Raw genomic sequence first — 46,955 nt, 5'->3', positions numbered from 1 at the left:
GGGAGCTCTTTGGGCGGGGGGTTGGAGAGAGCCTCCAAAAGCTTAACTATCTTCCGGAAGCGCGGAGTGACTACATCGCAGCGATCTATGCTGAGGAGCTGGGTTTTGTGGGAATTCTTTTTTTGATACTCCTTTATCTCTTTATTGCGTATAGTGGATTCCATATTGCCTCAAAAGCAAAGAGTAAAGAGGGGTTTTATAGCGCTGCAGTCCTCACCTTTTTGATCTCTTTTCAGGCTTTTTTAAATTTAGGAGTGGTTTCAGGACTGCTCCCCAGTAAGGGAACCAACCTGCCTTTTTTTAGTCAGGGAGGTTCCTCCCTTTTAGCAAATGGAATCGCAATCGCGCTCATTATGAGTGTGCACCGAACAAAGGAAATAGTATGGAAAAAAGGATTCACTTAATGATCGCTGCAGGGGGAAGCGGGGGACACCTCTTCCCCGCCCAGGCCCTTGCGCTGGACCTTCTTCAAAAAAATCCCGAAATGCAAATCGCTTTTGTCGGGGCAGGACTAAAAACCAACCACTACTTTAAAAAAGATCTCTTCCCCTTTCTTGAAATCAAAAGTGGAACCCCCTTTAAAAAACATCCCTGGCATATCTTTAAGGCTCTTTTCTCAATTGGGCAGGGAGCTTTCCGCTGTTTGAAGGTTTTTTCGAAAAGAAAGCCCGACTTGATCATTGGCTTTGGGAGTTACCATACCTTTCCCGCCCTTTTTGCTGCTAAGCTGCGGAAAGTTCCGATCATCCTTTTTGAAAGCAATGTCCTTCCGGGAAAGGTGAACCGCTTTTGCTCAAAGTGGTCAGCCCTTTCGGCGATTCAGTTTTCCCATGCCGCCCGCTATCTAAAGGGAAGTAGCACATGTGTGCAGATGCCCCTTTTGAAGAAAAAAGGGGAGGGGCCAACGAAGAAAGAAGCGCGTGACTATTTTGGCCTTGACCAAGAAAAGTTCACCTTTTTGGTCTTTGGAGGCTCCCAAGGAGCGCAGGGGATTAACCGCTTTTTCTGCGGGGCGGCCGAACATTTGGTGAAGAAGGGGATCGACTTTCAGGTGATCCATATCGTCGGTGAGGATAAGCGGGCCGAAAAGCTCCGCGATTTTTATGAAAAGGTAGGGGCTAACGCTGTTGTTAAAGCCTTTGAAGAGAAGATGGAGTATGGGTGGGTTGCTGCTGATGTGAGCGTTTCGCGCGCCGGAGCAGCGACACTGGCCGAAATGATTGAGTTTGGAGTGCCGAGCATCCTCATCCCTTATCCCCATGGAACTGAAAACCACCAGATGAAAAATGCCCTTTTTGTCTCGGAAGAAATTGGAGGGGCGGTTGCCCTCGAAGAAAAGGGACTCCGGGGAAGCATTTTAGCGGCGGCAATCTGCGATCTTTTAGAAAACGATAAGCTGAAAGGGATGACCCAAGCGCTCCACACCTTTAAGGAAGGGGAGAGCAAGCAAGATCTCTGCAGCCTTGTCTTGGGGATGTTATGAAACATGCACACTTTTTAGGGGTTGGGGGAATAGGGATGAGCGCCCTGGCCCATATTTTACTCGAAAAAGGGGTGGTGGTTTCGGGCTCCGACCTAAAAAACATCTCCCACCTAGAAAAGTTAGGGATTGCCCATACCGATACCCTTCCTAAAGAAGGCTCTCTTATTTACAGCACGGCAATTAAAGAGGACCACCCCCAATTGGTAGAAGCTAAGGGGCTGGGCCTTCCTCTCCTTCACCGTTCGGAACTTTTGGCGGAGCTCTTGGCCGAAAAAAAGGGGCTCCTTGTTGCGGGAACCCATGGAAAAACGGGGACTTCAGCCCTTCTTTCTTGGGTCCTTTATCATGCCGGGCTCGACCCTTCTTACGCCGTTGGAGGAATCCTTAAAAATTTGGGAAAAAATGGGGGGTATGGGCAGGGAAACTACTTTGTTGCCGAAGCCGATGAAAGTGATGGAAGCTTTTTGCATTATGGAGGGGAAGGGGCCATCATTACGAACATCGAAAAAGAGCACCTCGACTACTGGAAAACCGAAGAGAATTTGATCGCAGGTTTTAAGAAGATGGCCACAAAGATTCAAAACAAAGAGTTCCTTTTTTGGTGCGCCGACGATCCCCTCCTTGCTGCGCTCGATCTGCCGGGGGTTTCTTATGGGAAAAAGGGGACATTAAAACTCCTTTCCTGCGAGCAAAAAGGAACCAAGACCATTTTTTCAGCAAGCTTTGAAGGAAAAACCTATACAATGACCCTTCCGCTGATAGGAGAGATGCTTGCCCTCAATGCCCTGGCCATCTTAGGGATCGCTTTAAAGCTCGGGATTTCAGAAGAAAAAATCGGTGCGGCCTTTGCCTTCTATCAAGGGGTGAAGCGGCGGCAAGAAAAGATCGGAGAGGTGAACCAAATCGCTATTTATGATGACTATGCCCACCACCCCACCGAAGTGTTGAATCTCTTAAAAAGCTTTAAAAAGGGGCTGGGCGGACGGCGGCTCGTTGCCCTTTTTCAACCCCACCGTTATAGCCGGACAAAGGAGCTCCTTGCTGAGTTTAAAGGAGCCTTTGAGGAGGCCGATGTGACCCTCATCACCACCCTTTATCCCGCGGGAGAAGTGCCTCTTCCAGGGATCAGTGGGAAGCGTCTTGCCCAAGAGGTTGATGGTGCTCTCTTTTTAGAGCAAGAAAAGCTCCTTACGGAACTTCCCAAAATGCTCACTGATGGGGATGTTTTGGTGACGATGGGAGCGGGGGATGTGACTGCCATTGGACCCGAACTCTTGGAAAAGTTGCGATGAAGTCTTTTTTGCTAGTGATGTTTTTTTTAGGGCTCACCTTTGGGTTTTATAAAACGCTTTCCTACGTTAAGGAAAAACCTTGCCAGGAACCCATTACGACCATTGTGCAGACAGGTCCCCTAAAAGAAGGGCTCAAAACCGATCATCTCGCTGAGATTCTCCACCTTTCAATCGATAAGCCCCGCTCGATCACCCCTGAAGCAGCGGAAAAACTTCTTTTAAAACACCCCCTCATCAAAAAAGTAGCGGTCTCCCTTCTTAACCCCCAGACCCTTTACATCGACTACACCCTCAGAAGTCCTCTTTTTACCTTGATCGACTATGAGAATCGGGCGGTTGATGAAGAGGGGAAAGTCTTCCCTATCCGTCCCTACCTGACCCCAAAAAATCTCCCAGAGCTTTCTTTGGGAGAGTCCGACCTTTACCCTTTAGCGCTTGAGCTTCTCGATCTTTTGGGGACGGAAGTCGAGAGGATCGATCTTTCTAGGGCCAAGGATCCTTCCCTCGGCAAGCGAGAGGTCGTAGTGGTTTTGTCAAAGGGGCACACCCTCCGGCTCACTCCAAGGAACTACCATGAAGAACTAGAGCGGTATGATGCATTAGAACTTGAAGAAGGGGTGGTCATCGATCTTCGCGTTCCTAAGCTTGCTTACATAACTTCAGATTAAAAAACTGTGCGCAAACATTGCACAAAAGTTACGCAAATGGTACAATCTTACATTGACTCATGTAACACCGAGGAGATATGGAAGAGTTTGTTAGCTATGTGATTAAAAATTTAGTCGATATTCCAGACGAAGTAAAAATTAATATTTTTGATGGTTCGAAAAGCTCTGTTGTTGAGATCCGTGTCCATGACGATGATGTTGCCAAGCTTGTTGGTAAGCAAGGACGGACGATTAAAGCGCTCCGTCAGATTGCGATGACTGTTGCAGCCCGTCTTGGTCGAAAGGTTCGCCTCGAGATTGTTCAGTAGACAAAATTCTTTAATTACTATATCTTTAGGGAAATAACCGGGTTATTTCTATGAGTGCTGGATTACAGATACAAATTGAAGATGATCAAGGGGCCTTGATGGTCCGCCTTGAAGGGAGGCTCGATGCTGCATCGGCTCCCGTCCTTGAGCGGAAGCTTATCGAGCAGATCGAAAAGGGGAAGGCAAAGCTCGTCTTAGACTTTGCTAAAGTTGACTACTTGAGTAGTGCTGGGATGCGTCTCCTCCTTTCAACCACAAAAAAGCTCAAAGGAAATGGGGGAGGACTTCACCTCTGTTCCGTTGGCGAAGAGGTAATGGAGATCATCAAGATGGCTGGTTTTGAGCGGATCATTCATATTTTCCCGACCGAACAAGAAGCTCTTCAAGGATTTTAGTAACCTCAGTTTTGGGTTTAGTTTGCTTAGCTCCAGAGGGAGTTTTGCTTAAATTTTCTTCTTTTTGATCGAAGGTAAGGGTCTAAATGGCCCTTTCCGAGATCAAAAAGGAGAAAAGAAAGCTAAAACCCCCTGAGGTTGAGTGAAATAAACCCAAAACTGAGGTTAATAGGTGAGAGGCGATCTTCTCGATGCTCAGGGGCAAGAGCCTGCCCCTTCCCGAAAAAAAATCGATGCTCTTGCAGGAACCAAGCGGGTGATTGTCCTGTCAGGTCCAACTGCCGCGGGAAAGACCCGCCTTTCCCTTGAACTTGCCCGGATCCTAGGTGGGGAAATCGTCTCTGCCGACTCGGTTCAAGTCTACCGGGGGATGGATATTGGCACAGCCAAAGCCACTCCCGAAGAGCGGATGGAGGTCCCCCACCACCTGATCGATACCCACGACCTTTCCGAGTCCTTCAACGTTGTCCAATTTTATGAACAAGCCACTGGGGCCTGCCGTGAAATCCTCTCCCGCGGCCATGTCCCCATTGTTGTTGGCGGAACCGGCTTCTACCTTCATGCCCTCCTTTATGGGCCGCCTCAAGGGCCTCCCGCCTCTCAAGAGGTACGGCAAAAGCTCGAAGAAGATATCGAAAAGTTTGGAACTGAAGCGATCTACGACAAGCTCTGCTCCCTAGATCCCGATTACGGAGCGACGATTAACCACCGCGATCGGCATAAAATCATCCGGGCTCTTGAGATCATCACCCTTACTGGGAAAAAGGTAAGTGAATTCCCCAAAGGGCATGTTCCCAGCCGTCCTAAAGAGTTTGACTTTCGGTGTTGGTTTATTTACTTTCCCAAGGAGATCCTTTTCTCCCGGATCGAGATGCGGTGTGATGAGATGATGACCCAAGGGTTTATCGAAGAGGTCGAAGCGCTTGAAAACGAGGGTCTACGTGAAAACCTCTCTGCTGCCCAAGCCATTGGTTACCGCCAATGTCTTGAGTTCCTCGATTCTCCCCGTAGCGATGAGGATTGGGAACACTTTGTCTGGGAGTTTAAAAAAGCCTCTCGCCGCTATGCCAAGCGGCAGTTCACCTGGTTTCGGCGAGAGCCTCTCTTCCGCTGGGTCGATCTCGATGTTTATGGCTACCAAAAAGCCCTCGAGATGATCCTCCAAGACTACGAAAGTCGGTATTGACACTTTTCATTAATTTCGCTTTATAGTAAAATAACTAGGATGGATATCCCCTCAACCTATATCGGAAGCAATGGAAACAGAAAACAAAGAAAAAAAGCCTAAAGTAGAGTCAGAGATCTTTAAGACCTTTCGAGAGTCTTTTGAGGGTCAAAAAGAAATTGAAGAGAAGATCCGTGTGGCTCTCGACTTCATGGAAGAGATTTTAGGGAAGCCCAATGGGGTCTCCTTAAAAGAGTTTTGGGATGCGAAAAAACTCTGCGGCCCTCTGTTCAAAGAAGAGATGAATCCAATCAAGCGGAACCATCTGTGGAACGAATATGCCGAGATGGGGGATGAAGCGCGTCGTCTGAAGGAAATCAAGGATGAACAGGCTGCTTTTTCCGTTGAGCAGGTGGAGCTTGCCATTGAAGCGCTCGAAGCTGATGTGGACCATTATGATCGTTTGGTCGCCAATAGTGATCCGATCCACTTTCCTAAAGGGGCTGAAGAGCTTCAGATCAAGTTAGGGGAGTATGAAAAGATCCAAAAGGAACTTTCCCTTTTAAAAACACTTATTTCTCGCTTGGACGCCTTACGCAAAGAGGTCCTGGCAATCGACATGCGGATCAGTCACAAGAATAAAATCTTAAAACGTCTTTCGAAGCTGGGAGACCATGTCTTCCCCAAGAGAAAAGAGCTCATTAAGAAAGTGAGTGATCAATTTGCTGGTGACGTTGAATCCTTTGCAAAAGACCGCTTTTCTGGGGGAAAGACCCCTTACTACGTCATCCGGAATGAAATTAAACTGTTTCAAGCCGTTGCAAAGGTCCTCACCTTAAATTCGCAGGCCTTTACCAAGGCGCGGAAGGTCTTAAGCGAATGTTGGGACAAGATCAAGGAAAAAGAGACCGAGCGGCGGGCTCAGATGGGAGAGCGCTCTGAAGAGTGGAAGAAAAACTATGAAGAGATTGCTCCCAAAGTGGCCGAGTTTGAGGCCTTTTGTGAAAAACCAGAAAACCAAGACCGGACCAAGGTCTTGGATGCTTCGAATGCGCTTCAAGAGGCGATGCGTGGCGTTTCTTTAAGCCGCGAAAATGTCAAAGAGCTTAAGGAGTGGATCCAAAAGGCGCGAAATGCCGTTCTCGATAAGTTAAAAGAACAAGTCGAGGAGAAAAAAGCGGCAAGCCGGAAAAAAGTGGAAGATATAAAGGACAAACTCACCCACCTGATCGAAAAAGAGGAAACGACCTCTCTTGAAGACTTAGAAAAAGGGGAGACGGAGCTCAAAGAGGCATATAGAGCCCTTTCCTTAAACGGGATGGAAATCCATGTCTTTGAGCGGAACTTTGCCGACCTTAAGAGCTTTATCCTCGATAAGAGGGAGGGAACTGTTGGGACCGATCACCTCCAGGAGCTTTACGAAGAAAGAGCGGCCCATATTGAGGTCATTAAAAGCCAGGTCAAAGAGTACCGGAAAGAGATGGGAGGGTCAGGTCTTGATTTTGAAAAGGGGATGACCTACCGTGAGCTTTATGACAGCGCAAAGATCCATCTTGATAAAGAAGTTGAAGCGCTTGAAAATCTTGAAGAAAAATTAGTTTAACATTGAAGCAAATCAGCGCCTTTGACCTAGACCATACATTGGTCTCCTCTAACTCTAGCCTCCTCTTCTACCGCTACCTCATTGCCAAAGGGTTTTACCGCCCCCTCTCGATTTTGCGCACCCTCATCTACTCAATCCGCCACCACTACTTTAATCTTTCCCTCACCGACCTGCACATCCTTGCTTTTGATGAGTTCCTTAAAGGGGCTCCCCTCCCTCTTGTTCAGGAAGAGGTGTTGCAGTTCCTTAAAAAAGATTTCTTTCGTTTCCTCTACTATCCCACTTTTTCCCGTCTTCGCAGGGCGCAACATGCTGGTCACCACACCATCATTCTCTCGAACGGTCCCTCCTTCATCGTTGGCCCCATCGCCGAATATCTTGAGGTGAGTGAATGGCGCTCTTCCCATTACTCTGTTGATGAAGAGGGAAATTTTGACAAGGTGGAGTCGGTCCTTTTGGGGATAGATAAAGCGAGCTACATCAAAACGCTCATTGAGAAGTTTAAGACAAAAGCCAAACAGGTGACTGCCTACTCAGATAGTGACCTCGACCTTCCTTTCCTAGAAGCTGCGGGAACCCCCGTTGCCGTTCGTCCCAACAGCAAACTCCGCAAAATCTCCGAACAAAACGCTTGGGAGATTATTTAGAGGGGTATCGTCAATAGCTCCCTATTGCCATTGCTCTTTCTAGGGAAAATTTCTACGTTACCCTCCTTCAAGAGCCCACTGCGGGGCTCTCTGCATAGGGCGCCTTGAACTTTTCTCCTATAAAGTCGACCCTGAAAAACTCCTTGCACAAGCAAAACCGCGCTTTTTCCCCATGAGCACATCTTTTTTCCTTACTCAACCCACTGCGGGGTTGAGGTGCGTCAAAAATCTGCACCCTGGGGAAAAACCTTCGGTTTTTCTTTTGCAAGTGCAGATTTTGTTTATCGAATTTGCAAGGAAATGGGGTGTGTAGCCCAATTTTCTTGCAACTTATAAAGAGGTTTTTCTGTCTTAACCTTCTCACAATAAATATAATCCTTAGTTCTTCAGGGTCGACTATAAAGAGCCCTTTCAATGGCGATCTTTTAACGGCACCCCTCTTATTTTTTCGTGGCAAGAGAGTATTGAGAAATAGTAAAAAAATTGTTTCTTAGTGTATAAATGCGAGTATGGCAAAGAAAATTGGTTTTTTTGGGGGGACCTTTGACCCCATCCACTTTGGACATCTCAATTTGGCGATTCGCATTAAAGAGATGCATGGCCTTGATCAGGTCCTTTTCTGTCCTGCCCATGTGTCGCCCACAAAAGGGGATGCGCCTCCTGTTGCAGCGGCGAACCACCGGTTGAATATGTTGCAGCTGGCGCTCGAAGATGTTCCCGGATGTGACCCTTGTAATGGGGAGATTTCTCGCCCTCCTCCTTCATATACAATCGATACGGTCCGGGAGATCGGGGGAGAACTTTTCCTCATTGTCGCTGAGGATACCGCTTATGGCTTTGGAGAGTGGAAAGAGATCGATGCGCTCCTAGAGCTGGCCCCCCCTCTTGTAGGGGTGCGCCACGGCTTCGACCCCAAAAGATTGGAGCAGCTTCCTGAAAAAATAAAATTGAAAGTTGAAGCGGGAAGGTGTGAAATCCCCGCAATGGATGTGAGCAGCACCGAGGTGCGGGAGAGACTCAAAAAAAGACTTTATGTTGGCCACCTAATTCCTGGAAAAGTCCTGGACTACATTCACCAAAATACTATATACTCTCCGTAAGAGGCCATTGGAAAACTCGCTTTGGTGGGATAAATGCTCAATTTTTTTTGAAATTCGGTCTTGGATTGAGTTAACATACCCCATTAGGTGTAGATAACTCAATCCAAGACCGAATTTCAAAAAAAAGGGGGCGTTTAGCCTGCCGAATGGATTTTACAATGGCCTCGCATAGATTATGACTGATTATTTAAAGCAAATCGCACAGACAATTTTTGACAAGAAAGGCTCGAACATCATCGCGATTGATGTGAAGGGGATTTCTTCGATTACCGACTACATCTTGATTGCAGATGGGAATGTGGACCGCCATGTGGTCTCTTTGGCAAAAGAGATCCAAGATGTCATGCGGGAAGTAGGCGAAAAGCCAGCCCATGTTGAGGGAATGGAGCATGGAGAGTGGGTCGTTTTAGACTATTTCCAGGTGGTGATCCACCTCTTCCTCCCGGAGATGCGGCAAAAATATCAATTAGAACGACTATGGCCCGATGGGAAGGTCATAGATTTAGATTTTGAGGTAAAAAAGTGACGAAAAAACGGCGTGTTGTTGTAACAGGAATGAGCGTTGTCTCCTGTTTTGGGACCGATGTCGATAAGTTTTATCAAAGCCTTCTTGAAGGAAAAAGTGGGATCACTCCGATTACCCAATTTCCTTGCGAGGAGTACTCAACCCGTTTTGCGGGAGGGGTTCAAGACTTTGAAGTGGGCGACTATATGGACAAAAAACAGGCCCGCCGTGTCGATCCTTTCATCCGCTACACGATGGTCGCAGGAAAAAAAGCCCTAGAAGATGCTGGGCTGACCGGAGAGGCCCTTGAAAAACTCGAAAAATCCCGCTGCGGTGTTTTGATCGGTTCTGGAATGGGAGGGATGTCGGTCTTTTTTGATGGAAACAAGACCCTCCTCGAAAAGAGCTTTAAAAGAATTACCCCTTTCTTCGTCCCTTTTATCATCACCAATATGGGTGGGGGACTTTTAGCAATCGATCTCGGCTTCACAGGGCCGAACTACTCGATTTCAACAGCGTGTGCCACCGCTAACTACTCGATTGTCTCTGCCGCGCAACATATTGAGCGGGGGGATACTGACCTCATGATTTGCGGAGGAGCTGAAGCGCCGATTAACCCGATTGGTGTAGCAGGATTTGTTGTGATGAAAGCTCTTTCTGAGCGGAACGAAGAGATGGATACCGCTTCTCGCCCTTGGGATAAAACCCGTGACGGTTTTGTCATTGGAGAGGGAGCCGGCGTCCTTGTTCTCGAAGAGTATGAGCATGCAAAAAAACGGGGAGCAACCATCCTTGCCGAGTACCTGGGTGGCGCCGTTTCAACCGATGCTTATCACATCACTAGCCCTCGCGAAGATGGCGCTGGAGTCGCATCATGTATCGAAACAGCCCTCAAAGATGGGAACGTTTCCAAAGAGAGAGTGAACTATATCAATGCCCATGCGACATCGACCTCAGTGGGCGATCTGTGTGAGATCCGAGGGATCCGGACCGTCTTTGGTGACCAGGTGAAGAAGATGAAGATGAATGCGACCAAGTCGATGACTGGCCACTGTCTTGGTGCTGCTGGAGGGGTCGAAGCCGTTGCCACCATCAAAGCGATCAATACGGGAAAACTTCACCCGAATCCGAACCTTAAAGATCCCGAAGATGAAGTGAAAGACTTTGACATCGTCGGCGACAAAGCTGAAGACTTTGAAGTGGACGCAGCGATCTCCAATTCCTTTGGATTTGGAGGGCACAACTCGGTCGTTGTCTTCGGTAAATATGCAGGTTAATGGATTTGGGATTATCCCGCTGACTTACCGTAAACAGGTGTGGGAAGCATTCCTGATCCAACATCTCGAAGGAGGTCATTGGGGCTTTCCCAAGGGACACCCTGAAAAGGGGGAATCGCCCAAACAAACCGCTGAAAGGGAGCTTCTCGAAGAGACCGGCATGACGGTCGGTCGCTACCTCGACGCCCCATATCTCGTCGAAAAGTACCAATATATCCATGACGGCCTTCTCATCGATAAAACGGTCCGCTTCTACCTCGCTGAGACGGCCAGTCCAAAATATACTCTCCAAGCGGAGGAAATCTGTGGGGGAAAGTGGCTCCTCCTCAAAGATCTCCTCTCTTATGCGACTTTTGAGGAGGAAAAGAACTTGTACCTATCTCTGATTAAGTCTCTTGAGAGTTAAGTTGGAAGATTAATACCTAGGTACTCACCACCTTTTGTTGCAGAAAAATCTGTTCCTTGCAGGAGTGTCGACTGAGCTGAAACAACGTAAGAAACTCCATCTACGTTGTTCATTAAGTCAGCAAGTGGCTGATCCTGTCCAGAGAGTTGGTTAAGGGCATTTGTTGTATGACCGGTGACTTTACCTACCATGATAAGACTCCTTGTTTTTAGGTATATCTTAACGTCTTAACGAACAGTAGCATTTTGTGTCAAATTTCCTATTTAGTCGACCCTAAAAAACTCCTTGCAAAAGCAAAACCGCGCTTTTCCCCCATGAGCACATCTTTTTTTCTTAGTTCTTCAGGGTCGACTATTTAAAAAGAAGCGAGAAACTCCTTGTTTTTAAGACCTTTCTAACCAACAGTTTATGTTTTTCCATAACATACTTTTTGCACTATAACATCGCAAATGTTATAGTGCAAAAAGTATGTTATTGAAGGAAGTTATCAAGAATTTAGAGCTCTATCTTAGTCAAGCTCTTGGTGTGCAAACAAAAGCTTCTCCATGGAAAGGAAAAGGAGATTTACCACTTTTTCTTTTGAACTCCTATGATTTCTATGAGATTTTGCTATTTGACCGACCTTGTTTGCTTATTATACCCAAACAAGAGACAACAGTATCTCCCGCAACTCTAAAGAAACATAGGGATCAAGTGCAAACAAAATGGGTAGGTTGCTGTATATACGTCCAAGAAGCCATCTCTCCATACAATCGACAACGTCTTATTCGTCACCGTATCTCTTTCATTGCACCGGGTAATCAAATGTATCTTCCAGGCTTAGGGATTGATTTGCGTGAATATTTTCAGCAACCTAAACCTAAAAAGGACCTTTTCAGCCCTGCCACACAGGCAGTTGTGATCTATGGACTGTGTCATAACCCGTGTGAAGGTTACACAACGACTGAACTTATCAAAGAGTTGGGGTATTCTCGTATGACACTTAATCGAGCCTTTAGTGAATTAGAAAAGGCTGGTGTGGGCTTAATCGATCGAAAAGGAAAAGAACGGCGCTGGTCCTTCAGAGAGGAGAAGCGTGAACTCTGGACTCAGACGGAGCCTTTACTAAGGTCTCCTGTCAAGCAACGAGTTTGGGTAAAGGGAAAAAAACCAAAAATAAAGGCTGGCTTAACCGCTTTGGCAGAGTGCTCTATGTTGAACCCACCGACTGTCCCTATATATGCTATGAGTATGGCCGATTGGCTCCATTGGAAGGAGTCAGGCGTTAAGGTTTTGCCTATATCTGAAGAAGCAACGGCAGAGCTAGAGATATGGCACTATAATCCAACCTCAATCACACATAATAGTGTGATTGACCCCTTTTCTCTCTACTTAAGTTTAAGAGAGATCAAAGATGAGCGCATTGAAGCAGCCTTAGAGAGTGTCATCAAATTATCTCTGAAGAAATAAAGGAGAATATCAAGTGGTAAGAGGATTAAATGACTTTAAACAGCACTTCGCTGATTATGCTGATAAATATGTACTCATTGGGGGAACCGCATGCAATCTAATTATGGAAGAAGCTGGTCTTGATTTTCGAGCCACAAAAGATCTCGATATTGTCCTCTATGTCGAAGCGCTTGATGGTGATTTCGTGTCTGCTTTTTGGAAGTTCGTTGAGATGGGAGGGTACCAACACCGTCAACGAAGCAGCGGGAAAGAGATTTTCTACCGTTTCTCTGCCCCCAATAATAGAGAGTTCCCTGCGATGTTGGAGTTATTTTCCCGAGTCCCTGACACCTTGCAGATTGTAGAAGGGAGTCATTTGACTCCTATCCCTACCGATGAATCTGTAATGAGCCTATCAGCCATTCTACTTGATGAGAACTATTATCAGTTCATTCACGCGGGGAAGCAGAATAGCAGTGCTTTACCTGTTGTTCGTGCTGGTCACTTGATCCCCCTAAAAGCGCGGGCTTGGATCGATCTAATGGATCGAAAAAATGTAGACGCAAACGTCAATGAAAGAGACGTTCGCAAACATAAGAATGATATTGTTCGTTTATACCAGCTACTTACACCATCTGACAAAGTTATTTTGCCTCAGTCTATCAAGGAGGATATGAAGCAATTCTTGGATCGCGTGCAAGGGGAGTCTCTAATAGATCTTAAGTCGCTAGGGATAAAAAATACAAGCTTCGATGAGCTGCTTGCTACACTACGACAGATATATAATGTTTAAAACCGATAGTCAAACTTGAGCTTGCCGGCGTTGATGTAGGTCTGGTCGAAGAATCGTCCATTGTAGCTCATGTCGAGGGAGAAGTTGCAACCCTTGGTGATCTGAAGACCAAAGTTAAAGAGAAGCTGGTTGGTCGTCTCGTTAAAGCCAACGACGGTGAAGTTGGACTTGCAGAGGGTTTGCTTGTGGAAGCGGGAAGTATAGCTTGCTGAGGTGAGAGGAATATTGGCGCCATAACCGATCTCGTTATAGGGGGAGATGCAAAGATCGCCAGGGGTAAACTCAAGGACGTTTTTGATGAGGACTTCAGGCTGGAGGAAGGCGGAATATTGACTGTCGATAGCGAGGTTGATCACTCCTGCGCCCCTTTCGGTATAGCTATTTTGAAAGATATTGAGGTAGCTGAGGCGGACGGTTGGCATGGTATAGAGACGGTAATCTTTGCGGGTATCGCCCCACTTGAGCCGGTAACCTCCATCAATCCGCCCGAGGATGTCGTAGGAATGATGGCTATTTTTAGCGTCACGGCTAATCCCTGTAAAGCGGATCCGCCTTTCGATGTTGTAGAAGTTGACGGCTCCTTGGATAAGGGCATTTCCAAACCAGCTTTCACTGACATAGCCCACAGAAGGGCAAAGGTAGATGCTATTCCAATGGCCACTTCCACCGTTATTTTTCCAGCCAAGGTCGGTATAGGTATAGCCGGCTCCAACGGTTGCATTTAGGAAATGGGTTAGGATGTGGCTGGCTCCAAGAGCGACTCCAAAAGTCCGGCTGTTAAAGCCGAGCTGCTGCCCAATGGAGGTCTGCCCTTGCCACTGCCCAACAGGGGCGATCCATAGGCGGGTATTCCCATCACATTCCTGGTCACACCAATAGGTCCGTTCGTTGCTAGTCACAAAAAGGTCTGACATCAGATGGCTGTTTTGGAGGTTGATGAGGGGAAGGGCTCCAAATTGAGCGGGGCTCAGCTGGTCGAGCTCTTCGACAAACTCCTTTGCGGGAAGGCGGACGATTTGCTTAAGAAGGGAAAGGAGATCGGGGTCGGAGACCGCCCCCTCACAGAATAGATATTTGGCAACCTCTTTGGCGTTTCCTTTAAGGTCATCGATTGGGACGGGTAAAATGCTCCCTGCAAAGCTGAAATCGAGAAGAACACTACTGGGAAGGTAAAGGATGGCAAAAGTGGTTCCAGCGGGCCCCAGCTCTTGTCCAAAGGTTCCAGTAACTCCTCCCGTTGCAGTAAGGAAGGTGTAAAATATGTCACCACTATAGACCCCAGGAAGGGGAGAGATAGTGACGGTTCCCGCAAGGGAGGCGATTCCTCCCACATCAACAAGGTCGGCATTTCCCGCATCATCGATCTCGATGATCACATTCCCCGAAGCTCCTTGGGTAAAGTTTCCCCCCACGGTGGTTGTTCCAATCGAGTTTCCGGGAGAGGTTGTTCCTGAGTTGGTCAGACTTGCCACTGCTCCGTTTCCTGAAAGGGTTCCTTCGGTTGAGGTGATGACAGGGCCGGCAATCGACCCGTTGAGGTTGACCTCTCCCCCATTGATCGTTGATGTTCCAGTAAATGGGGAGCTTCCCATGACGGAAAGGGTTCCGGTCCCTTCTTTAAAGAGGGAGCCTGTTCCAGAAATAGAGCCACTGAAGGTGCCGTTAAAGTCTTGGTCAAAGGTGACCGTTGCTCCTGAGTTGGTAATCGTCCCTTGGAGGCTTGTTGAGGTTCCTTGTAGGGTTCCTGCAGTAACGGTTGTCCCTCCTGTGTAGGTGTTGTTGGGGCCAGACAAGGTAAGGGTCCCTGTTCCACTCTTGAGGAGGAGCCCACTTCCCTCCATGCTTCCCCCATAAGTGTTCGCGGTCATTTGGTTGAAGTTGACCGTTGCGTTGTTGGTCACATCTCCTTGGATCGTCTCTCCTGTTCCTTCTAAAGTTCCAGAGGAGACGAGCGTTCCCCCTGTGTAGTCGTTAGTTGTTCCTGTGAGAAGGAGGATACTCGACCCTGTTTTGATGAGGCGTCCATCGTCGGTAATTTTTCCTGATAGGGTGAGGGGAAAGTCGGTCTCAAAGGTTCCATCGCCTGAAAGTGTCATCGTTTTAGCAGAAGCAAAGGCTGCTGTATTGGTCAAGGTTCCACTATCAAAGGTCACCCCCCCAGTTCCTAGGTTTACTTCAGAGGCGATGATCAGGTTGCCATTCCCACTGATCTTTGTTCCTCCCAAGTAGGTGTTGGCTCCAGAGAAGGTAATGGGACCATCTGTGCTGCTAACAATGACGTGACCACTGCCTGACATTACCCCGGAGTAGGTCCCGGTTCCTTGGTTGAAGTTAACGATGGCGCTGTTTGAAATAGCTCCTTGGATTCCCGTAGGGCTTCCCGCTAGTATCCCTGCAGAGACGGTGGTTCCTCCGGTGTAGCCATTGGCACCGGTAAGGGTGAGGGTTCCTCCTCCTGTTTTGGTGAGGGTTCCGCCTCCCGTCATCGCTCCCGAGTAGGTGCCACTTGAGCCTTGGTTAAAGTTAACCGTGGTTCCCCCAAGAGCGGTAATGGCCCCTTGAAGACTTGTGGTATTTCCCGAAAGGGTTCCTATATCGACTGTTGTTCCCCCTGAGTAGCTATTGGCACCGGCAAGGGTCAGTGTCCCTGCCCCTGTTTTTTCTAAAGAACCTGTCCCGCTCATGGCTCCGGCGTAGGTTCCAGCAGACCCCTGATCAAAGATGACTGCGGCATTATTGGTAATCGCTCCTTGGAAGCTGTCGGTATCCCCTTGAAGTGTTCCGGCAGAAACGGTGGTTCCCCCTGTGTAGTTATTGGTCCCTGTCAAAATGACCGTTCCTACTCCCTCTTTAATAAGAGTGCCCCCGCCACTAATTATCCCTTCGACGGTGAAGGTGTCGGCAGTGCTCAAGGTTCCAGAGGTGCTCAGGGTAAATGTTTTGGTGGAGGGGAGGGTCAAGGTGGCACTTGCTAAAAGGGTTCCTTGCCCAAAAGTGACAAGGGTTCCTGTTCCGAGATTATCGGGGTCAGAAAAGCTGATCGTCCCAATGGATAGAAAAATTTCTCCGGAATAGCTGGTGTTTGTCCCGTCTAAGACGAGGGTTCCTGAACCAACTTTTTCTAATTTCCCTGTTCCTGACACCGACCCGGAACCCGTATTTAAGGTCAAGGTGCGGCCAGGGTCAACGCTGAGCATTCCAGGTCCTGCAAAGATGACATCTCTATCAGAAGAAAAGGAGCTTGTGACTTCCCAAGATCCACCCCCACTAAGGGTAACCGCTCCAGATAATGCCCCCAATTTTTCATCGGTTGGAGTGGCAACAACTCCTTGGGTAATATCGGTGCCTCCTGAGTAGTCATTGCTATTATTGGTAAGGGATAGAACACCAGGTCCTGCTTTAGTTAATGTTCCAGTGCCAGTGATCAATCCACTATGGATGAGAGTTCCTGTTGTGTCAAACGTTCCTCCTCCAGCATCGAGAGTTGTCCCTCTTGATATTGAAAACCCTGCCGTTGTGATGAGGGTCGACCCATTTAAGGTCAGCCCCCCAGAGCCACTTCCCAAGTTTGCATTTGCGCTGACGCTCACTGCGCCCACATCGATCTCTGTTCCTCCACTGTAGGTATTGGTTCCAGAGAGAGTGAGGGTTGAGCTCCCTACCTTTGTTAAGGTCCCAGTTCCCGACATCACATCTGCATACTCACCATCTGAGCTTTGGTCAAAGGTAACATTGCTATTGTTATCGATCGCTCCTTGAAGGCTTGTCGTGTTTCCTTGGAGGGTTCCTGCGGAGACAGTCGTCCCTCCGCTATAGCTGTTTAAGCTGGTTAAAGTCAGTGTTCCAGCCCCTTGTTTTTCTAAAGAGCCTATTCCCGACATCATTCCTGCATAGGTCCCTGCTGCCGTCTGATCGAAAATCACGGCAGCATTATTGGTTATTATTCCTTGCAAACCATCGGTGTCTCCCTCTAGGGTTCCAGCAGAAATGATGGTTCCTCCCGTATAATTATTGGTTCCCAGCAGAGTCATTTTTGCCGCTCCCTCCTTAGAGAGGGCCCCAGTGCCTGTAATACTTCCTGAAAAAGAGCTGTCTGTTCCAATATCAAAGATGCCTCCTCCATCGAGAAGGGTGATCGGGTTGGATGCCGTAACCGCCCCAGTCGTTTCCAGGTTGCCCCCACTAAACTCTAAAGTCCCTGATCCAAGATTATTTGCGTTTGAGATACTGGTAGTTCCAACGACAAACCGAAATCCTCCTGTAAAACCGCTATTATCTGCTCCTAAAGAAACGGTTCCAAACCCAATTTTCCGGATTTGTCCCAAGCCGCTAATTGTCCCATTCCATGTTAAGGTCGTGTTCGTATCGGTGCTTAACGTTCCTGGGCCTGTCATGATAAGAGCTCTATTTGTGGTAAAAGTCCCTGTTGTTTCAAGGCTTCCCCCAGTAAAGGTCACACTTCCTCCTAAGTCTCCTAGCCTTGGATTATCTCCAACAGCAAGAACTCCTTGTGTGATCTGCGTTCCCCCTAAATAGTCATTGCTATTATTGCTTAAAATGAGCTCTCCTGGCCCCGATTTTATAAGTGCTCCTGCTCCTGTAACGGTTCCTGTCAGCGAAATCACTCCCGAAACAGTGTTAAAGGTTCCACCCAAGGCCCCTAAAGTGATTCCCCGGCTCGATGAAAACCCTGCAGTTGTGGTTAGCGTTCCCCCATCAAGAGTGAGACCTCCACTATTGTCTCCCAAGTTGGCATTGCTACTAATGCTTAGCGTGCCGGTACTGACAGTTGTTCCTCCGGTGTAGGTGTTGGCTCCAGAAAGAATAACGGTCCCGGTCCCTGTTTTTGTCAAAGAGCCAGATCCTGATGTCAAACCTGCATACTCGCTATCTGAGTTTTGATTGAAGGTGAGAGTGCCGCTGTTTGCGATGTTGCCGAGGATGCTTGAGGTGGTTCCTTCGATCGTTCCTGCAGATAGGGTAATGCCCCCTGTATAGCTGTTACTTCCAGAAAGGATCAAGGTATCAGCGCCCTGTTTCAGGAGAGTTCCAGGTCCTGTTATGTTTCCTGAAACGGTTGTTATTGCCCCGGTATCAAAACCCCCATTTCCTGTAAGGGTAATAGGGTTAATGACATTGACAACACCTGTGGTTTCTAAGAGGGCTGAATTATTAAAGAGAAAAGCCCCTGTCCCATCTCCAAGGTTATTTGTCGTAGAAACGGAGGTGGTTCCAACAAAGAAGTTAATCCCTCCAGAAAAGCCACTATTGTCCGCTCCTAAAACAAGGTTTCCATTCCCAATTTTCCGGATTTGTCCTGAGCCACTAACCGTTCCATTCCATGTTAAGGTTGTCCCTCCATCGACACTTAAAATCCCATTTCCTGTCATGGTTAGCGTTCTAGCTGTTGTAAATGTCCCGGTTGTCTCAAGGTTTCCTCCGTTGAGGGTGACTCCTCCTGAGGGAGCTCCTAGCCTTTCATTCGCTCCCGTAGCAATAATCCCTTGGTTGATGATCGTTCCCCCGGAATAGTCGTTGCTGCTATTGTTTAAAGCAACTTCTCCCGCACCTGTTTTTATCAAAGAGCCAGGACCTGTGACCACCCCTGGAAGAATGAGCGTTCCCATTTCTGTATTAAAAGTTCCCCCACTTCCCGCTAAGGTCACCCCTTTTGCTGAAGTAAACCCTGTTGTGGTGTGGAGGGTTCCTCCATCAAGGGTCAGTGCCCCTGTTCCAAAATTTCCATCGCTGCTGACCCTTAAAGAACCGCCTGACTCGACCGTAGTTCCTCCACTATAGGTGTTGGTTCCAGAGAAAGTCACTTCCTCTGCACTGCTGACAATGACATTTCCCGTCCCACTGAGAGTATTGGAGTAAGCCCCTCCTAATCCACTAAAATTCACCGTTGAATTATTTGTAATATCAAATGACATTGAGGTAGAGTCTCCAGCAAGAGTTCCACCAGAAATGATAAAGGGGTTTGTAAAACCACCCGTAGAGAGTGATAGGGTTCCATCACCTAACTTTGTGATTGTTGTGGTATTCGAGGCAAATCCAAAGAAGGAAGCGGTTTTCCCCGGAGAGACATCAATCGATGAGGGGTTAGTCACAGCGCTGATATTTGCACTAAAGGCTGCATCCTCTGTAATGAGAAGGGTGCCCCCATTTAGTAGGATCGATACCTCTTGTAAGTTTGATGGTTTGTTTGTCTCTAATGTTCCTGAAATCACCGATATCAAAGGTGCATTTGTTGTTCCCGATAAAAGGACTGTTCCTGTACCGGTTAGATTGAGGCTTGTCCCATTTACCGCCCCTCCAAGTGTAAGGGTTCCCCCAGAATTGTTAACGATCGAACCAGAACCAATATTGAGGTTAGATGTAACCGTATGGACGCCAGATGAGGAGATGATGTCACCATTGACATTGAGTGTTCCTCCCGAAAGGGTATAGGAATTGGCATTGTCAAAGGTGAGGTTATCGACCGAAAAAGTTCCATTAACGGTGACTTCTCTAGGAGCTGTAATCACCGATCCAAAAGCAACACTCGTGCTAGAGCTATTGGGAACAGAAGGGGGATCCCAGTTACCAGCGGTACCCCAATTCCCATCAGTATTTACATTCCACTCAGTAGCCCACAAACTACTTCCCACAAAAAGAAGAAAAAAAAGTCCTTTTCTCATTCCTTACGAATTAGCCAAAAACCCCTTTTGTGTCAAATCACTAAAAGTGTTAAAACGAGGGGATGAGAAAAATCATGATTGCCATCGGATCGTGGCTTATTTTAAAGCTCCTGTCCCTCCGTTACAAAATCGAGGTGAAAGGGCTTGATACAATCCAAGGAAACGGGGGAATCCTTTTCCTGCCTAACCATCCTGCCGAGATCGACCCGATCATCATCTACAACCTGCTTGCAAAAACGTTTAAACCCCGTCCCCTTGTTATCGAACACTTTTATTACTTAGGGGGAGCTCGCTTTTTCATGAATATCATCCGCGCCCTTCCGATGCCCAACTTTGAGCTCTCGGCCAACTCATGGAAAATCCACCAAGTCGATAAATGTTTAAACAAGGTTGAAAAAGAGATGGGAGAAGGGGAGAATTTCCTCATCTACCCTTCAGGAGCGCTCAAGCGGAAAGCCCATGAAAGTATCGGAGGAAACTCGTTCATCCACAAGCTGGTCAAAACCTCTCCCGACATGCATGTTGTCCTTGTCCGGACAACCGGTCTTTGGGGAAGCTCTTTTTCGTGTGCCTATTCCAAAGAGTCTCCCGACTTTTGGAAAGTCCTTGGCAGAGGGCTTAAAATTCTCCTCAAAAATGGAATCTTCTTCACCCCCAGAAGGAAGGTGACGATCGAGTTTGAAGAAAACCCCGCTGGCTTTCCCAAAAAGGGGACCCGCCTTGAGCTCAACCAATTCCTCGAAGAGTGGTACAACAAAGAAGACGAGCCCCTCACCCCCGTTTCTTATAGCTGCTTCCGCGAAGAGATTTCCCTCCTTCTAGAACAAAAAGAAAAGAAGAGAGAAGAAAAAGTTCCCATTCCCGACCCGATTCGAGAAGAGGTTTACCGGGAGCTGACTAAACTTTCCGGAGTCAAAGAGCTCACCGATGAAAAAGACCTTTCCCATGATCTTGGCCTCGACTCCCTGGACCTTGCCAGCATCTATACCTTTATTGATCAGCGGTTCGATATCGAAGGGGGGCGTCCGGGCCGCCTCCATACCATTTATGATATCCTTTCCTTGATCGTCCAAGGAAAAAAAGAAGAGGCAAAGACCCCTCATGAAGAGGTAAAAGATCCTTGGCCCAAAGAGCCAAGCCGTCCCCCTGTCCTTTTTCCCGAGGGGAAAACCCTCACCGATGCTTTTCTCGAAGTAGCTGCCCGGATGGGAAGCCATATCGCCTGTGCCGATGGCTTGACAAAGTCCCTCACCTATAAAAAACTTCGCCTTGCCATCTTTGTTCTCGCCGAAAAATTTAAGGAATTTCCCGGGGAGTATGTTGCCATTTTGCTCCCTTCCACCTCGATCTGTTACATCCTCATTTTGGCTCTTCTTTTTGCAAAGAAAACCCCTGTGGTGCTCAACTGGACAGCAGGGGAGCGCAGTCTCAAATTTTCCCGCGACCTTCTCGGCTTTGAGACGATCCTAAGCTCCCGCCGCTTCTTAGAAAGGGTCGAACGGCTCGAGCTAGGTACCCTCGAAGAGCAAATCCTCCTGATGGAAGATTTTCGCCACACCATTTCCCTATGGGATAAGCTAAAAGGCATGTTTAAAAGGAAAGGACCCACCCTTCAAGAAGACGATCCCGCCGTCATCCTCTTTACGAGTGGAACCGAAAGCTATCCCAAAGCGGTCCCCCTATCCCATAAAAACCTCCTGAGCAACCAAAAAGCGGCCCTTGAATGTGCCCAGGTTAACGAAAAAGATATTCTCTACGGCGCCCTTCCTCCCTTTCACTCCTTTGGCTTTTCGGTGACCGGCCTCCTCCCCCTCCTTGCCGGTCTTCGAGTCTTCTACTCTCCTGACCCCACCGACACCCACCAAATGGCCCGCGAATGTTTTGAGCAAAGAATTACCCTCCTCTGTTTGGCCCCCACCTTTTACCGGAACCTCTTTCGGATCGCCACCCCTCGCCAGCTCAAAACAGTCCGCCTTTTCGTTGCTGGAGCGGAGAAAACGCCTCCCGAACTCTTTGAACATGTAAAGCGGCTTTACAACGGTATGCCCAAACAGGATCAAGAATTGGGAATTTGCCAAAGCCAGCGCTCCAGATTTAGCTCCCTCGAAGCAGTCCCCTATCCAGGAGATAGGGGCGATGCAGAGGGAGCTAAAGATGGGGATGCAGGCGCAGGCAAAAACCAATTCGTGAGCATGTTTGGGCATAAGGAAATGATTGAGGGGTATGGGATTACCGAGTGCTCTCCCATTGTGACGATTAACCGGCAAGGGGAGGAGCCCCGTGGGGTGGGCCACCCCGTTCCTGGAGTCGAGCTTTGCGTGATCGAAGGGGGAGAGATCGCCATTGCAGGGCCCAACGTCTTTGCCGGTTACCTTGGGAAAGAGGCTCCCAACCCCTTTGTCGAGATCGATGGGAAGCGGTGGTATAAAAGTGGTGATTTGGGCCATATCGACGAGACCGGTGCCCTCATTTTGAAGGGGAGGATCAAGCGCTTTGTCAAAATAGGGGGAGAAATGGTAAGCTTAGTGGCATTAGAAGAAGAGCTAGGCCGCGCCGCCCCTAAAAAAAGGGAGGAGACCCCACAGCTTGCCATAGGTGTGCATGAGAAGGATAAGCCCCAGCTCATCCTCTTTACCACCTTTTCCTTCACCAAAGAAGAGGCGAATAAGGCATTAAAAGAGGGAGGCTTTCCCCCTTTAGTCAAGGTGGCTGCCGCCTATCAAGTGGACGAAATTCCTATGACAGGGACGGGGAAACTCCAGCTTCGCGCGATCCAAGAGCTCGTGAAGGAAAAACATGCTTAAACTTTACAATACTGAAACCCGCACCAAGGAAGAGATCCAGCTCCAAGGTGACACCCTCACTATGTACACCTGCGGGCCCACCGTCTATAACTATGCCCACATCGGGAATTTTCGGACCTATGTCTTTGAAGATCTCCTCCGCCGGACCATCAAGTCCTTCGACTTTCCCCTCAAGCAGGTGATGAACCTCACCGATGTCGAAGATAAGACGATCAAAGGGGCCATCGAAGCGGGCGTTCCCCTTGCCACCTACACCCAAACCTACAAAGATGCCTTCTTTGAAGACCTCAAAACCCTCTACGTCGAACCCGTCGAGATCTACTCTCCGGCTACCGACTACATTCCCCAAATGATCACCATGATCGAGGCCCTCATCGAAAAGGGGTTTGCCTACCAAGGAAAGGATGGGGGAGTTTACTACCGCCTCAGCGCCTTCCCTTCCTATGGACGTCTTTCTCACCTCAAGCTCGACGAGCTTCAGGAGGGGGCATCCGAAAGAGTTTCCGACGATGAGTATGACAAAGAATCGGCCACCGACTTTGTCCTCTGGAAGTCCTACGATGCCAAAAGAGACGGCGACATCTTTTGGGAAAGTCCCTTTGGGAAGGGGCGTCCCGGCTGGCATGTCGAATGTTCCGCCATGGCCACAAGTCTTCTCGGCCCCACCATCGACATACATGTCGGCGGCGTCGACAACATCTTTCCCCACCACGAAAACGAAATCGCCCAATCAGAAGGGTGCACGGGCAAGCATTTTGTCCGCCACTGGCTCCATGCCGAACACCTCATCGTTGATGGGAAAAAGATGTCGAAAAGTCTCGGAAACTTCTACACCCTCCGCGACCTCCTTGACAAAGGATATACCGGAGCCGAAGTGCGCTACCTTCTCTTAGCGACCCATTACCGAACCCAGCTCAATTTTACCTTTGAGGGGCTCGAAGCGGCCCGCCAAACCCTCACCCGGATCAGTGACTTTGTCCACCGTCTCCGCTCCGCCGCCGCCCCCACCGGCGCCGCCGCTCCGATCGACGATGCCCGGACCGCTTTTAAGGGAGCCCTGGGCGATGACCTCAATATTTCTGTTGCCCTTGCCGCCCTTTTCGACTTTATGAAAAAGGTGAACACCCTCATCGATGCAGGCCAGCTCACCGCTAATGAAGCCACTCGTGTCCTCGATTTTCTTCAAGAGCTCAATACTGTCCTTGCCGTCCTCCCTCTTGAAGAAAAAGAACTCGAGATTCCCGCCGCCATCACCGCCGCCTTTGAAAAGCGGCAAGCGGCCCGCGCCGCCAAAGACTGGGCAGAAGCGGACAAACAGCGGGACTATATTCATGAGCAAGGTTATCTCATCGAAGATAGTCCCACAGGATCCCGGGTAAAGCCTCTATGAGCTCTTGATTCAAAAGGGCTAACTCTAAAATGCTTATTCAGAAGTGTTAACAATCGAGTAAGAGAACCGGAGAAACCTGGTTCTCTTACTCAATCGCTTACACCTGTAATTTTTTTCTTGGCAAAAAAGATTGTGTTAAATTAGATTTATTTTTTAAATTACCTAAACTCAAGGAGTGTAATATGGCGTCTTCTTCAAATTCACCTCTAAACCAAAATCGTAATGCACGCCTACAGGCTGAAAGTGTATGTACCCTAATTGAAGATCGTTCAGAGCTTGATAAAAGGATTGGAAATCTCACAACTGAACAAAATAGCATCCGAAAGGTTGAACACGATAGATTTGCAACCATTGTTGATCGAATATCAAATCAGGTAGCAGATCGAAGTTGGGTTAAGAAGATTCGTCGCCCAGAAACGTTATTTGCACAAGCTTTCTTTAAGAAAGAGTCCTCTTTTTTGGATGATACTGTTAACTTTGTTTTACGGAGAGAGCCCGATGGCCCAGAAGCCCGTTTAAACGCATTTCTGAATGAAACAATCGACCAACGCCATCCCACTCTTTCATTGATTGATAAGGAGGTTTTAAGATTAAGACGAGATTCCAGTCAAAGAGGTGATCTTAAAGGGATAACTGGAGAAATAAGTAAACTTATTGATCTTTACGAGGAGTTGAAAGTAGAAATTATTAATTCACGAGGTAAGGAAAGGCTAAAGAAGATTATGGGTCCCACTGTTCTCTGTCATAGAGGTGGGCCTTTTCTGAAACTCTCACAAACAGAGGGGCGATACCTTTGTTCAATAGGTAAATATAATCAAAGAAAAAAACAAAACGCCTATGGAGCAAGCTCCGTAAGGTCCCGTGATGGGATCTTTTTTAAAAGAGAAAACATCAACCCCCTTAGACCCGGTGAAGAATTTCTCGTTAAATCTTTTTCAAAGCTAATATCCCCAATTGCAGGAAATGCCGCTACAAAGCTCTTAAAGATCAAAAACATTTGGATTAAAAACCCTCTATCATACAAGCTTTGTGAACATCCATTACGTAGAAAATATCTTATTACTCAACTCAAAGAACAAGCTCAAAAAAGTAAAGTTGCTGAAAAAAGTAAAGTCATTAAGGATAAAAATAAGACAATAAGGCACAGGGAAATTTTCAAACATTTCACAGGTCAGGAAAAAAGGGTTTACCCCTTTACCTATCAGAAGATTCATCAAGTCGTTCAGGCTTCAATTGAAGTTTCAGGTGAAAACCTTAGGGAATTTATTCAACATAAGCGCTCTTTAGAGAAGATAACACAAGAAAGCGCCACTATTCAGCTGCTTCTTGCTCTTTTTCTACGATTAGGGGATGCTCGTAGTGATAACTTTATGGTCAGCCAAAACAATAATCTCCGTCTCATAGATTCTGACCCGATCTTTAAGCCTTATGTAACCTATTCTAGAGGGGTTCACAAAGTCTCCACTCGCTCAACTATTTTTTTGCTCCCTCAAATGGATAAACCTGTTCACTTGGAGACTTGCAAACGCTTCATCGATAAACCCACCTCTTTATTCCTTATCGATTGGTTAACAGATATTTCTGAGCAAAATACATTCTACACTCAACTAGAAAAAAGTCATATTGTCGATGAGGCTGAAATGTACTCTCTTGATCTTCCCATCAAAATTGCATGGGAAGACTTCCATTTTCTTGAGACTCAACTGCACAGGTTTAGGGGTTATATTGAGAAAAAAACCAAACCTCCCTCGATGTGGCAACTTGTCTCTCTTCTTGCACCTGGCCTTGATACTGTTTATAAAGCCTTAAAAGCGCTTGGAGAAGAGAAGGGAATCTTAGCGGCAGAAATGGAGATTTTTAAGTTTGGCTCATCTGCTATTGAAGAGCTACTACTTCCAGATAAAACAACCCAAGAAGCTATTGAAACACTTGCAGATCTTTTTCCTCATCAAAAAGCAGCTCCACTCACAATTCCGGAGTTGGTACCAAAATGGCTTCCGACAGTCGACCTCTCTGCTTTTACGGAGATACAGGAGCTCCTTTTTGTAAATAAGGCATTTGAACTGTCCCCTCATATCTATATTAAAAATAGTCGCATAGATGGTAGAGAGCTTTTTAGGCAAGCTAAAAAGTGCAATATAGAGCGCCTTACCCTAGATAATCCTTTCAATGTTAGTCCCGGCCATATCTTAAACTTTCTAACCTTAACCTCTAGCCTAACGCACCTCACCTTAAAACTTCATATAAAGGATGAACAACTTTCAAGAATTAGAGAAAGTTGTGAACGGAAAAAAATTATCTTTAAAATTGAAAAGCCTGCAACTCCTACTCTTAAAGTTGATGAAATTCCGACTAATTTATTTCAAAAAGAAAAGGCAACCCTTGATAAGCAGCAGAAAAAATATGGAAGAAAACATCACTTAGTTGCAACCACCTTGAATACCATAGGAGAGCGGTTGAGAGATAAAGGGATGCATAAACAAGCTCTTGTATATTTTTTAGAGTCTTTAAGTATACGCCAAGAGCTTTCTGGTAAGAAATCCCCTGAGGTAGCAGCAAGTTTACAAGCTGTGGGCCAGGCCTTTAAGGATCTAGGAGAACTTCAGGAATCTCTATCCTATTTAGAGAACGCTTTAGCGATAAGAAAAAATTTAGCCAAACCCAATCATGCAGAGTTAGCATCAAGTTTCAGTGCCATGGGAGAAACGTTAAAAAGCTTAGGCAGGTACCAAGAAGCTCTTCAAGCTTTTAAGAAAGCTCTCAATTTGCGGAAGCAGTGTTTTGGAGAAAAACATGGTGAAATAGGATCAAACTTAAATGCCATAGGAGAAGTCTACAGAGATTTAAATAATGGGAAAAAATCCCTCAAATACTTTCGAGAATCACAGAATATGCTAAAGAACTTCTTTAAGCCTGATCATCCTGAAGTGCTTGCTACCCAAAAAAATGTGAAAGATGTACAAAACAACCAACAAAATAAGCTCGAAAAACTACCTAAAAAACTCGAAGAAGATTATCAAAATCTCCTAACTAAGGACGCCGAAGGAACATTAAGTGTTGAACAGCTTGTAGACTATCAAAATGCCTTACAGTCGAGTTTCGCACAAACGAGTTCCGTACAAACGAATTCCGTACAAACGAATTCCGAAAAAATAACTTCAAACCCTATTTTTTATCAGATGCTAAATGATGACACCGAATCACTGCTGATAGCAAAGCTATCTAACGATTCCTTAGCTCTTCAACCAACCGCTACATTTAGAGCCGAAAATCAAACTTACAGAATCTTCCCCACGAAGGGTGAAGGAGCCTGCGCTCTTCACGCTCTTTTAGGAGAAGAGCTCGATGGAATGTATCGGTTCCCTGGAGAAGTTCATTCTTCATCTAAACAAGCAAAAGATGAATTTATTCATCGGCTTAAGGAAAATATCTTTAAGTTAAATGATCGCCAAACAAAAAAACTTTTTTATATCCTTTTTAGTGCCCATCTTACCTCATCAGATCCTTCTTCAAAAATGCTTTTCATGGATAATCAAGCAGGAAAGGTAATCCATGCGAAGTTTGAAGCACTCAAATCTCAATTTGAAGAAGAAATAGCGAAAACAAATCGGCAAGAAGCCGAATTTTGGAAGGAAGAAATCACTACAAATAAAAAAATTCTTGATCGGTTATCTTCTGAAGTCTCCGATATTCAAGATATCAGTAGCCCCTATTATGGAAAAAATAAAGCTCAGCTTCTAGAAATTTTTAAACGGAAGCCCCTGGCTCTCCTCAGCCGGATCAATGAAGAGGTTAATTTCCACCTCAGTAAACTTGGTAATAGCGCTAGACAGAAGATTGAGAGTTGCCGCTCAAAAAGAAAAGAGCAACTCCAAAAGCTAAATTCCAAAAAAGAAGAGAGCATCCTTTCCGAATCTGCAATAACCCATTACCTGACAACCGTACAGAGACCTCAGTATTATCTCAACACTCCAGAAATCGAGCTAGCTGCCCATGTTTTTGGAAAAAAAGTACTGATTGTTAATTCCGATGCAGGGGGAATTCACCCTGCAGGTCCTGTTATAAATGATGACCTAAACGTTCCACTGACCGTTATCCACCATCAAGGAGCCCACTTTTCTCGCTGTATAGAAACGTCTCGACTATTAAAACCACCTTCAAGTTCAAAATTAGCTAAGCCTTCAACTACTCAAGGTAAATGGACTACTTTCAACCTCAATACTTGGAAAAAGCACTACGGAACTGTTAACGAAATCACCCTCCCTTCAAATATCGAAAGTATCATGAATCAACCCTGTCCTATTTGGTCGGGACGTAAAGTCTATCAAACTCATATTCTAGCGATGATTCCTAGTAAGCTCAATGGAAAGCCGCTCACACCCAACAACCTGTTTAAAGCACGTCCCCTTTCTACAGCAAAATCTCCATTTGGCAATATTGAAGAGCCCCTCAACATGACTGTGGATAAACCCTATTGGGTTTTAATGACGCGTAATACACTCCCTAAATCTTACAAAATGACCTATGATGAGCGCTGCAAACTCCTTGCCAACTACCCAAATTATTCACCCCCAAAAGTCATTGAAGCCGCCATATGCACCTCTATGGAATATCTTGAGAACAAACAAATACTCTTCCCAGACTCTGCCCCTAGCTGGATGCGATGGACGCAGTGTAAAGAAAAGATACATAACGACTCCCTATGTGTGGGCGATTTTGATGAAAATGGATGTAGAGTCTTCACCTACCCGGGAAAGAGTTATGGAGGCATTGTTGGGGTCCGTAGACTTTCATAGGTTAAACACCGATGAGTTTATAAATTGATAATTAATAGCTTTTAAACTGAGGATAAAAATCATGAATAGTTACCAAGTTAGGTGTGACGATTACACAATCAGTTTCGGTAAAAGAAACTTGTCACTAATAGCACGTTGCGAGAAAAAAAATGGAGAATATTCTGAATGCACCCTTAAAGAAACTTCTTTAGAAAAAATCTCCGATCACATTCGTATGGGGGATGTCCCTGTTTTAAAAGACAGAAATATCATTTGGATTCCTTCAAGGGCTTCCTTCTCATCATTATCTAGCTCAAGTTCTTCTAGTTCCTCAAGTAGCTCAAGTTCTTCAAGAAAAACTACCTCGGAAGACTCGAACAGATCGCGCCCGAACAAGAAACCTCTGTATTCAAGGATCACTAACCCTTCCATTCTAGTTAATCCTGAGCCCATTACAGTCAAAGGACTTAAAACTTTCAATCCTGTTCTTATGCATATTTATACAGGTAAAAGTGGTAAAAAAGTAGAGTTTACCGCCGTTGAAGAGAAAAAAGTCGGGTGCTCTATCGGAGCGATTTTTAAGAAAACAGTCCAACTACAAGACAATAAACGGTGGATGGGCAAGATGGGGAGTCCTAAAGGGCTTTTAAGGAACGATTCCAACACCTTTCGGACACGAACAAAAAAAGAGATGAACCTCGATACGATACGAGAAAAACTTGCTTACGACCTTTTTCAGGAGCTGGGAAGAGACCTCTTTGTTGTCCCTAAATCTAGACTCTCCATGCAGCCCGTCCGTAATCAATTTAACAGCTGGAACTACCTTGTAAATGATCTGATCCAAAAGGGAATTAAAGAAACGCTCCTGATTATGTCTCGCTATATGGAGGGTTACCAAGATTTTGGAAAATCATCGACTCAAGATGAAAAAGGGAATAAAATTCCCTTTATGAAGTACCTAGAAACCTATAAACGTCCTCCAGAAAAGCTCCTAACAGATAAAGGAGAGCTCGTTCCTATTCAAGGTTTAATGGGCCTACTAGCCGTGGGGCGGTGTCTAGCCGATGTGGACCTTCTTGGAGGAGGGGGGCTCAATGCAGGGTTCAAGTGGATCTATGACGAAAATAAAAAAGCTATTGGTGCAAAGACGGTAAAAATCGATCCTGGTCTAGCCTTTCTCTTTACCCATGATGACCCTAAAAACGCCTCTGAAAATTGTATTATTAATAAGAAACAAAATCTTGGAAGTGTCCATTATCGTCCCAAAGATTATAAAGATCTTCAGACCTCAACGAGTAATTATGATGCTATAATCGAATGGAAGCAGCTCACTAAGAAACAAAAAAAAGAGTTCCTTGGAGCTCTCTTAAACACCTGTCGCTACCTCCAAACAGAAGATGCTCTGAAATTTCTCATTTATCGAGATAATCTATTTTGTCACTCAGATGTTGCCCACCTTCCTGAGAATTTAGCACTTACAATGCAAAAGGAGATGAAGGAGTGGATAAATTGGCAGCTTGAAATATATGAGGTTCCCCTACAAAATTTTAAAAAACAGCACCCTGAGCAGATCCTTAGAATTAAGTACATTGACGAGTTTGGAGATATCCCCCTCCCTCTAACGAATGAAACCTATCCTATTCGAGAGCTTTTTACGACTTTAATTTTAGAAAATCAAAAAAAAGAGAAGAAAAAGTCAATAACTTCTATTGATCAGCTATTTAATGACGGGGACCGAAAGGTGTTGATTACAGGGAGAGCTGGCTCAGGTAAAAGCACCCTCTGTCGTAAAGTTGCTCATGACTGGGCCTCTGGAAGGCTCTTTAATCAACTATTCGATCAGGTTTTCTATCTTCCACTAAGAGAGGTCAATCTGCTCAAAAAACTTCCAAAAGACCCAAAAAAACTTCTCAGTTACTTAGCAACCGAACTAATTACCCTTGAATCAAAGTTGCAAAATGCTTTTTTGGAAAGTATTAATAAAAGCAAATCCACCTTAGTGATTTTTGATGGCCTTGATGAAGCTTCTGAAGAAACTTTAGGCGCGATCTCTTCTCTTGTTAATGATCCTGATCTCTATATTCTTGCTTCCTCACGATCTGAATCAAAGCACATTTTTAAAGGAAAGATTGATAAAACCTTTGAGAACATTGGCTTTTCAAAAGACCAAATCAAAACCTATGTCCATAAATTCTTTTCTACAATAGGGACCGATAAGCAAGGGGAAAAATGCCTGAAGCAGATCGAAAGCGTGCCTCAACTTATGGAACTTGCTGAAAACCCTTTACAATTACAGATGCTTTGCGCGATCTGGGTTAAAAGTACCAACAGTTCAGAGATTGGAATTTCTTTAACATCTCTATATAAAGAAATGATCGATAAAGTCCTTGATTGGCAAATAAGCCAAAAAAAACTCGAATACCTAAGTAAGAGCAAGAGAGGTGAACTTCTCAAGCAGCTTGGAAAGCTTGCCCTCGATGCGCTTAAAAGAGAGAGTCTGATCCTTCCACATAAAAGAATCGAGACCTTTCTCTCTACAGGGCTTATTCAGAAACATACGCACACACAAAAATATTCCTTCATTCACTTTACCATCCAAGAATACCTAGCTGCCTACTATTTATCCAACTGCACCCAAGAAAAGCAAGCTGAATTTCTTAACAAGTTTAAAAACCGACCCACAATGGAACGGGCGATTGTTTTCTTATGTGGTCACCTTGTTCTAAGTAACAAGGTTAAATTCGAATCATTTTTGAGATTACTCCGACCTAGTGAGAAAAAACTAGAGCTTACACGTAAGTGTTACAATGAATGTCAAGAAATTTTTTACATCAAACCTTCATTTGAGAAACAGCCGTTACTCTTAAAGCAAATAGTCCCAACACTAATCGAAAACGATCCTAAAGCCCTCATTGACCAAAAGCTCAAAAATCCCCACAAAACTCTAAACACAGATGAGAGCATTGCCCTACTATTAGAGTGTGTCCGTCAAGGAGAGTTAGAAGCTCAGAAGGCCAAAGGTAAAGATATCACCCTCTTTATCGGTAATACTGGAGCTGGCAAAAGCACCACTATCAACTACCTTTGTGGCTGCACATTAGAACTTAAACCTTATGATGAGCTCGGTATCGATGGCTTAGGTGATGCTGTTGTTGTCAAGCCTCAGAATCAAGGGGGAACTAAAGATGAAATCATGCCTATTGGTCATACCAAAATCTCGAAAACCTTCATGCCTAAAATCGAAACTCAAGATAAAAAAACCTACATGGATTGCCCTGGATTCCTAGATAACCGGGGAGCTGAAATTAATATTGCTAACGCTGTCAATATCAAAAATGCCATCAAAGCTGCCAAAAGCGCCAAAGTTGTCATCCTGATCAACTATCACACTCTCAAAGCAGGAAGAGCAAGAGGCCTATCGGAAATGCTTCAAATTGCTTATAACCTCTTTAGTAATAAGGAAACCCTTCTTAAATCAAAAGACTCTCTCCTTATTGGGGTGACTAATACCCCTGAAAATATTACACTCGACCAGTTGCGTCGTTTCATTATTAAGGATAACTCTACTCTCCAAAAGCTTCAGGACACCTTATTTACCTATGACCCTGTTGATAGAAGTATTAAAGGAGGCTGGAAAAGAGCCGAATTTCTAAACGCTATCGATGCCCTCAAGCCTGTCCCTCACCATAAAAGAATCTTCAGCACCGTTCTTACCTACGAAGACGAACATAAACTTCTCTCTATTTCAGAAATCCTTGGGAAAAAAATCGAGAAAGCTTTAGGAACTCAAGACTATAAAGAAGCCGCTCTCCAATACCAACACCTCCAATCGTTGAACATCATTGATCACCATAGCATCGAAAGGCTTCTTCAAACCCAGAAAAGAAAAATTGATACTCACGCCCAAAGATTGCTCAACACCTTTAACGAGCAGCTTCAATGGGGTAAGTTTAAAAAAGCAGAAACTTACATCGACCGTCTAAAAAAGCTTGCCACAACCTTTCCTCAGATCTCTCTGTTTGTCAAACCTAAAGCGCTTGAAAAATCGCTTTCCTACCAACGTGCGCTCCGTGATGCCCGAAGCTTAAACAATAGCTTTTATCAAGAGCTCTTTGCCAAAAACTTTGACAAAGCAGCCATCCACCTCCAATCTTTAAAAAAGCTCCTTAAGTCTTTCCCAGAACTTTCCTTCCTCATCAAACCTGAAGGCCTTCAGCAGCTCTTAGATAATTACAGGTTAGATCACAAAGAAACAGAATCTCTTAAACAATCGGTCAAGCAACTAGAAGAGTCGATTATAGAGCTGAACGCTGCAAAGGCTGAGATAGACGCAAAATACAACGCACTCCTTAAAAATCAGTCTTACACCCATAGTGCAAGGCTACAAGAAATTGAAAATACACTCAAAAAGCTCACCCAAGAAAAAGATATCCGTCTTAATAAAAAGCAGCAACAACTGGAAGTTGCCAATCAGTTCAATGATCAAGACAAGGTCAAAGAACTCGAAAAAGAGAAACAAAAAATCGAAGAGCTTTACAAAAAGCGGCTTGATAGAGCTAAGGAAGAGAGAGAAAAAACCCATATCGAAAACCAAAAATTGCTTGAGGCCCAGAAAAAAGCCTATGAGGTGCAACAACAAGAACTTCAAGACCGGATTAAGGAGCTTGAAACCCGGAAAACTGCGATCGAGAAGAAGCTTCCAGAACCTATAAATCCTCCTTCTTCCCATCCAATCAAACTCCCTGACATAAAAGAGACGACAGACGAGGCTCTGTTTGTTCCCCGTTCAGAAATTCCCTTTGCGACCTACTTCACCTCCAACTATCAGCTTTCTTTTCTCAGTGGCCCCATCCGGGTAGAGCTCTCTGAGCCCACATCTTCAAAGGTCTTCACAACCCAGGTTATCGACCCTTCAGATCAAAAAGAGATCAAGCACCTACTCAAACAGGGAGCTGTCCCCACTGTAAATAAGAGATGGGAGGATCATTACGAGGTTTCCCTAAAAGAAAATGTTTCCTCAAGCACCCCCTCTAAAAAACTAGAAGAGCTCTATAACAAGCTCTCATCGTCCAAGAGAGTCGAAGCAAAGCTCCACCTTGAACTTGCCATGTTTTGCCACCACTATGCCCACAAAAACTTCGAAGCAGCCAAAAAACACTATAACCGAGCCCAGCGTCTTGCACCCAAAAGCCCCGCCTACCTTCTCACCCATCTGACCCTCATCGATAAAAAGCAAGACCCCAAAACAGCCAATGCTCTCTACAAAGAGCTAATGAACCTATCGGAAAGCGCCCCCAAGCTTTATGCCCATGCCCTTGAGCAACGTCTCAAGTTTAGCACCAAAGGGGAGGAAGCCAGCCTAATCGCTTCCTTGGTTACCAGGAGCCTTGCTCTCGAAAAAGAGATTGATGCCCTTAAGACAAAGGATTGAGAATTATAAACCTAGCCAGCAACTATAAGATGATTTCTGGCTACCTACGTGAGCTCGCCTCTTAAAAGACTTAGTTAAAGCAGGAGAATTTCTATGAACATCAGACCTTTAACCTCATCAGATATTCCCTTTGCTGTCTATTTCACCCCCAAGTATCAGCTTTCATTTACAAACAAAGACCCCCTTAAGGTCGATCTTAAGCAATCAACCTCCTCAAAAACCTTTACAGCCGAGGTTGTTTATCCTTCCGGAAAGGAAAATTTTAGCGCCGCTAAAAAAGAGATCAAGTCCCTCCTCAAAAAGGGTGTAGTTCCAGTCATAAGCCCAAAAAGCGACGGAGGCTATGAGGTCTCTTTTAAAAAAGGCTTAAAGACTGCCCCTCAGCCTCTTCCTCTCATTAAAGAACTCATCATCCATATCAAAAAGGTCCTTAGCTCAACGGAAAAAGCTGCAAAAAAATTCCCTATTCCTCTTCCTGCCTCCCTCAACGAGAAAACCATCAAAGAAAATACCCAAATTGCCGCGACTTTCATCCAGCTCGCCCAAAATTTTTCCAGTCAAGGCGATTTCAAACAAGCCCTTAAACAATACAAACAGGCTCTCCTCTATACAGAAAGGAGTCAAGACTACGCTCCCCTTATCGACATCTACAAAAAGAACGATCAGCCTAAAAAAGCGGCATTTGTTGCCCTTGTCCATACCTACCTCAAGCACCTCGAAGCTTCCAAACCTAACGATAAAGGGAAGCAGAGCAACAGTTCGAGCCAAGCAAGCTCTTCCTCAAGCAGTAGCTCAACCACTCAAGTCTTCAATACCACCACAGGTAGAAAGCTTCCCGATATTGCGATCGGAAAGGCCGTTTGGGAAAAACACTTTGGTAAGGGGAGTATTGAGGGAGAAGAAGGAACCCTTCCCGACGATATTGAAGACATCCTAAATGCTCCGACTCCCTTCAAAGTAGAGGGCTTTAGCGGCAAGGTTCGCGATACCCATATCCTTGTTTGGATACCCGAGAGAGTTAAGGGGATTAATGTTTCTCTTAATAGTTTATCAGGATTATTTAATAGATATAGCTACTATCATGGGCCAATCGGAAGCAAAGAGGGAAACAAAAGCACTGGTAAGGCTCACTGGGTTTTAATGAGCAAGGGTTTAATTGAGGGTACAAGGAACAAAAGTTACATAGATCACAAAAAGACCATAGATATGTATGCTTGCCAAGGATATGTTATCCCAAGAGCTATTGATTTAGCAGCATCATTATTGATTTATGAAAAAGCCACTCAACAGAGATTATTACCGATTAACCCTTATACGTATGCTCGCTGCCAAGAAAAAATTACCAATAATCAACCTGTAGCGATTGGGAACTTTGGTAATCAAGGGTTTCGTGTAGATTTTAGATACGAAAATTATCCTGAGTCAAGTAAGACTCCTTGGATTAGCGAGTATCATGGGGTTGCTCTTTTAATAGACCTCTCAGATGAAAAGCAAATAAATAAAGTCAAGAGGGAAATAAGAACAGAAGCAATAGAACAAGCCTTAGAAGCCTTAGAAGCCTTTGGAGACCCAAAGATCAATGAGCTAGCCATTCGCTATTATGAAGCTACCGCACAAAACGAAAGGGCCTATAGCAAAGCGATAGCTCTTGCGAAAAACTCCAAGCCCGAAAAAGCCATCGAGTACTACCAGAAGGCTCTCAGTCTGAATCCTTCTGCAGCTGATGCCTACAAAGAGCTCAAAAAGCTTTACGATCAGCTGCCCTCTTCGCAGAGAACACAATCAAACTTCCATCTTCATTTAGCACGGTTTTGTAGTAGCTATGCCCAAAACAAATTCCAAGCTGCAAAGGATCACTATAAACAAGCTCAAAGCCTTATTCCCAATAGTTCAAGCCCCATGCTTACTCAGCTTACACTCATCGACAAAAAGAAAGAACCCAAAACCGCTGCAGTTCTCTATAAAGAGCTAATGGAGATTTCTGGGAAAAAACCAAAGCTTTATACCTATGCTCTTGAAAAACTTCTTAAACTCAACCAAAGAGGGGAGACAACAAAGCTTATTGCTTCTCTAGCATTAAGGATGGCCAAGCTTGAAACAGAGGTTAAAGCTCTTAAAAAAGAACGGAAGAAGACCCACCCCTTAAATACCGATACCCAACAAAAATTCCCTGATATTGCGATTGGAAAAGCGGTTTGGGAGAAGTATTTTGGTAAAATTGGAAAAGAGCCTCCTCTGCCTTCTAACATTGAAGAAATCTTAGACCAACCTTGTCCATTTGGTTTGGGGAAAACAGTCAGGGATTCCCACATCCTTGTTCTTATTCCAGAGACAGTCAATGGCAAAGCCCTAACATTAAATCATCTTGAGCAGATTATTAAGAGTAAAGATAAATCACCATACACTTACTCTGAAAGCAAATCACATAGAGAAAATCTTAGAAAAGAAGTATGGAACAAGCCGGCCTCCCCATCTCACTGGGTTTTAATGACGCGTACAGTTGTGCCTGACAGCTATAATAAGAATTATGAGCAGCAGAAAAAGTTTTTTGAGAGTACCCTTTATGAGCATCCCCCGGCTCTAGATGTTGCAGCTGCATCATGGGTCCATCATCTTTATACGGGTGACTATCTATATAGCGAGGTAAAAACTCGCTGTAAAGAGAAAGTCAAAAGCTTAAACTTATCTGATGTAACTGTTGGAATGTTTTCCAAAAAAGGGCTTGATATAAGAGGAAGTCGTTATACCACTTCAGATGATGGAGCAATTGCCTGGCGCAATTTAACAACAGAGGTTATTAGAAATACTGAGATCCAAAACAAGTTTTCCCATGCAGTGTTTGGCAAGAGCATATGGCAGAAGCATTTTAAAAATGTTGAGGGTGCTGAAGCTCCTCTCCCTGCTAATATTGAGGAGATTTTAAGTGCACCCGCTCCCTTTGAAGTTGAGGGGTATAGAAAAGATATTCCTACCAGCAAAACTCATATTCTTGTTTGGATTCCTGAAAAAATAAACGGAATACCGCTTTCTTTAGATACACTAGGAATGATTTTTAAAAAAAAGTATAGAAATCACGAAAAAACTTATGTAAGCCATGTAAAAACAGAGGTGGGGAGTAAAAAAGTCAACAAGCCCCATTGGGTCCTTATCAGTAAAAATGTCATTAAAGGCTCAAGGGAGAAGACCTATGATACTCAAAAACAACTTATAGGGAACTATGCATCAAAAGGATACCACCTTCCCAAAGCGGTTGACGTTGTAACAGCACTCTTCCTTATCGAAAAACAAACAGGCGAAAAGCTGCTTGCAGAAAAACCATTTACATATACGCGATGCGAAGATCTCGTCAATGCTCAAAAATGGCCCGTGGCTGTTGGTGGTTTTGGTGAGTCAATTGAGGTCTGTCACTCTTCCAAAGAGTCGACACATAAGCACAATGGAATCGTTGGCTTCAGGAACCTTTCTACACAAATTTCTAGAAATACCCTTGTCCAACAAAGGTTTCCCAACACCGTTTTTGGTAAAACCATCTGGCAGAAGCATTTCAAAAATATTGAGGGAACTGAAGCTCCTCTGCCTGCTGATATCGAGGAGATTTTAAGTGCACCCGCTCCTTTTGAAGTTGAAGGGTATAAAAAAGATGCACCTACTAGTGAAACCCATATTCTTGTTTGGATCCCTGAAAAGGTTGATGGAATCGGAATTTCTCTTAACGGATTGCAGAATTTATTTGGAAACCATAGGTTTTATAAAAGTGAAGTTGAAAAAGAGCTAGGAGAAAAAATAAATCCATCCTCTCACTGGATCCTCCTAAGTAAAAATGTTTTAGAAGGAACGAGAGAGCAAACATATTCGAATCAGAAAAAATTACTTAAATCTTATGCTTCTCAAGGATATGTCCTGCCAACAGCTCTAGATGTTACAACAGCTCTTCTCCTCCATTACAAAGAAAAAGGAAAGAAGCTTCTAAGTAGTGCTCCTAATACTTATACGCGATGTCAAGAAAGTATTAATAACAACCAGTGGCCTTTAGACGTAGGTGGCTTATCAGATAAAGGTCTCTGCATTACATATGATTATGGTGGTAGTGGAAACTTTAATTATAAACCAAACGGTATGATAGCTGCAAGAACACTTGAATCGACGCAAATTTCTAGAAATACTGAGATCCAAAAAAAGTTTTTGCATGCAGTATTTGGCAAGAGCATATGGGAAAGCCATTTCAAAAATGTTGAAGGCGCTGAACCTCCTCTACCTGCTAATATCGAAGAGATTTTAAGTGCACCCGCTCCCTTTGAAGTTGAAGGGTATAAAAAAGATGCACCTACTAGTGAAACCCATATTCTTGTTTGGATTCCTGAAAAGGTTGATGGGGTCAGCCTCTCACTGAATAACCTACAAAATCTCTTTGGGAACTATCACGGTTATAGCAAGGAAATCAAAAATGAGCATGGTTCTAAAACAACTTCTTCTGCCCACTGGATCCTTTTAAGCAGAAACATCTTAAAAGGCACACGAGGAAAAGGTTACCCTTATCAAAAGAAGGTAATGGCAGCTTACAGTTATGAGGGTTATAATCTGCCTTCATCTTTAGATATAGCAGCAGCGCTTCTTCTATACCAAAGCAAAAATAAAAAGAACCTATTTCCAAAAGGGAAAGATAACAACTTTTCAACACTAACACGGTGTTTAGAGAGCGTCACGAATAATAACTATCCAGTAGCTATTGGGAATTCCGAAGATGGCAGGCTTTACGTACACATGCATACCGACTCTTACGAAACCAGTGGCATTATAGGAGCTAAGCTATTAACTTCCAGTGGCCTTTCTATTCAACAAAGGTTTCGCGACACCGTTTTTGGCAAGAGCATATGGCAGAAGCATTTTAAAAATATTGAGGGTGCTGAAGGTCCTCTCCCTGCTAATATTGAGGAGATTCTGAAGGCTCCTACCACTTTTAAAGTTGAAGGTTATACAGAACGTGATCCCGTTCACAAAACACACCTTCTTGTTTGGGTTCCAAGAAAAGTCAATGGAGAAAACTTAACTCTTAATAACCTGCAAAACCTTTTTGGAAAATATAATTTTTATAGCGATCACGTAAAAAACTATCTTGGAAATAAAGAAGTAGCCTCTCACTGGATCCTTGTAAGCAAAGGTGTCCTAGAAGGAACACGTACCACAAATACAGCAGGACAATTGAAAATTGTAGATGCCTGTGCTTCTAAGGGCTATGCCCTACCCACAGCGCTAGATGCTGCAGTCGTAACCTTGCTCTACCAAAAAGAAAAATCTGGGTAGCACTTACTTGGAAAAGGGAAGGGTCTTGATACTTATACACGTTGTCTAGAACGAGTAAATATATCTAACAAGAAATTACCAGTAGCTGTTGGGGGATTATCAAAGGATGGACTCCAGATTCATGATCATAACGACAGGAACTTCGATATAAAAGGGGGCATGGTGGCGCGGAACTTAACAGCAGAATTTTCTAAGAATGCCGAGGTTCAGCAAAAATTTCCCAACACCGTTTTTGGCAAGAGCATATGGCAGAAGCATTTCAAAAATATCGAGGGAACAGAAGCTCTTCTACCTGATAATATTGAAGAGATTCTGAAGGCTCCGACCCTCTTTAAGGTAGGGGAACATAAAAAGGGAGACCCTGTTTACCAAACCCATATTCTTGTTTGGATTCCTGAAAGGGTAGATGGACAAGATGTTTCACTGGATGGGCTGGAGAAACTCTTTAAAAATTATAGCGCTTATGACACATATCATTTAAAACCGGAATTGGGAGGTCAAAAAATAGGAAAAGCTAAATGGATTTTAGTCACTAGAGCGCTATTGGAAGGAACACACAAAAAGGGTTATGCTGAGCAAAAAAAATTGGTGGAAAAATACGGTAAGCAAGGGTATAAACTGCCTAAGGCAGTTGATGTTACAGCAGCGCTATTTATTCATAAAAAAAGTACGGGTGAAAAACTACTTCCTAACTCTTTGACTCGATGCGAAGAACTGGTTAAAAATAATCAGATGAATATAGGCATTGGTCAATTTAATTCCAAAGGCTTATATGCCAATGTACATAACTCAAATTATGATTCTGTAGGTGTTATAGCCGTTAAAGAACTACTTCCACAGAGCTCCTCATCAAACTCTTCGTCAAGTAGTTCTTCCTCAAGCAGCAGCTCTTCTGCATACTAAAGGCCCGTCAAGAATTAAATGTTACAAGTTGACTGGCTGCGACTTTGCCAAATTAAGCTTCTTCGTCGACCTTCCCTATTGGGGCTGAGTCAAGCTGTAGCATTTATTTCTTGACGGGCCCTAAGGGTTTTAGTTTGGCTTTTGCAATTTGAGGATATACCCAAATAAGTTCAAGAATTGGTTTTTTTGACGGCGCTAAAGCAACGCAATCAAAGATTTATTTATAAAAATTTAACCGTTGCAAGCTTTGCTCTCGTATCGTAAAATAACGATAGGTCTGAAATAGAAATTGTGAAATGAAAAATTTACCTATTGGAATCCAAAGTATCCGTGAAATCCTTGAAGAGGATCAAGTTTATATCGATAAGACACTATTTGCCAAGGAGTTAATAACAACAGGCAAACACTACTTTATATCCCGCCCGAGGAGATTTGGAAAGTCTCTATTTCTCAATACATTAGGAGAAATTTTTAAAGGCAATAAGGCTCTATTTAAGAAATGTCAAATTTATCAGACCGATTATCAATGGGAAAAACATCCGGTTCTCTACTTTGATTTTTCTAGGATTTTAACCACCTCCACTGAACGGTTAGAAATAGGTCTACAAGAAGCACTAGAAGACCTTGCTGAGGTTTACGGGGTGTCTATCACAGGCTCATCTAGCCAGTCTCAGTTAGTAAGACTTGTAACAAAGCTTGCGAAAAAAAATCGGGTTGTTGTCTTAGTCGATGAATATGATCGGCCTATTATTAAGAACTTAAAATCTCCCAAAGTTGCAGAGCAAAACCGGGATTTTCTAAAAGATTTTTTTGGAGCTCTTAAAAGCTTGGATGCACACTTAAAGTTCACATGTATAACCGGTATTAGTAAATTTTCCCAAGTATCCCTTTTTTCGGCTCTTAATAACTTAAACGATATTACAATGGAGCCTAAGTATGCAGGAATCATGGGATATACCGAACAAGAACTCAGACAGGCCTTTAAGGAGTATATTGAAAAAATTGCCTATGAAAGGTCTCAGGAGGGACGTGAAATATCAGAGGAGAGAATTATCGATGAAGTCCGGAGTTGGTACAATGGCTATCGTTTTTCAAGAGGAGAGACTTGTGTTTATAATCCTTTTTCAACACTAAATTTCATGAGTAAAAGAGAACCTGCAGGCTACTGGTATAGCACAGGAACCCCTTCATTTCTTACCGATCAGCTGAAAAATCACTCCCAGTCGATAGTTTCATTAGATGGAACAACCGCAAGGGGGGATGAGCTGATGGACATCAGCTCTATAGAAAGGATTAGCTTAAAGGCCTTGATGTACCAGACAGGATACTTTACCATCCAAGACTACAATCCTCTTTCAAAGCGGTATCACTTAGGGTTCCCTAATGAAGAGGTAAGAACCGCTTTTATGGACTCTTTGGTCAGCCATTTCACAGATAATACCGATGTAAGGTCTTCAGAAAGGTTTGTCAAAGCCTTAGAGAGCTATCAATTAGGGATCCTCTTTGAGCATATCAAGGTTGGGTTTTCTAGCTTTGCCTACCAAGTCTTTGCAGGGGCAAAAGAACGAACCTATCAAGCGATGCTTCTCTCTATGCTATATGGGATGGGTTTCGACCCACTATCAGAAAGAGCAACAAATACAGGACGGATTGATCTCTTACTAGAAATGCCTAAAGCAACTTACATTTTAGAGATGAAACTCGATGGTTCTGCTGATGAAGCAATGAAGCAAATCCACCAAAAAGAGTACTACAAGCCCTATATCGGTAAGGGGAAAAAGCTTATTCTTATTGGCGCCAATTTTTCTTCGGAGGCTCGGAATGTATCCGAATGGAAGGGAGAACTTTTGTCAGAATCTGGAGAACTTGTTCGTGAGCTTTCTAAAGAATGATCCCTGTTTACCCTTCATTAGCCTTTTTCTCACTGTGGTCCTCTTCTATAGGGAAAGGGATCACTTTCCTAGGGGCAATATAAGAGATTGTCGTTTCAATTGCAGTGAGTCTATTTTCAACCTTTCCAACCCGATCTCCAAGGTGTTCGATTTTGTCATCGGTTCTTGAAAACTTAAGATCGACTTCTTTGCGGAAATCTTTGATGTCGTGGTCGACCTTCTGAAACCTAGCATCGACCTTTTCGAATCTAGCGTCGACCTTCTCGAATCTAGCGTCGACTTCTTTGCGGAAGTCTTTAATATCGCGGTCGGTCTTCTCGAACCTAGCATTCACTTCTTTGCGGAAGTCTTTCATCTCCTTAAGAGAGTCTTTAATGTCGAAATTTACACGGTCAAATTTTTTTTCAATCAGTTTGTAGACCCATGCTAAGCTGGTGATAGATGCTGTGATAAAGGCTGCTAATTGGCCCCAACTAATTGCTAGTACTTCCATAGTGACTCCTTACCCAATATTGTAACTCCTGATCGATTAGTTGGCAAGAGCTGCGAGAGTCATCAAAAGGAAAAACAATAAGTAATTAATAATCAGCTTCTCAAGGGTGATAATGGTGTGTAAGGTTTAAAAAAATCACGTTTCAATTTTTTTTTGCAAAAAAAGATATGCTATGTTAAGTTTGGTCTTTAAATATTGTTAACATCAGGAGAATTTCCATGAATATCAGACCTCTTAACTCTTCAAACATCCCTTTTGCCGTCTATTTTACCCCCAGGCACCAGCTCTCATTTATCGCTAAAGACCCTATTCAGGTCGGTCTTAAGGAGGCAGGTTCCTCAAAAACCTTTATCGCAGAGGTCATCTATCCCCCAGGCAAAGAAAAAGCCTCTGAGGTCAAAAAGGAGATTAAGGCCCTTCTTAAAAAGGGCATTGCTCCCATTGTAACCCCCAAAAGTGGTGGGGGCTATGAGGTCTCTTTTAGAAAGGGGTCAAAGGCTGTCCCTCAGGCTCTCCCTCTTATTAAAGAACTCATTGTCCATATCAAAAAGCTCCTTTTGGAAAACAATACCTACAGGAAAGATCTTTGCTGTCCCTTGACTCTTGATTTGCTCCAAGATCCTGTGATTGACAGCTGTGGTCACACCTTTGAAAGAGAAGCGATCGAAAACCATCTACAAAAAAACCAAACCTGTCCCTTAAGCCGCAAACCCCTTAAAAACGAAGATCTCCGACCCAACCTTTCAATAAAAAGCCAAGCTGAAAAAGCCGGTAAAAAATTTCCTATTCCTCTTCCCGCCCAGCTCAGTGGTTATACATTCGAGCAAGACTCTGAAGAAGCTGATGATTGCATTAAACGAGCTCAAAGACGGGCAGAAAAAAACGATCTTAAAAAAGCTGTTAAAGACTATAGGGAAGCCTTGGAGTACACAAACCTTAGCAAACATTACTTTCCTCTCATCGACATCTATAAAAAGAGCAAACAGCCCAAGGAAGCAGCATTTGTTGCCCTTATCCACACCTACCTCAAACACCTAGAAGCTTATAAACCTAACATACAGCAAAGCAATGCTGCATCAAGTAGCAGTTCTTCATCAAGCAGTAGCTCTAGTCAATCAAGTTCTTCATCGAGTAGTAGCTCAACCACTCAAGTCTCCAATAACATCATACAAAGAAAACTTCCTGATATTGCAATTGGAAGGGATGTTTGGGAAAAACACTTTGATAGTGTTGAAGGGGAGGAAGGGACGCTTCCCGACAACATTGAGGAAATCCTAAATGCTCCTACCCCTTTCCAAGTAGAAGGCTTTAGCGGCAAGGTTCGCGATACCCATATTCTCGTTTGGATCCCCGAAGCGGTCAAAGGCGTTAAGCTGACCCTCAATAACCTTCCGAAGCTTTTTGGTGGGTATAGGAACTACCACGACCATTTAAAAAGTGCAGTTGGCATAAAAGGGATCACCCCTCACTGGATCCTCATGAGCAAAAATATCCTAGATGGTACCCGAGATAAAAGCTATGACGATCAAAAGCAAGTCGTTGGGAAATATACCTCCAAAGGATACACCCTTCCCCATGCCCTAGATGCTGCAATCGCTGTCCTTCTCTACCAAAAGGATCAGAAGAATGAGTACTTGTTGCCAGAAAAGCCTAAGTTGACCTTTACGCGGTGCTTAGAGGTCGGTAAGGATGGAGCGGTGGCAGTAGGGGGGTTCGCCGCGGGCGGTCTTTATGTCAACGGCGACCATGGCAGCGGTTGTCACCACCACAGCGGTGTTCTTGGTATACGCAAGCTTAAAGAAGGCCCTCCAATCCCCGAACTTCGTTCAATAGCAATAGAACAAGCCTTAGAAGCCTTTGGGGAAGACCCAAAAATTAAAGAGCTAGCCATTCGTTATTATGAGGCTACTGCGCAAACCGAAAAGGCCTATAGCAAAGCGATAGCTCTTGCGAAAAACCCCAAGCCCGAAAAAGCCATCGAGTACTACCAAAAGGCTCTCAGCCTGAATCCTTCCGCAGCTGAAGCCTACAAGGGGCTCAAAAAGCTTTACGATCAGCTGCCCTCTTCGCAGAAAATACAAGCAAACTTTCACCTTGATCTAGCGCAGTTTTGTAGCAGCTATGCTAAAAACAAGCTCCAGCCAGCCAAGGACCAAACGAAGGAGGCCAAAAGCCTTGTTCCCAATACCGATAGCTCTTTACTTGCCCAGTTGACTCTGATCGATAAAAAGAAAGATCCCAAAAATGCAGGGGTCCTTTATAGGGAGCTGATGAATATCTCTGAGCAAAACCCCAAACTCTACACTTATGCTCTTGAAAAACTTCTTAGACTTAACATCAAAGGGGAAACAACAAAGGTTATTGCATCTTTAGCGGTAAAAATGTTTAAGTTTGAAAAAGAGGTTGCTACTCTCAAGAAAGAGGTGCAAAGGCTAAAGACTTCTCAAGTTTCTAGCAATGCCGAGATTCAAAAGAAGTTTCCCGATACTATATTTGGCAAGAGTATATGGGAAAAACACTTTAAGAGTGTTAGGGGAGTTGAGGAGCCGCTTCCCAAGGATATTGAAGAGATTCTAAATGCACCTACGCCCTTTAGTATCGAAGGGTTTACTGGTGGTAAAGTTTCTGATACCCATATTCTTATTTGGATTCCTGAGGAAGTTGGCGGTGTTAAGCTCACCCTTAATGGGTTTGATAAGCTCTTTAATAGAAGGTATTATCATGAGAATATAAAAAGAGAATTTGGGCACAAAGCTACCTCCTCAAAATGGCTTCTTATCAGCAAAAGTATTTTAAAGGGGACACGCGGCAAAAGTTATATAGATAGAAAGCAAGCTGTTTCTAAGTATGCTTCACAAGGTTATACCTTTGCTTCAGCGCTTGAGGTTGCACTTGCTGTTTCAATCTATCAGAAAGAAACAAACGAATACCTGTTGGGAGAAGGGATTTATACGCACTGTAAAGAAAAGGTAGGTAATAAATATCCTGTTATCATTGGTGGCTTTATTGATAAAGGCATCTGCGTTAGCTTTGACTATGAAAAAGATTACCAGCGTAGCGGTGCTATAGGAGTACGGAATTTAAGCAAAGAGGTTGTGGCTATTAATAGGGAGCTTCTCGTAGAAAAAAAACTTCCCAGTTTTGCTTTTAGTCCTGATAAATGGAGGGTTCACTTTGGAGAGGTAGGAAAAGCCCCTCCTCTCCCTTCAAATATTAGTGCCATTCTTAACCGCCCATGTCCTTTTTGGAAAGGAAAGGCTGTTGGGAAGGGAAAAACTATTGGAGAAACCCACCTTTTAGCATTCATTCCCAACCATATTGATGGTAAGCTTCTTACTTTAAACGCTCTTGAGGAGCATGTTAAGAGTCCTAAACAAGGGCATATAACGAAGTATCGTTATTACAGTAAACATATCAAAGATGAATTAGGTAATGTTTCCTTGGCGCCTCACTGGGCTCTTATGACAAATGCAATTATACCAAATAGTACCCATAAAAGTTATGAAGAGCAAAAACGTCTTTTGAAGTCCTATGCTCAACAAACAGGACTTCCCTACCAAATGCCTATGATGCTAGAAGCTGCTACATTAATACTTTCAGAGTATGTTCGAACAGAAAAAAGATGTTTTGGTAGTGCTGTGTGGACACGCTGCCAGGAGCGGGTAAATAATAAGCGACTGAATATAGCTGTTGGAGGCTTTGAAACAACCGGGCTGAGTATTTATGATGAATCTCATGGCAATAAAGGTCATCATGATGCATTTAATGGTGTTGCAGGTGTCTTAAGATTCTTTGATGCTCCTGAGCATCAAAGAATGAATGTTTCTATGAGTTCCGCTTCATCAAGTAGCTCGTCTTTAAATAGTAGTAGCAATTAGACTGACTGATAGGTAGGTGCTTAAGTGCTTGCCTATTAGAGCCTTTAGGAGAAATATATTTGCTTGACCCTAATATGTGATAATTTAAGAGGCAATATCCCGTTACTCAATAGAAAGGGGCGGAGCGTGGGATACGTGGAGGCCAAAAACAGAGTAGAGGTTTAAAATGAATTTTATCACCTGTTGAGCGACAATTAGGATTGCCGCTTAACGACAATTATCTTTGCCGGTAAGAAGCCCCTTGAATTAAGATCTCTTGCATGAAAGTGAGAGGTTAATATGACAGGGAAAAAGATTACAAAGCAACAGATAAGGATTTATATGGAATCTAGAAAGAA

27 protein-coding genes are annotated in these 46,955 nt (G+C 44.4%); 23 read left to right on the top strand and 4 right to left on the bottom strand.

Features of this window, described 5'->3' with window-relative positions:
- From NEPTK9_RS03750 to NEPTK9_RS03690, 13 genes are all read left to right on the top strand, one after another.
- The coding region (locus NEPTK9_RS03750; RefSeq protein ID WP_194847494.1) for an FtsW/RodA/SpoVE family cell cycle protein at window positions 1-404 on the top strand (404 nt) is incomplete at its 5' end.
- Complete coding sequence (locus NEPTK9_RS03745) at window positions 383-1,483, top strand: UDP-N-acetylglucosamine--N-acetylmuramyl-(pentapeptide) pyrophosphoryl-undecaprenol N-acetylglucosamine transferase (RefSeq protein WP_194847493.1); 1,101 nt, start codon at window positions 383-385, stop codon at window positions 1,481-1,483. The genes NEPTK9_RS03750 and NEPTK9_RS03745, both read left to right, overlap by 22 nt.
- Complete coding sequence (gene murC, locus NEPTK9_RS03740) at window positions 1,480-2,775, top strand: UDP-N-acetylmuramate--L-alanine ligase (protein WP_194847492.1); 1,296 nt, start codon at window positions 1,480-1,482, stop codon at window positions 2,773-2,775. The genes NEPTK9_RS03745 and murC overlap by 4 nt, the downstream gene beginning before the upstream one ends.
- Window positions 2,772-3,443, top strand: a complete 672-nt coding sequence (locus tag NEPTK9_RS03735) for a cell division protein FtsQ/DivIB (RefSeq protein WP_194847491.1) — start codon at window positions 2,772-2,774, stop codon at window positions 3,441-3,443. The genes murC and NEPTK9_RS03735 overlap by 4 nt, the downstream gene beginning before the upstream one ends.
- Before the next feature lie 77 nt (window positions 3,444-3,520).
- Window positions 3,521-3,751, top strand: coding sequence for a KH domain-containing protein (locus NEPTK9_RS03730; RefSeq protein WP_194847490.1), 231 nt, complete (start codon window positions 3,521-3,523; stop codon window positions 3,749-3,751).
- A 50-nt stretch (window positions 3,752-3,801) separates the two neighbouring features.
- The gene (locus NEPTK9_RS03725; RefSeq protein WP_194847489.1) at window positions 3,802-4,146 is read left to right on the top strand and encodes an STAS domain-containing protein; all 345 of its coding nucleotides are present in this window, start codon (window positions 3,802-3,804) and stop codon (window positions 4,144-4,146) included.
- Between the two features lie 172 nt (window positions 4,147-4,318).
- Window positions 4,319-5,332, top strand: coding sequence for a tRNA (adenosine(37)-N6)-dimethylallyltransferase MiaA (gene miaA / locus NEPTK9_RS03720; RefSeq protein ID WP_194847488.1), 1,014 nt, complete (start codon window positions 4,319-4,321; stop codon window positions 5,330-5,332).
- Between the two features lie 70 nt (window positions 5,333-5,402).
- On the top strand, window positions 5,403-6,914 hold the full coding sequence (locus tag NEPTK9_RS03715; RefSeq protein WP_194847487.1) for a hypothetical protein: 1,512 nt from the start codon (window positions 5,403-5,405) through the stop codon (window positions 6,912-6,914).
- Window positions 6,915-6,916: 2 nt separating this feature from the next.
- Window positions 6,917-7,561 carry an HAD family hydrolase gene (locus NEPTK9_RS03710; RefSeq protein WP_194847486.1) on the top strand — a complete coding sequence of 215 codons (645 nt, stop codon included), beginning with the start codon at window positions 6,917-6,919 and terminating at the stop codon, window positions 7,559-7,561.
- A gap of 509 nt (window positions 7,562-8,070) precedes the next feature.
- Entirely contained in the window at window positions 8,071-8,661 is a 591-nt protein-coding gene (gene nadD / locus NEPTK9_RS03705; protein ID WP_194847485.1) for a nicotinate (nicotinamide) nucleotide adenylyltransferase, read from the top strand.
- Window positions 8,662-8,836: 175 nt separating this feature from the next.
- Window positions 8,837-9,187: a ribosome silencing factor gene (rsfS, locus tag NEPTK9_RS03700; RefSeq protein WP_194847484.1), complete on the top strand. Its 351-nt coding sequence runs from the start codon at window positions 8,837-8,839 to the stop codon at window positions 9,185-9,187.
- Window positions 9,184-10,443 (top strand): beta-ketoacyl-ACP synthase II, encoded by a 1,260-nt coding sequence (fabF, locus tag NEPTK9_RS03695; protein ID WP_194847483.1) that lies wholly within the window; start codon window positions 9,184-9,186, stop codon window positions 10,441-10,443. The genes rsfS and fabF overlap by 4 nt, the downstream gene beginning before the upstream one ends.
- Window positions 10,433-10,849: a bis(5'-nucleosyl)-tetraphosphatase gene (locus tag NEPTK9_RS03690; protein ID WP_194847482.1), complete on the top strand. Its 417-nt coding sequence runs from the start codon at window positions 10,433-10,435 to the stop codon at window positions 10,847-10,849. Before fabF ends, NEPTK9_RS03690 begins: the two co-directional genes overlap by 11 nt.
- Here the strand turns inward: NEPTK9_RS03690 and NEPTK9_RS03685 are convergent.
- Window positions 10,846-11,040, bottom strand: a complete 195-nt coding sequence (locus tag NEPTK9_RS03685; RefSeq protein WP_194847481.1) for a hypothetical protein — start codon at window positions 11,038-11,040, stop codon at window positions 10,846-10,848. The two genes, NEPTK9_RS03690 and NEPTK9_RS03685, sit on opposite strands and share 4 nt — an antisense overlap.
- Window positions 11,041-11,317: 277 nt before the next feature.
- On the opposite strand from NEPTK9_RS03685, the gene NEPTK9_RS03680 reads away from it, so the two are divergent.
- Both NEPTK9_RS03680 and NEPTK9_RS03675 read left to right on the top strand, forming a co-directional pair.
- Window positions 11,318-12,298 (top strand): hypothetical protein, encoded by a 981-nt coding sequence (locus NEPTK9_RS03680; RefSeq protein WP_194847480.1) that lies wholly within the window; start codon window positions 11,318-11,320, stop codon window positions 12,296-12,298.
- Between the two features lie 13 nt (window positions 12,299-12,311).
- A complete protein-coding gene (locus NEPTK9_RS03675) occupies window positions 12,312-13,070 on the top strand; it encodes a hypothetical protein (protein ID WP_194847479.1) in 759 nt (252 codons plus the stop codon).
- On the opposite strand, the gene NEPTK9_RS03670 is transcribed toward NEPTK9_RS03675, so the two are convergent.
- Entirely contained in the window at window positions 13,067-19,708 is a 6,642-nt protein-coding gene (locus NEPTK9_RS03670) for an autotransporter-associated beta strand repeat-containing protein (RefSeq protein WP_194847478.1), read from the bottom strand. The two genes, NEPTK9_RS03675 and NEPTK9_RS03670, sit on opposite strands and share 4 nt — an antisense overlap.
- 104 nt (window positions 19,709-19,812) lie before the next feature.
- On the opposite strand from NEPTK9_RS03670, the gene NEPTK9_RS03665 reads away from it, so the two are divergent.
- The 3 genes from NEPTK9_RS03665 to NEPTK9_RS03655 all read left to right on the top strand — a co-directional run bounded on the left by NEPTK9_RS03665 (window position 19,813) and on the right by NEPTK9_RS03655 (window position 28,740).
- On the top strand, window positions 19,813-22,554 hold the full coding sequence (locus NEPTK9_RS03665; protein WP_194847477.1) for an AMP-binding protein: 2,742 nt from the start codon (window positions 19,813-19,815) through the stop codon (window positions 22,552-22,554).
- Complete coding sequence (cysS, locus tag NEPTK9_RS03660) at window positions 22,547-23,944, top strand: cysteine--tRNA ligase (RefSeq protein ID WP_194847476.1); 1,398 nt, start codon at window positions 22,547-22,549, stop codon at window positions 23,942-23,944. Before NEPTK9_RS03665 ends, cysS begins: the two co-directional genes overlap by 8 nt.
- Before the next feature lie 182 nt (window positions 23,945-24,126).
- Window positions 24,127-28,740, top strand: a complete 4,614-nt coding sequence (locus NEPTK9_RS03655) for a tetratricopeptide repeat protein (RefSeq protein WP_194847475.1) — start codon at window positions 24,127-24,129, stop codon at window positions 28,738-28,740.
- 204 nt (window positions 28,741-28,944) lie between these two features.
- Here NEPTK9_RS03655 and NEPTK9_RS03650 read toward each other — a convergent pair whose 3' ends face one another.
- Window positions 28,945-29,199, bottom strand: a complete 255-nt coding sequence (locus NEPTK9_RS03650) for a hypothetical protein (protein WP_194847474.1) — start codon at window positions 29,197-29,199, stop codon at window positions 28,945-28,947.
- A 10-nt stretch (window positions 29,200-29,209) separates the two neighbouring features.
- Between NEPTK9_RS03650 and NEPTK9_RS03645 the strand changes: the two genes are divergently transcribed.
- The 4 genes from NEPTK9_RS03645 (at window position 29,210) to NEPTK9_RS03630 (ending at window position 42,246) form a co-directional block, all read left to right on the top strand.
- Window positions 29,210-34,150, top strand: coding sequence for an NACHT domain-containing protein (locus tag NEPTK9_RS03645; protein ID WP_194847473.1), 4,941 nt, complete (start codon window positions 29,210-29,212; stop codon window positions 34,148-34,150).
- Window positions 34,151-34,243: 93 nt separating this feature from the next.
- On the top strand, window positions 34,244-39,451 hold the full coding sequence (locus tag NEPTK9_RS03640; protein ID WP_194847472.1) for a hypothetical protein: 5,208 nt from the start codon (window positions 34,244-34,246) through the stop codon (window positions 39,449-39,451).
- Window positions 39,452-39,610: 159 nt separating this feature from the next.
- On the top strand, window positions 39,611-40,354 hold the full coding sequence (locus NEPTK9_RS03635; protein ID WP_194847471.1) for a hypothetical protein: 744 nt from the start codon (window positions 39,611-39,613) through the stop codon (window positions 40,352-40,354).
- A 296-nt stretch (window positions 40,355-40,650) separates the two neighbouring features.
- Window positions 40,651-42,246 carry an ATP-binding protein gene (locus NEPTK9_RS03630; protein WP_194847470.1) on the top strand — a complete coding sequence of 532 codons (1,596 nt, stop codon included), beginning with the start codon at window positions 40,651-40,653 and terminating at the stop codon, window positions 42,244-42,246.
- A gap of 7 nt (window positions 42,247-42,253) precedes the next feature.
- Here the strand turns inward: NEPTK9_RS03630 and NEPTK9_RS03625 are convergent, their stop codons facing one another.
- A complete protein-coding gene (locus NEPTK9_RS03625) occupies window positions 42,254-42,739 on the bottom strand; it encodes a hypothetical protein (RefSeq protein ID WP_194847469.1) in 486 nt (161 codons plus the stop codon).
- Between the two features lie 218 nt (window positions 42,740-42,957).
- Between NEPTK9_RS03625 and NEPTK9_RS03620 the strand changes: the two genes are divergently transcribed.
- Window positions 42,958-46,617: a U-box domain-containing protein gene (locus NEPTK9_RS03620; protein WP_194847468.1), complete on the top strand. Its 3,660-nt coding sequence runs from the start codon at window positions 42,958-42,960 to the stop codon at window positions 46,615-46,617.
- Window positions 46,618-46,955 lie beyond the last annotated feature (338 nt).

This window comes from Candidatus Neptunochlamydia vexilliferae, from assembly GCF_015356785.1.
GTDB classification, from domain to species: Bacteria; Chlamydiota; Chlamydiia; order Chlamydiales; family Simkaniaceae; genus Neptunichlamydia; species Neptunichlamydia vexilliferae.
This window is presented reverse-complemented; position numbering and strand designations above follow the sequence as displayed.

What these genes read in the sequence shown, in the direction of transcription:
- NEPTK9_RS03665 (WP_194847477.1), top strand. Translation starts at nt 19,813, where the DNA reads ATGAGAAAAATCATGATTGCCATCGGATCGTGGCTTATTTTAAAGCTC.
- NEPTK9_RS03735 (WP_194847491.1), top strand. Translation starts at nt 2,772, where the DNA reads ATGAAGTCTTTTTTGCTAGTGATGTTTTTTTTAGGGCTCACCTTTGGG.
- NEPTK9_RS03630 (WP_194847470.1), top strand. Translation starts at nt 40,651, where the DNA reads ATGAAAAATTTACCTATTGGAATCCAAAGTATCCGTGAAATCCTTGAA.
- NEPTK9_RS03745 (WP_194847493.1), top strand. Translation starts at nt 383, where the DNA reads ATGGAAAAAAGGATTCACTTAATGATCGCTGCAGGGGGAAGCGGGGGA.
- cysS (WP_194847476.1), top strand. Translation starts at nt 22,547, where the DNA reads ATGCTTAAACTTTACAATACTGAAACCCGCACCAAGGAAGAGATCCAG.
- NEPTK9_RS03635 (WP_194847471.1), top strand. Translation starts at nt 39,611, where the DNA reads ATGGTGGCGCGGAACTTAACAGCAGAATTTTCTAAGAATGCCGAGGTT.
- NEPTK9_RS03715 (WP_194847487.1), top strand. Translation starts at nt 5,403, where the DNA reads ATGGAAACAGAAAACAAAGAAAAAAAGCCTAAAGTAGAGTCAGAGATC.
- NEPTK9_RS03690 (WP_194847482.1), top strand. Translation starts at nt 10,433, where the DNA reads ATGCAGGTTAATGGATTTGGGATTATCCCGCTGACTTACCGTAAACAG.
- NEPTK9_RS03725 (WP_194847489.1), top strand. Translation starts at nt 3,802, where the DNA reads ATGAGTGCTGGATTACAGATACAAATTGAAGATGATCAAGGGGCCTTG.
- NEPTK9_RS03645 (WP_194847473.1), top strand. Translation starts at nt 29,210, where the DNA reads ATGCATATTTATACAGGTAAAAGTGGTAAAAAAGTAGAGTTTACCGCC.
- nadD (WP_194847485.1), top strand. Translation starts at nt 8,071, where the DNA reads ATGGCAAAGAAAATTGGTTTTTTTGGGGGGACCTTTGACCCCATCCAC.
- NEPTK9_RS03620 (WP_194847468.1), top strand. Translation starts at nt 42,958, where the DNA reads ATGAATATCAGACCTCTTAACTCTTCAAACATCCCTTTTGCCGTCTAT.
- NEPTK9_RS03730 (WP_194847490.1), top strand. Translation starts at nt 3,521, where the DNA reads ATGGAAGAGTTTGTTAGCTATGTGATTAAAAATTTAGTCGATATTCCA.
- NEPTK9_RS03685 (WP_194847481.1), bottom strand. Translation starts at nt 11,040, where the DNA reads ATGGTAGGTAAAGTCACCGGTCATACAACAAATGCCCTTAACCAACTC.
- NEPTK9_RS03680 (WP_194847480.1), top strand. Translation starts at nt 11,318, where the DNA reads ATGTTATTGAAGGAAGTTATCAAGAATTTAGAGCTCTATCTTAGTCAA.
- NEPTK9_RS03655 (WP_194847475.1), top strand. Translation starts at nt 24,127, where the DNA reads ATGGCGTCTTCTTCAAATTCACCTCTAAACCAAAATCGTAATGCACGC.
- NEPTK9_RS03640 (WP_194847472.1), top strand. Translation starts at nt 34,244, where the DNA reads ATGAACATCAGACCTTTAACCTCATCAGATATTCCCTTTGCTGTCTAT.
- murC (WP_194847492.1), top strand. Translation starts at nt 1,480, where the DNA reads ATGAAACATGCACACTTTTTAGGGGTTGGGGGAATAGGGATGAGCGCC.
- NEPTK9_RS03625 (WP_194847469.1), bottom strand. Translation starts at nt 42,739, where the DNA reads ATGGAAGTACTAGCAATTAGTTGGGGCCAATTAGCAGCCTTTATCACA.
- rsfS (WP_194847484.1), top strand. Translation starts at nt 8,837, where the DNA reads ATGACTGATTATTTAAAGCAAATCGCACAGACAATTTTTGACAAGAAA.